Source organism: Bacillus glycinifermentans (assembly GCF_001042475.2).
GTDB classification, from domain to species: Bacteria; Bacillota; Bacilli; order Bacillales; family Bacillaceae; genus Bacillus; species Bacillus glycinifermentans.
This window is the reverse complement of sequence record NZ_LECW02000082.1, coordinates 57,672-100,454: the sequence shown is the minus strand read 5'-3', so window position 1 is coordinate 100,454 and position 42,783 is coordinate 57,672. Positions and strand designations below refer to the sequence as shown.

The following is a 42,783-nucleotide window of genomic DNA, read 5'->3' as shown; positions in this document are numbered from 1 at the left end:
CATTAGGGGGCTAAATAGAATGCATTATTAAAACTCCCAAATTGTTTGATAATAGATTGAACCTGTTTAACCTCAGCGAATCTAGGTGAACGGCCAAGTTCTGCGGCTTGTTGTTTAAGAATCTCAATAAGCTCTTCTTTTGTGTAAGCATTACTAATAGAAGATAATCCTGTCGCTTCAAGCCCATTTTTATAGGGGCTCCGCTGTCCCGGCGTTAGCCCAGCGGCCGCAAGCCCCTTATTAAAACTCCCGAAGTGATTGATTATTGAACCGGCTTGTTTTAATTCCGTCCTTTTAGGCGTTCTTCCTAATTCCTCAGTCCGCTTTTGAATAATTTCAATGAGCTCTTCTTTTGTGTATCTAGTAGATGGCTTTAATCCTGCCGCTTCGAGCCCATTAATAAAGGTTCCAAAATGATGAACTACTGCTTTTTTCTCCTTAACTTCTTTATATTTTGGAGAGCGCCCTAGTTCTTTGCTCTTTTGTTGTAAAATCTCAATAAGTTCTTCTTTGGTATATCTCCCAGCCATGTTTTTCTTCCCCACTATTCTAACTTACTTGGGATTTGTATTTTTCTTCCTTCCTTTTGGGTTCTGCTTGCTATACTCTTGTTTAAGCTCATGAGTCAGCTTTTTTAACTCTTTTATTCTTTCTACACTCTTTTTATTGTCATAATGAAGACGTGCAATATCCCAAACAAATAAGTCCTGTAACATCTTATCTGAATCTAAAAACTCTTTTTTTCTTGTAAATGTTGCTTTTTTGTCTATAATACTAAGTCTTTTAGCGATAGCAGTCATTTCGGCCAAAATAGATCCTAAATGCAATTGTATTCCTGAACTTTCCCATAGTTCATCATCTATGCCGAGTTCTTCCCTTAAACTCATTGATTTTAGATACAGTCTATTATCAGACATGTTTTTAAACTGTACTTCATTTAGTTCATCAGGATATTCTTTTCTCTTCATTTGATTTTTAAACTCGGTTAAAGATACATCATTCGGCAACATCCCCATTTATGACTTTCCTCCGATGCTATTTTTTACTATCAATTGAGTCTATTATACACAAAAAGCACCTTTTCAGGTGCTCTTGGCCAACTTATTTGTAGCAGTATTACTTATCGATTTCTGCTATTTTTATAAGACTTTTAATACGTTCATTACTCATCTTGTCAAAGTCAGGTGCATGCCCCGGAACAAAGTTGATTTTAGAAGCTGTGTTTAAGAGTTTCTTTCTTTTGGATGCATATATGCGCTCTTTTCTCTTCTTAAAATAATCGTTTAATTCACTCTTTAGTCTCTGTTCGTCCTCTTTGGTGAGGCTCCTCTTTCCAAAATCCAAGAAAGTTTGCTCCTTCATAAGCAGTCTCCCTTCAATATCTTGTTTTTCGTCCTCGTTTGTTTGGAGTTAGTTCAGCCGCTTCAAGTCCTTTGTTAAAGCTTCCGAAACGTTTTTTTATGGTGCCTGTCTGCTTAATTTCACGAGAACGAGGTGTTCTTCCAAGTTGCTCCCCGAGACACAAAGAGGTTCAACAGGCTACCACAATGCAATTTAGATTCGGAAGCTGGAATAAAGCTTTAGAAGCGGCAGGATTAAAGATTTATGAAGCCCCAAAAAAAGATCAAAAGTGGGAGCGGATACGAAAGAAATAGCCCTGATAAGTTAAAATCGGGGCTATTTTTATACAAGCCTCTTAACATCCGTTCAATTTATTCTTCATGTGTAATTTTAATGCAGCCTTCCAGTATCTCATAGTCCCTTGTTTGATTCCGCCTTCCTTTGTTTTCAGGTAATAGGGGTATTCAACAAACATATCATCACAAATGATGACCTCTTGAATTTTAGTTTTCCGCTGTCTTAGGTAAGAGTTAAGCTCTTTCCTTTCAGTTAACAATTCCTTTAATTTTAATTTGTAGAGATCGATCTGCTCCTCTTGTTGAGCTTTCAGTGCTTTTTCAATTTTCCCTTCTAAAGCATGAATACAGAGGTCAATAACAATCTTGTTGTGAATAGCTTCAATGTGTTCATCAGAAATATTAGCCCTAATATTAGCCATCATAATCTCCCACCACAAAAGGAACGTTTGTTCTTATTATACACAAGTTTCAATTAATATGGCATATCATACTTAGAGGAAGGATAGGCTCTCTTTATGTATTATTTTATCCATCAATTACTCATTTTAGAAAAAAGAAGGATAGTTCAATCTTAAATCAAAGTTCTTTTGGAAGCGGAAAGAAGAATAAGCAAAATATAGGGGAAGAAAGGAGCCTGAAAATCACTTAAATACTCAGACAGGGAAGTAAAGAAATGAATAAAGATCAGGAGTTTTATTTTGACACGGAAGACTTGGAGAGGTTCCATTATCAGTTAATGTGTTTAAACAACTATGTGGATTAGATAAATGATGAAGTTTAAAATTTTAATCTACTCATTTTAAACAGTATACTTGTCGTTTTAGGACAAAAGAGATTATTGAAAATTCAATATCCAGAAAAGTAAAATAAAAAAGATGGTGTTAAGGAAAAAGGGAGGGAAATATGAAGAGGTATAAAGGGATTATAGGGATAGGTCTTGTTGTCATTGGCTTAATATTTGGAGTTAATCACTATCAAAACCAATCTGCTGGTGATATGATACTTCGTTTTATAGGATTACCGGCTTGGAGTTATGACGATTCATCAGGTCTTCATTATAGTGTTATTGGTGCCTTTATTATGACTATTACAGGATTTCTTCTTACAGCAAGCCATTATAGTAAGATAACTCACATCAAATTAAAACTTATTCTATTCGGAGCTTTGTTTGCTGTTCTTTATCCATTCGCTACTGAGCAAGCGATGTTTATTGTGAAGCGAAATACAACTGGTTTAGAAGCTGTTGAGTATATCAAAAACAAAAGCACTTGTGAATACGAAACAATGGATGACCAGTTAAACATGGATTGCTCTATTAAGGTGAACAATTACGGAAAAAATGCAGAGCGCATCTACGTTTATCCAAATAGCAATAACGATCGATCGGAATTTAAACCAGAAAAGCTGTCATTGCCACCTCACTCTCAAAACGTGTATAACATTAGTTTTACTACATCTATGGATGAAGATGGCTCATTATTTGGTGAAACAGATATTCCGGATATTCAGATTAATGTTTTGCAATAAAACAACTATGTTGAAATCGATTTTAGTCTTAGTCTAGGTTAAAATAACAGTGAGATTAGCAAAAGTAAGAGTAATCATTACGCTTTATCTATAAGACAGGACTGTTGCAACAGTCGAGTCATCGAACACAAAGCAGGCTCGTCAAAGAGCTGGCTCCGAAGGTGTAAATACATGGATCTCCCTAGAAGTTTAACGGCTCAAGGGAGGTCTATTTTTTTTTGCTCCATAGTGTCACAAGCATCATTGAATCAGTTGTAAATATGTGTATAATTTTCGAATTGTCTTTCAATTCTACAAAATCAGACAAAAATTTCATTCTTGCAGTGATAAATCAAGGTGTCTATTAAATGGACTAGCTTTTAACAGAACACATTCGATTTTCTCCCTCTGCGGTTTAGAGGAAGACCTGCTTCTTTAAGCCCTTCTCTAAAACTTCCAAACTGTTTCACTATGGTTTGGAATTGTTTAACTTCCTTACGTTTAGGAGATCGGCCAAGTTCCTTTGCTTTCTGCCGTAGGATATTAATGAGTTGCTCTTTTGTGTAAATTGGTTTTTGGTGTTCTCTATTCGATGTTAACTTGGCCGCTCTAAGAGCCCGTTTAATGGGATCTTCTTAGTGAATCCTCTAACCATTTTTTCATCTTCTACTCACTCATCCTAAACCCAATTCATGCTTTACATAAATGACCCTTGATACAATCTTGTCTTCATTATGATTATAGATATACTGATATTTAGGATCATTTTGCTCTTTTGCAAAATTGCTGAACGCATGAGATAAGCTATCAATACATAATATAACTACATCCGCCTTTTCCATCAGCTCTTTTGTACGTTTTTCTTTCTCGAATCCTTCTACACAGTCAGCTTTCAAGCCGTGTTTTCTAAGCCTGTCCCTATATTTCACTCCATTTCTCGAAGAAACGATCAACACACTAAAATCACCAATATGGTAGTAAACTTCCTTGTCTATTGTCTTTCTGTTAGTGCTACGGGATATATCGACTTCTTTTCTAAACTCTTTTTCAAACTTACTCTTGTAAGTGAAAATGATCTTTACCTTCGACTCTGAAATTGGAACGGCGGCTACCGCTGATCCGTTTTTGTATTTAAAGATTAAATAATCATTTCTGTCCACTTTGTATTCTACACCGTTAATATCAACGAATTTACAAATGTCATCTTCTATAACTACAGTTCCAAATAATCGATTTTCATAATATAAATCATTTTTCATTTCCTTCTCTTGAGAAATATTCCGAAGCCGTTGTATTTGTTTTATTTTTCTTGTAAGATCAAAAGCCATCTCGTATCTGTTTACATTTGAATCATTTAAATATTCAATGAACGTCTGTATAATAAATTCAGGATTTAAAATGGAATATTCCTCTCCGAATGTTCTCCATTCACTTATTTCTCGCTCTTTGACACTCAAGCTATCGGTAAGGTTTTTAATCTGGTCATTCCTTATAGTAATGCCTATTTTCATATTTTCTAAATCGATTTTAAGAGTTTCCATCTTCTGTTCCGACTTTTTATATAGACGTACAAGGTTTTGACAACGATTTTTAAGATTTACATTTTGTCTTTCGATTCTCTTTAAAACTATATTTCTATGTTCAATTATTTTGTTTGCTTCTTTTAATTTCAGCTTTAATTCATCAATTTCATTTTGTAATGTTCTTTCAAGATCTGTTTTAGCCAATTGCATTTCTTTAAGGTCATTTTTCATTTCATTATGAGATAAATTCATCTCATGTATAGTCCTTTTTAATTTAGAAATCTCATCATCTTTTGACTTAACTTCCGCATTAAGATTGATTATCTCGTTAGATTGATTTTGAATCTTTTTTTCGGCATTCTTTAAGCTCTTCTTAGCATCCTTATAGAGGTCTTTATAATTTGAATCATGGCCGTTTCTATTGTCATCATTCGATTCAAAATCCTTCCCCTCCATTATTTGTTTAACTCTCTCCTTAATGACCTGTTGTTTTTCTTTCTTTTGCTCTATACCTAGAGCTCCTTGTTTGGCCTTATTTTTTCTATAAGGAGACGATGGAAATGCTGATTTAATGGTTCTAGACAATTTTCTCCCCCATCTCTAACTTAAGATTTAGACTTTTGTTCTTTCTTTTATTATTCGGTGTCAACCCCGCCGCTTCTAACCCTTTATTAAAACTGCCGAAACGCTTTCTTATGGTTGACCGCTGTTCAACTTCCTTCTGTTTAGGTACTCGGCCAATCTCTTCGGCCTTTTTCTGTAAGATCTCGATCAGTTCTTGTTTAGTATAGGGGTTTGTTCTTGTTCTTGAATGTTCAATATTCGGAGTTAACCCCGCCGCTATGAGTCCTTTATTAAAACTGCCGAAATGCTTCGATATGGTGTTCCATTGTTTAACTTCCTCTGCCTTTGGTGCTCTGCCAATCTCTTGGGCCTTTTTCTGTAAAATCTCGATAAGTTCCTCGTTTGTATACACCTTTCGTTCTTCCGTTTTCAATCCGGCGACTTCTAGCGCTTTGTTAAAACTCCCAAAATTTTTTGTTATAGCCCCTACTTGCTTTACTTCCCGCCTTTTAGGGGAGCGGCCAAGTTCATTTGCTTTAGCCTTTAGCATCTCAATGAGTTCTTCTTTTGTATAATCTCTCCGCCTTCTCGGAGTTAATCCCGCCGCTTCAAGACCCTTATTAAAGGTACCGAAATGATTAACTATAGTTTGGAATTGTTTAATTTCCCGCTTTTTGGGAGATCGACCAAGTTCCTCGGCTCTTTGCTGTAATATTTCAATCAGTTCTGCTTCTGTATATTTCTTTCTTCTTTTTTTATTTGGTGTTAACCCTGCCGCTTCTAATCCTTTATTAAAGCTCCCAAAACGCTTTACTATGGTTTGGAATTGCTTAACTTCTTTTTGTTTAGGGGAACGGCCAAGTTCCTCTGCTCTAGACTTTAGCATCTCAATCAACTCTTCTTTGGTATATTTCCGAGCCATGTTTAACTCACCTTCTAACGGCGCTTATTAGTTATTTCAGTTTTTTGGTTTTCTTCCTTTATGATTAGGAGCTAATCCTGCCGCTATGAGTCCCTTATTAAAATTGCCAAAACGCTTCACAATGGTTGACCATTGTTTAACTTCCATCTGTTTGGGAGAACGACCGAGCTCTTTTGCTTTCTCCTGTAGAATATGGATCAGCTCTTCTTCGGTATACTCTCTTCGTTTTCTTGGAGTTAACCCAGCGGCTTCTAATCCTTTATTAAAACTGCCAAAATGCTTTACTATGGCTGACCATTGTCTAACTTCTCTCTTCTTCGGAGGACGACCCAACTCTTTAGCTTTATTCTGTAGAATATCGATCAGTTCTTCTTCGGTATACTCTCTTCGTTTTCCCGGAGTTAACCCAGCCGCTTCAAGTCCCTTATTAAAACTGCCGAAATTCCTTCTGATAGTTTGGTCTTGTTTTACTTCTTCCTTTTTAGGAGAACGGCCAAGTTCTTTAGATCTTTGTTGTAATATTTCAATCAGTTCTTCTTTGGTATAGTCTTTGTTCGGAATTAACCTGGCCGCTTCAAGTCCATTATTAAAAGTACCGAAATGATTAACTATAGTTGAATATTGTTTAACTTCCCTCTGTCTAGGAGAGCGGCCAAGTTCCTCTGCTCTAGACTTTAGCATCTCAATTAGCTCTTCTTTGGTGTATTTCCTAGGCATGTTTAACTCACCTTCTATCCGCTCACTGCAATATTATTTCAGTTTTTTTCTTCCTCTTTTATTGGGAGTTAATCCAGCGGCTATGAGCCCTTTACTAAAACTCCCGAAACGTTTTTTTATGGTGCTTAACTGTTTGATTTCATGAGAATGAGGCGTTCTTCCTATTAATTTCACGAGAACGAGGTGTTCTTCCAAGTTCCTCTGCTCTCTTCTTAAGAATTTCAATAAGTTGCTCTTTTGTATAGCTGTTTGGGATTAATCCAGCCGCTTTAAGTCCTTCTTTATAACTCCCAAAGCGATGAATTACAGAATTTGCTTGTTTGAATTCATGCATACGAGGTGGTCTGCCTAATTCTTTAGCTTTTTGCTGTACAATTTCAATCAGTTTTTCTTTGGTATAGCCATTTTTATGTGGAGATAACCCAGCCGCTTCAAGACCCTTTTTAAAGCTTCCAAAACGCCTTGCAATAATCCCAGCTTGTTTTACTTCGCTCTTCTGAGGGGAACGACCAAGTTCGTTGGCTCTTTGTTGTAGGATCTCTATTAGTTCTTCTTTGGTATATTTCCTAGCCATATTCAACCCACTTTCTACTTATCGTTGGGAATCCTGCCTACCCGATACTTAACCATTTTTGGCCTGTCTATATGCTTCCAAACAAGCCAACATTACTGACAGCTCATCCTTTGTAATCTCTGTTTGATTGTGCTTTACAACGAAATTCCGAAAAAGGTATTTAGTGGTTAATGTTTGCTTTGGTTGTTCAAGATTACTTTCATTGGTCAATTTTTGTTTTGTTTTCTTATTGTTATTATCATCAACAATTTGAATGATATCGTTGATATTACCCAAATTAAATGCATTTACAATGCGCTCTAAGTGATCAATAGAAATGCGATCTACATGATTGCGAACTAATTTTGAAACTGCGGCCGGACGGATTTTCACCTTATCTGCAAACTTCTCTTGATTCAGCCCGTGTTTACCAATTAAATCGTCAATACGTAAAACTATTTTCTTCATCATTCTTATCCTCCAATTCAATTCTAGAAACTGAGTCTAAAATTAATTCATCTAGGGTTTTGTTTAGTCGCTTTGCTTTTTGTTCAAGCTGAATTTTTTGGGATTTTGTCAGTTTCAACCTTACGATTTCGAGATCGCTGTCAAAATAGGTGCCATTTCTTCTTTGATGCACTTCTCCTCTTACAAGATAATTCTGTAATATTGCGTATAAATCTTGGGACAGTTTACTGATAAGGCAAGGCCGTACTTCTAATAAAAGAGTGTTATCCGATTCGGGATTAATCCTCATATTAACTGGGCTTATCTCTTGATAAAGCATATCAAGCACCGTGAACATCGGATTATGAACAGAAGGATGCAGTCTAAATTTAAATTTAACAAATCCTTCTTTTGTTATCGGCTTTCTTTTTTTAATCTCATAGACTGGTGTATATCCCGTCCCTATCAACTCCTCATAAGTAAGGCGTTCATCCTCATCTGTAATAGCAAGCATATTACCTTCCAAGGACATTAATCGTGCTGTGCGATCTCTTTTTACGAACTTCTGAAGCAATACCACATTTAAGTCCTGTCTATAGAAGAACTCTTTTGTGTGTCTTTTTCCGATTTTGTGTTGCTTTAGAAATTGGTCTACATCTGCCTCTTTAATAAAGTTGCATGTTTTACCTCTATAAAGCCCTTTATATGCAGGGAGCATCCCTTGGTTAATGTATTTCACCACTGTAGCTTGAGCAACACCTAATCTTTTAGCAACTTCTGCTGTCGTTAAATCGGTTGGTTGCATTTCTTCTTTAAGTTTTAAGACATCTGAAAGATTAAACTCATATCCGCCATCAATCTTCCAATCATCTTTATTTATAGGTATAAGTTTATCCTTGGCTATGTAAGAATAGACTGTTTGATTAGTTATATTTAAAACCTCCATTACATCGTGAACATTAATAATATCTTTAAATGATTCATTATCATTTGTGTTGCTTTCATTCATATACTTCATTTGACATCCACCCCTATAATAAATTTTATATTAATTATAACACGATATAATCAACAATAGTTTCGTTTAAACACCATATTCATTTATCGAAGTTCTTAATCTAATATTTAAAATTATAGAATTAAACACTTATGCAAACTGTAGACAAATGGGCAGTTTTTCTACAAACGATTAAAAATCAATCATAAATTTTGGTTTAATGATGAAACCCATATACTTATTAAAATGTTATAATGGCAACATAGCATTCCATTATATAAGAGTAGAAAACATTATTTAAATATGGAGTATTGAGAAAAATGATAATGATAGGGGGTATCATATTTTGAATGGTTTATCAGTACATAATAAAGATATCGATATATTCAATAATCATAGTGCAACATCATCTTTATTGCTGAACAGAGAAGCTTTTCATTTAGTGGAAGAACAAACTGTAGAAAACGAAAAGCAAAACTTGAGTTTTTTTAACGGATTTAATGATATTGCTGTTATGTATTATTTCATTCATAGAGAAAAACATGTTCGTAAAGAACGCAACAGAGAGGATAACACGAAACAAGAATATACCCGTATACTCTTGCAGTTTTATAAGTACTTAGAAGATAACCGGAGCTTCTTTGAACAAGAGGTGTCGGACTATGATAAACATTCGTTGCTAAAAAACCTTCGCCCAAGACATATTAAAGCGTTTCAAAAATATCTGAGCACAGCACCTCTTGGTAAAGGGGGAAAGCCATATAAGGCCGCTACAATCAATCAGAAAAACACAGTGATTAAGAGCTTTCTGAGTTTTCTTTTTGATAACGGATATATTCAACATCCGCTTCATAAATCAATGCTAAGCACGTCTATATCCAAAGACGAGATTCCAAATCGTGATCTTTATTATCACGAGGTTAAACAGCTCCTTGACTTTTATAAGACTAACCCAATCACTCTCGGTCTCTTAACAACACTGGCAATGACTGGACTTCGTATACAGGAAATAGCGAAAGCAAAAATGAAAGATTTATATTATGATGCATTGAGCGGTAACTATAGACTTCGGGGAGTAGGAAAGGGCGGAACCCCTTTTGATGAGCTAATACATGAAGTAAACTTTGAGAGAATTATGGCTTACAGAAAGCGCCGTAGGATGAGTACTACCCTTGACCCTACAGATGAAAGTCCTTTATTTGCTACTCCCAAGGGGAAACACTATAATCATAAAAATCTTAGCAACTTCATCATAAGAGAAGTCAAAAGAACAAACTTACCCTTCTTAAACCACAGGGAATCAAAGATAACCCCTCATAGTTTTCGTCATTTTTGGGCTATCTACAGCCGACAAATGGGCGCTGACATCTCGGAAATACAAAAAGGTTTGAGACATAAAGATAGACGCACAACTGAACGATATTTAGAAAAAGTTTTGGAAAGAGAAAGAGAAGCCGCTTTAAGATGGGATCAAAGTAAGTTTTAGATGGTTGTAACGATTCCGAGTGAACAAATAAAGAAATCATCGATTCAACAAATAGGAAGAATCCTAAAATTTACAAAAAGTATATTATATTTTATAATTATTTTTAAATATAAAGGGAGGGAATTAACATGGGGAAGGAATATACAAAAGAAGAGATGATTGAAGTTCTACAGAAAAAATCAGAAGAGTTAGGAAGACCACCTAAAGGTCTTGAATTAAAACAAGAAAAGAAATAGGGGGGTTCGTGGAAAAAGAACAATCTTCCCCCACAAAAAAGCACGTTGTCCTCTTCTGACTCATAAGAAAAGCCACTGCTATTTAAGTAGTGACTTTTTTGTTGCTAAGTGATGTGCCATTCACACCTTTAAACTCTGTTCTTTTTCAGTGATTAAATCTGAACGTTTCGCTTTCCCCAAACTTGTGAACAATAGAATAAAGATTCCGGCAATCACTTCGATTATCCCTCCAAATGCAATTACTTTTCCTGACCCGAAAATAGTTGATACATAGCCACTAATTAAAGCTCCTAGTGGAATCATGACATAGGATATCATGTTAATAATGGCATACACCTGTGGCTGGTCTTCATCATTAACAGACATTTGAATGATTGTATGTTCTGGGATATTCACCGCACTGACCGTAGCACCTAATGCAAATGCCGCCAAGAACACTAACGGTAAAATTGAAAACAACCCTGCAACAAAAAAAGCGGCCCCCTCCACTATCCCGGCAGTAACAAGTAATAGTCCATATCTATTCACATTTACCTTTGCCAAAATATATCCCAACAAAAAAGCGCCAATTGCCGTTGTAACTTTCAAGAATGAATGTACAATTGAATCCCCGTTTAAATCTTCAGATATATATACGGCTGAAATTGCTTCCCAAGGTGCTGATGCGAAGTTTGAAAACACACAAAATAATGCTAACGGAAACAAAATGTTGTGTTGTCTTACAAGCAAAAACCCTCTTCTTAATTTCTTTATATAGGTACCTTTAGGTTTAGTCAGGGTGGTGGTATTCGAGACGGTCTCTTTAATTTTGTACTTAATAAAAAGAACAAGGCAAGCTGACATAATGTAAAGCGGAAGGATGATAAACATTGTATAAGCCGCACCAAAAACAGCAATCAAAACCCCACCAATTGTTAGTGCAATCAGTCTTATTACCTCTCCTGAAGACTGTATTGTTGCATTTGCTTTTTGTATAAGATCTCTTTTCATAATTTTCGGAATCAAAGAAACAGATGCAGGATCATAAGAAGCTCCTGTTGCTGAATGTACAAGCATAAGGAAAATAATAAACCAAAGAGGTGAGAATCCATTAAAATAGCATATTGGAATAACTAGCATAATTGATGCCCTCGTTAAGTCCGAAAAGAACATCCAAAACTTCAGTGTGGTTGTTTTCATCAATGGTGTTATGATCGGCCCCAAAATTGCCTGCGGAAGAAAACTGACAGCGATTAAAAAAGCGGTTCCTACAGCACCTTTACCACTCTGTATTAGAAACCACAGAATTGTATTAAACGATAAACTGTCAGCGATTATCTTCACCATTTTTGAGCAAAAAAGAAAAGAGAAATTTCTTTGCCACACACCGTTATTTTCAATCATTTTTAACCCCCCTATTCCACCAATTACTTATTTTTACATATCTCTTTTTTCATACAATATCCCTTCACCGTTTAGAAGTCAATATGCAGAAAGACTCTTGAATGAAGAGAAGCAGTTTTATAGGGGATCAAACAAAAATTTTGACTGTAGGGCCGACATAGAGCGTGTCCATTGCTTCCGGTCACACTCCTCTTTAATGGACAATTGTTGGAGCGGCCGTTAGTATGGAATAAGTGTATGAACAAATCTCTTACGCACCCGTAACGAAATATAGAAAACTGGAGGATAAAGGGATTGTCGATTTAACATACAGTAATGATGAACGGAATGATGATTCAAAAATTAGAACAGAAACTTTTATCGTGTCCGCAAAAGATGCAAATGAAGCAAATAAAAAAGCAGATGAAGCTTTTAAAAAACAAGCCAATGTTCCGTACAATGAATATTATATTTGGGAAATCACAGAAGATGATTGTTTAGAGGAATAAGCGTAACAACGGAGAGCGAGACATTCTTGTGATTCATTTATTGTAAATATTCCATCCACATAGCAAAAGACAAAACCGCCTCGAACTCAGTCCGAAATGATTTTGTCAATCCCATTGCTTTCTATTTCAAATCCTTGTTCTCTAAACCGATCTGAATTTGGTTTATTTTCAACGATTTTCTTCCCCTTCTCATTTAACTTCACATAAACATATTGATTTAAATTAAATTTCTTCATATTCTTCTTCCTTTCTGTTCATCTTTCATCTGTGTAACAATCGGCCAATCAAATTAATCTTCTAATCAATGTAAAAGTCCCCGAGGTATAAAGCGGTTATGGAGTGTTTATATGTATAGTTGTTCTTTAGTTTACTTGCCAAAATTAGTTTAAAGAAATTATAAACATTATGATACTTTTTGTCAATTCGATTGTTAAAGCCCGTTGTTTGTGTACTTCTTAAAAATGCAACTAAGTCTAAACTCAACTTAAGAACAAACTGATTAAAGTAGCGGCTTTTGACTTTTGAAGGTAGTGTTTTATCCATTCAACGGTTATGTAGCCTTGATTCTATAAGCTATCTCATAGCCCAATGTCTTTAATTCATCTAGCTTGGTATGCTCCTCTTTAATTAAGTCATTTAGTTCGGACAATGCCTTATCTAACTGAGGATTTTGTTTCCCGTATATTATTTTAATCTCTTCGACTTTCTGTGTAAGTTTCGAGAGATTAACCTGATTATTTTGCCTTGTCAATGGTATCCCCTCTCATCTGTTCAGACGTTAAAATTTAATTTGTACGGAGTCTCTAATATCATCATAGCATTCACCATTAAGAAGTTTGAAAACATCAATTCCAAGCTCTCTCTTAAGATCATTAATAGCATTTAACACTGTCATGGCTTTTTTTGCATCATCTTTTAGGCGAGATACTTTCGGAACTCTCCCTTTTGTTTTAATTTCAGTTCCTTTTATGTTGAAAGTTACGATTGCTGTTGTCATTCAAATACACTCCTTAAAAATAGATTGACCTTGTCCCACCAACCATATGCCCATTCCTCCATAGAATGAGAATAGATCATTTTGTATCCTTTGGATGTGATTAAATCTTCAAGCTCTCGGAACAGCCTTATTCAAACATACAACGGCATCGTCAGTTCGAATGTTTATATGGACTATTCCGTTTTCCTCTGTGAGGAAAACACATGTATTCCCTTTGGTTATCGATATTTCTTTAGTCAGTCATAAGGATCCTCCAATTCATTTTATAGATTTATTATATACATTCATATACTTTTTGTCAAAGAACTCTCGTGTCGTCTCCTTCTACCTAAAAATAAATTGGTTATACATGTAGTTCCAAAAAAATAAGGCAGGTTTTGTCTCCTGCCTTTTAAATTTAATATAGCCTGATTTTGAAGAACTTTATAATTTCCTGAACACTTTTTTATAATTCGGAACCCCTTGATTTGTCCTGTTCTTCTTTTCACTTTTCAACAGCGTATTTAAAGACTTCTTCCGGAATCCACACCTGCTCATCTTCATATGCTCCATCTAAATACTGAACTAATACAAACCCCTTATCTTTGTTTTCTTCAAGAAACATAACCTTATCACCTTTAAACACACTTTGGATGTCTCCTCCAACATCTAGTGTGCCATCTTTATTGGCCTCTTCTACAGCTTCTTGATAGGCTTCTATACTTTTTCCTCCGGTGATGTTTTCTTTTACAATAAAGGTGTCTCCTTCCTTATATCCACACCCAGACAGTAAGATTCCTACGAACAAAAATGGCATTAATTTTCTCAACATTTTATAGTTCTCCTCGATTCTTATTAAGCGAGCCTTATTCGCCCTTATAATTTTATTCGACATTTTAAGACATCACTTAAGTCATTTTTTAGATAGAGTCAAAAATAAGAGCTAAATGGATTCTAACAAATCGTCCAAAAATTAGGATGAGAAGAAGAATAGTTGGGGATACAAAACAATAAAAAAAGCCAACAGGTGTGGGGTTACGAAAACTAACTAGCTAATTTTGCGTTCGGTTAGTATTTTTGGCGAGATTATTATGAAAAGGAGTATCATTGATCGATATGGATCACACACGCCAGATTAACGGACTTTTCATCTATTTTCGAATTTTTGAGGAAGTTCCTTTGACTTTTGAACAACTCTTAAGATGTCAATGATTCGTTCCACTCTTTGCTGTTTTATAATATTTTGCGGGCAAACTCATCTCACTAACTCTAATCGTCTAACAGTTTCACTGAGAAGCTGTTCTAATTGAATGCAATCATCGTCAAATCCATCCATTTACGACTCCTACACCTTATCGATTTAATCAATTGAAATTAAAAAGAGGACTCTGGATAAGCCAGAATCCTTAAAAAATATAAAAGGGTTGCACTTACATTGCATAGGTCAATTATGCATTTTCATAGTACTCTTTTTCATCACGGTTGTAAAGGACAACAACAAAGCTTTACACCATAAGCTTCTTCAATTGACTTTTTAAGCGTTTTGAGAGCTTTTGAATACTCACAAGCTATATCTTGGTAGGCGCTCTTCTCCTTGTCAGAACAAGTATCAATACATTTTGCTATTTTTAATAGATCAATTTTAAGCTGGTGGATCTTCCTGATATCCTGTTCAAATACACACCCAGCCATTTAAAGTCCCTTAACCGTCTCATCAAGTGATAATATTTCACTGATTTTCTTGATATCTGTTCCAGACACCTCATGCTTCACATCTGCTGTTTCAATTACAGTGTATGGAGTAAAGTTCACATTTAGATTTCTGAGCTCCTGAGCGGCCGATTCATCATTTATAACATCTTTCTCTATAAACTCCACGTTGTTTTTCCATAACCAATGTTTCAGCGCTTTACATGGATTACACGCCGGATTGATATAAACCGTTATTTTCAACGTTATTCCCTCCTTATTTGTCCTTCTTAATATAAAAGTGAAAAAAAATAGACCAAACTCAAAAAATAAAAAAATGGTTTCTTTTTTGATTTTCTCCTCATTTATTCCACCTTTATAAGTGCGGACAAAAGAAGGGAGGAAATTCAAATGTCTGAAGACCATAAAACAAAGGAAATTATTCTGCCTCAGAGTGAGTTGATTTGTAAACCTGATCGAAGATGTTGCAGTTATGGAAGTGATTGTCCTGGTGAATTCAAAATCACTCCAGTAGGAGATGTAGTCTTTAATCGGTGCGGTTGTTAATAATAAAGATTTAAGTGGTCAAGAGCGGGAAATATTCTCCCCTCTCTTCCCCAAGGCGGCATAGCCAAGTGGTAAGGCGAAGGACTGCAACTCCTTGATCATTGGTTCGAATCCGATTGTCGCCTCCATAATAAATTAAAGGAGATCGATAACATGGGGATCATGGTTACACCTTTAAACACTGACAAAAGGGACATCATTGTTGACGAATTGAATAACAACGAAGATTTTGCTTTACTCCTTGCAGAGGTAACTAAATATCAAGACGTAACAGAAGCTGAGAAAACAGATTCATTTGAATTCACCTTCCTCTTTCCAGAGCAAGAAAAAGAGGTGAAAAAAGAAGCTCTTTTCGTAACATTAAATGACGAAACAATTTTCGAAGCCGTAAGGGAATCGTGCGGGAAATTACGAATTAAAGCTCATTATTCAGCAATTCAAGAGAATGGTGAGAAAGTTACTCGTCAAGCTATTGTTTCAGATCGATCTGTAGTGAATGAGCTTGAGATTCCATTTGATGAACGATATTTTCAGTTTGTAGAGCATCTTAAGCATCCAACAGGCGCAGAGGAGATTAGTGCAGAAGATGTCTCAACGCAAGCATGGTATGAGGGTTGTTTAGTCTTTGGAGATCCTGCTACAGGCTTTCATTATTATAAATGGTGTGGTGCAAAGTGTGGAAGCGGGACTCCAATCAACGCCTTAGACCGTTGCTGTCGAGCTCATGATTATTGCTGGGCAAACTTCGGCAAGGGCGATGATGAATGTGATATGAACCTCTATCACTGTGCAAGCAAAACATCTGATCCGGGATGGTACATGGTTGCTACATTTGGATATGAGTGTGCAACCAGCGGTTTATTCGGTGTTTGCTAAATTGATCCAATAAAAGAAGACTCTCTTAAAAGAGTCTTCTTTTATGATACAAGTGTAAAGAAAAGGCTGTAAACACCCAGCGAACTAACAGCAGAAGCTAGAACACCTATTGCAAGGAATAAGGTTGCGTTGGAAGCACGTTTGAAGGATAGAAGAACGATTATGGATAAGATGATACTGACTACAAAAGAAAATAGCCAAAAATAACCCACAATATTAAAGGGACTTACATAGCGGAACAAATAATTTGTTATATAGAAGAGGTTAATGATTAGGAATACGGTTAGAAGTACCTTCTTCATATTTCCACCACTTTCTATATATGGAATAGATGTCACCATTCATTTTAGCAAAAAAAAGAAAAGATCCAAAGGCTTTTTTATTTTTTAATGACAGATCTTAAATGGTTTATGGCCTCTGTTAAAGATTCGATCTTTTTTTCAAAGCGCAAAAGCAAATACACGGCTAAAACTAACGGAAAACCAAAGTTACCAACTGCCGTTATAATCTCCTCTAATGACATCTCTAAACCATCTCCTATACTTATTGTTTTATCGAATTCGATTTGTTTTCCTAAAACACCTAAAATAACAAAAATTGAGTATATTTAAAATATAGACGAATTTTGTCAAAATGCTCTCACTGCATATATATATCCTTTCTTTAAAAGAAAGGTGAAATCACACCGGAAATAATCAAAGAAGAGAACAACGTTTTAAGAATATTAGAAGTCGGAAAAAATTTCATGTATAATATGAGAACATTAGTTCTGTTTTTGATTTTAACTAATCTCTTTTCACCTTTTAATATCAGGGGGGTTTTATATGAAAAGTGAATCCAGTATTATTGATGACTGTTGTTGTCGAACTTCCAACAAAAATGTACTCGTTGTTAATGTGTTTAGGGAAATGATGCAACTAAAAACTCGATTATCTGAAATCAAACAGAATCCTGTGATGAAAGAATTTTTAGAGGATCCGGACAATCAAACCACCTTTTATAAAGCAATTGAACAGCCTACCGAAAAAAACCTCGATGCTTTAGATGAGAAATTTAAAACTTTTTATCGCATCAATCGTATAATCCGTTACCTATCTGGATTTATTCGGAGATATCCTATTGATTATGATAAAAGGGTTAAACGAAGACACGCTAGATACCAACTAATCATCAATAAGCCTCTCTCCCACACTAATGACGAATCCCAAAACGAAATAGGCGACTTAATTTCGGATGACCGAAGCATTGATCCACTTGAACAGCTTATAAGTACTGAGCAAAGCATTTTCCCAATAAGTAATGAATCCTTGAATAAGGCAGTAAAGCAACTCTCACCAAAGCAAGCAAAGATATTGCAGTTGTATTATGAGAAAGGCTTTAGTAATAAAGCGATTGGTTTGTTTTTCGGCCAAACAGAACAAAACATCTCATACTGGCACAAAAAAACCTTAAAACAATTGAAAGAAACCCTTGGGAATACAAGGAGGGAATTGAATGAAGCCTCAACACAACGAGGAGGAGATTGAGTTTATTTTAAATCAACTGGAGAGCAAAATTAAGAAGCATGTTAAAGAGACGGTACTTGATGAAAGAGAAGACTTGTCACAAGAAATGAAACTAAAGATTATAGAAAAGCTAGATACCCTGCTGGATGAAGCGGTACCAAGCTTTTTTGAATACACTCGTAAAATCTGCGAGTAGCATGGGCTCTCCGCTCAATTTCTCTTTTACAGAAAAAAGACTCCTTTTTTCGAATATAAGGAGTCTTTTCATTTTAGATTATCTTTGATCTTTTCAATCGCTCTATACAGATCTTCAAATTCCATTTTGCCGAGATACCTTTTTAACTCTCGATCTTGGATTGCACTGATTTTATGTGTCTTAACATAAGACATTTTATCGAGCCCTGCTTGTTTCCATTTATTTATCGGCGACTTAAATTGATCATAATATTTAGGCGGATTGCTTGGACTTTGGCTGGTTATCTCACTGATCGCTAAAAATGTTACATTATTGTTTTTATCTACATCAATAATAACAACAGGTCGTGGTTTTGACTTTGAAGGGTCATCCTCAAAGGCGACCTCAACAAGATATATATCCCCTACTTGAATCATAAACAGATCTTAGTTTGAATCGTCATTGAACCAATCTCGATGCTCTGGATTAGTCCGATTCAAAAGAATAATTCCATCTTTATTTGATTTTAGTTTCTCAGCCTTAGCCCATAATTTTTTCGTATCTAATTTCAGTTCAGGAAACTTTTTTTCAAGAGCTTGCATGTTCTCTTCATCTCCCTTTTTGTTACACAAGATCCTCACCCGCCTTATCTTAACAGGATTTTTGTGATCTAGTGTAAACAAGAGTTCTCTTTTTAGAATACTACATTTTACCACAGATCACAATCGAAAAAATGTCCTTCTGTAGTCATAATTCCCACATTAACAGCATATCTAACCTCTTCCCATTTTATTCATAAAGACTTCGAGTGATTATTGGATATGCAAAGATTTTTCACCCAAAATTAAACAGGCGGCTTATTGAATAGGACATCAGTTAATTCAATAAGCCACCTGTCTGTTGTTTAAATTATCATTACTCATATTTAACCTCCATTAAATTTATTGAAAAAACATATTCACTACACTCATAAATTCAATTAAGGCATAAGTTGTTACGCTCATAACAAAAATTGCTGAACAAATAAGAAAAATGCCAAATCGTCTAAGAGATTTTATCATTTTATCCCCACCATCCTTTTTAAAATTATTATATTTAATTAGATATTTATTGTCAACACATAATTAACCATCAATGAAAAAAAGAAGCGGAAATTCGCTTCTTTTCACACTTATTTTAAAGATCCATCTATCTTTTTGTTCATTTCCTTTATTTTTTTCTTTTTGTCTTTTTCTTTTTCATCAGACTTTTCAATTACATCCTCTTCAATTTTTTTCATTTTATCTTTCAAGTCTTTCCTGTTTTTAGACTTCACATAACTTATTGCATCATCTAGCTTGTCTGTACGTATAAGAGCCTCCACAACAGCGTTTTGTCGATCCGGTTTGTCTTTAACCTTATCCTTTAAGTTTATTACTTCATCCCATTGTTGTGCTAACACTGCCTTCTCAAACTTGATCGCATCGTTATCGCTGTTTATGTCAGCAATTTTATCAATTTCTTCTTTAGACTGCATAAAAGTTATAACCCCTTCCGCACCCTCGGGATCAACTTCTAAAGCCTTTTCATACTGACGATTCAATAAATACGAAAAGTAAATTGCTGTTTTCTCTTTACCTTCGAGCTCCTTGGATTGTGAACCTTCTCTAAATTGATCAAAATATTTAGAAGCATCCTCATAATTTTGAAGGCTTGCACTCAAAAGCCCATTATAAAAGTTTTCGTTTTCCGCTAAGGTGGTCGCTTTGGCTTCTTTGGAATGATCTACGGCCGGCACAGACATTCTTCCACCGAAAAATGCTCCAATTACAACTATACTCGCTATCACAATACCTAAACCTTTAATCTTTTTATTAGAAGGCATTGATATGGTTTTATTCCTATTTACTGCTTGCTCTGTCTCCTTCATGTTGGGTTTAACAGATGGTACGGTTTTGGTTTTCTTATTTTCCCTTCGCTTTTGCTCAATCGGTTCTTTTTTATCTGATACGCCAACCACAGGGCTGTTCTTTCTCTTCACTCTCTCTTTAACTGACGTTTGACTTGACTCCCGTAAGGTTTGAAAAGAATTCAATTTGTCATAATCTTGCTGTTCCAGAAATCCCTTCGCCATATCGTCTATGGAATTAAACGACAAGATGTTTTCATAAGCTTTAAGGGATGCTCCCTCTAAGGATTGCAAAATGTCTTTTGTCTCAACCTTCTCAAAGTCCTCAACCCGCATAGTTTTATCACTGACCAAAAAGAAGCCTAATAGCTTTTTTACATCATCCAGCCATATAAAGCTTTCTTCCTCTAAAAAAGAATTTTTCCGATAAAAGACACTAACTTTTTCAGTATTCTCGTTGAAAATAAAATTTAATGGGTTGATTATTGGCTCATATACTTTTTGTTTAGCGGCGAGATAAAAAACTTTAATTAGCTCCAATATGATTTTGACATCTTGAAGATAGCTATTTTCATTCCTGTCACGTAGTCTGTATTCATCAAGAACATAATCTGTTGTATGGAGCTGATAATAGATTCTTTTCAATGCTTTTTTATTCTCTTCCTCATTATCTCTGCTTAACAAAGCTAGAAAGTACTGAGAATCGTCAAATACACTCCCATTATTGTCGTGTTGCATCTTGACAAATTCACTTTTCGGTATGTCTGTTCGGACTTCGGTTCGATCTACGTATTCAAATGAAAAGCCTTTGTTACTCGACTTTTTAATTAGAACCATTTACTTACCCTCCTGTTATTTATAGTTTTATTATATAATTTTTTTATGCAATTAGAAAGTTATCTCAAGGAAAATTTTTGATTTTTTCAATCGATCATTAACATTTGAACGTTTTTAAAGGATAATTCATCAATAAAAAAGAGTGATATTCTCATCACTCTTTTTTATGTTAACTACTTATTATCAGTTTTTGTTTTGATCAATTGTTTTCACCTCAACATCAGATGGTTGTTCAGTTTTGTTTTGATCAACTTGTTGTTTGGTGACTTTCGTTTCTTCTTTGGCGTTAGTTTCGTCTGTTGTATTGTCAGCAGTTGTTTTGGTCACGTTGTTTTCCGCAACGTTTTCTTTAGTCGATGCAACAGGCTGAACCTCATCTTTCTGGTCAGCATTTACAGTAGTTGTTTTTAGTTTCTCTTGAGCAGATACCTTAGTTGATGTTGCAGGCTGTTCCTGTTGACTTTCGATCTTCGGATCTTTATTAAAGTCATTCGGGAGCTCATCAGGCATTGTATCAATAACCTTCTGTTTCTCTTCTAAATCCTTATGAGACTCTTCCCGCTCCTTAATCCCATTGTCTGTTGCATTTTCAATCTCTTGTGCTTTTTTATCTGCATCTACTTTGTCCTGTTTTGATTGTTCGATATCTTTTGCGACCTCTTGCGCTTTTTCTTTGTTGCCCGCATTTACTTTTTCAGCTTTTTCAATTTCATCAGAGTATTTTTTGTCAGTATCTTTTTCTTTTGCCGCATCGATAGCTTTTTGAGCATCATCATTAGCTTGATCGATCTTCTCTTTGGTCTCAGTTAATGATTGAGTACGCTCATCAATCTGAGCACCAATTTTCTCGTTCAATTGTTTTAAGTTATCTTTTTTGTTCTTCAACTCCGATAACGTTTCATTAGCGGCTTGAGTAGACTCTTTGAACCTCTTGATCGCTTCTGCATACGAGGACTGCTCAGCAATTGTTAGAGGTCTTTCTTTGCTGTATCCATAAATGATATTTGCAATTTCATAAGCGCTGTTAGCTTTTTCGACAAGCTGATCATACTCATTTAATTTGTCGGAAATTTCCTTAGCGGCTTTCTCTTGTTCCTCTTTGCTTGCATTAACTTTTTCACTCAAGTCTTCTTTGATTTGTTCAGCCTCTTCAAGCTTTGAATTTGCCAAGTTTTGTTTTTCTGTGGCTTCATTAAGTTTTTCTTTCACAATGATGTCAATTGGATTTTCTGGATCTGTCGGATTCGTAGGATTAGTTCCACCACCATTGCCCGGATCCGTTGGGTTTGTTGGGTTAGTTCCACCGCCGTCATTATCACTGTTATCGTGAGGTTTGTTCACAGCAGGAATCACTTTTACATCCTTTTTATCCGCACTTGCTAACAACTTACCAGATCTGTCTTTGTCTCCACCCAAAACAGCAAGAAGCTGTTTATCTCCAACGGGCGTATTATCAGCAGAGTCTAGGATTGAATCATCTTCCGACTTATTTGTGTAGCTCGCCACAATCCGCTCGCTATCACTGATTGTGTTGCTTTGATTTTCAATATCTTTAGCAATTTGCCCGTAATCATTTTCACCGTTTATAGCTTTTTCAATCGCTTCATCTCGCTCTTTACTTGCATCCTTATCCTTATTTTGTTCTGTTTCTTCGTAAGGCGTTGCTTCTGCTTCTTTATTAACATTCTGAGAGATTGCTGGTTTACTTTTAGCATTGTTATTAAAACTTCCATTTAGATAAAACGCCCCAGCAACTCCCCCAAGTAATACCGTAGCAGTTACCGCTCCACCTATAAGCAATTTTGTTTTATTATTATTCAGCGGTTTCTTTTCGTCAGACATTTTCTCAACGCTATTGCGACACTATGATATAGCACACCTTAAACAACAGCGTATTCCTCCTTTATCAACGCTAAGGCAACGTTTAGTTGTTATCCATCATCAATTCAAGATTAATTATATAACTTTTTTTCCGTTTTGCAAATTTATTTTATAAATCATTTTCCTTTTTTGTCATATTTATAAAATTCAAAACCATTCTTGCTTGAATACAATTCCTCATCCCCTTCTACTCTAGACCCGACCATGTTCTTTTTCAGCTCATCTTCAACCCATTCAGGGAACATGGTTCGGTCTTTTGCCAATAAATCAAATAACTTCTCTTTATCTGATTTACTTGCATCTTCATAATCTATTTTTAAAATGTAACCTTCCGCTCCTAAATGATCATTTTGAAAAGCCGTATCATACTTCATATTGGCAAATACACCTTCTGTTCCATAACGAGTGAAACTGTAGTTAGTTCCCTCCTGATGTAATTGAAGAGACTCTTTATAGCTGTTCTGTATTTTGTCTTGCAATCTTATATTCAAGACAGACATCCCGCTATCCGGACTTACAAATGCTTTATAAAGAAATACTGCAAACAGTACAAGCACAACAAGTCCTATCCCTCGTCTTATTAGTCTCGGAGAAGAATTGTTATCATTCTGTGCGGAGCGGTTTTCGTCTCGGTTTCTTCCTCGAAAGATTTCAAATATACCTGAGACCGCTCCCGAGAATAACTTCAAAACAATAAAGAATATTAAACCACCGACAATAAGTAAGGTTGCTAAAATAATAAGTATTGAACTTAACATATTCTCCCCCTATTAAACCTCATATGGCTGGATAATTATTTGAGTCTGCGGGGAATCGAAACGCAAGAAGTAACTTTCACCAGATCCTTTTCCAACGCCTTTTTTCAACCAACCCACCATAGTATTATGGCTTGTTACTAATCGAGGGTTTTCATTGCCTTTCCAAGCCACTACAGCATCAGGATCAACAATGATTGGCGCCATCATACTATAAGGATTTCCTTTTGAAAGAAGTGCAACCCATGATCCGTTTCCTCTTCCGGTTAAAACAGTCTTGAAAAAACCATCTTCTCCAATAACTGTTTCTGTCATGCTCCTCCCCCTCGCATCAAGCTCGCAATTATAGTAAGCCAATAAATTATCAATATTCAGGATGCTTAGCATTTCGTTTACTTGCAAATTTACTCCAGACACATAACGGGCCTCATCCGCAAGCAAAACCGAATCATTTGTCATCTCTACTTTCATTAAATCTATTTTAGTTCCCATGATTTCTCGCTTTTTATTTTTAAACGCATTAGAAATCAAGCTCCCTTCAGTAGCTCCAAAAATACTTCCTTCGATTTTTGTGTTACCAGGCTTCATGGCTACTATAGAACCTTTTTTCGCAAAGAAGACTCCGCTCCCTTCACAACACAAGTAACGATCTCGATCTTGCCTTGGCTTTATCACAAAATTATCCCCCTTTCTTTCTGATGATTGACCAAATACAAATAATGAAATGAGAAAAGATTTTCTTAAAGAATCCCCCAAAATCCTTTATTCTCAATAATAAATAGCATTTTTTGTTCCGTATAAAATTAAATAAGCAGGTTATAACACCTCCGAAATAAATAATCACTTTATATAATTCATCATATTATTTTATATACTTTTAGTCAACATGAGAATCGGATTTAATAAATTCAAACAAAAAAAGAGTGTGTTCAAAGTGTTAAACCACTTCGAACACACTCTCTTGCCATAAAAATAAAAGGATAGACGTAAACGGGCATTGTTTATTCGGCTATCCTTTTATAAAATGTTGGGTTTATTTTAACACATAATTTGTTTTCTGTGAAGTTTTCACGATGATAAATCATTAATTTAATTTGATATTTAGTATCAGAAGCTTACTCATAGTCTATTGTGTTAACAGCAGACATTTTGGTTTTCTAATAACCGGCTATATTTTTTATAAAACTTGCTTAATCGCTCCTTTGCCTTTTTGACCTCACGATCCGTTAATGATGATCTCGCATTTTCTTCACCATCTATAGGCAAAATAACTTCGAGCTCACGCTTGACCTCTTGAAGGAGGTTGGATAACGCAATATCGGTATACTCTTCTTTGTTAAAATGGGGATTCCTCAACCTATCTTCTTTAATTGCTTCGCCCACTGCCACCGCATCAAAATCTCGGCTTATTCTCATAATTTCATTAAATGCCCTTTGATAATGCGTCAGTCTCGCCACGATAAACACCTTCCCTTTGTAATATTCATTTTTTTAACTTATTTAAAATCATTTGAAAATCCATATCCCTTAATTTGTAAGGATCCCCTTCAAAATACTTCTTTCTTGTTAATTTACTTTTAAAAGGAGTATCACCAACAAATCCTGTTAAGCAAAATACATTCCCCATATCAACTTCCTTACATTGGGTAACAGAAATTAACTTCAACGTATCTCCATTTTCTTCTTTAGACTTTATTAAAGCTATACCCATTATTTCTTTGGTTTTAAGATCAATGAACAATTTCTGCATCTCAATCTCCTTATCGTCATAAATTTTGATTATACAAACATTCTCGCTTAAATTTTAATATTATCATTTTTGAATTTGATTTTTCGTAAGTCTTTTCTTTTAAAAAAAGACTCCTTAAAACCTAGGAGTCTCTAAAATGTCTCACCTGTTTCCTATCCCCATTCACTTCTTGGTGCTAACTTCTGACCAAAACCGTTATACTCTGTTCCACAACTACATTGATTAGCCCAAGAATTGTCCAGCACAACTTCCTTCCCGCAGTCTTCGCAGGTTATTACTTTCTCACTCAAAGAAATTCACCCTTTCAACTGAATTACTTTCGTATAAGGTACTTGTTTGAAGTTTTCAGATTTCATTTGTTTATCTATACAATCAATGGCTAGTTTCATAGCTTCTTTCTGTTCCTCTGTCCAGTTCGCCCAAGCAAAACCAGCTTGAATAATTTCTTTCGCTTCTTTTAAATTCATTTTTTCCTCACCTTCCCGTCTACGGCCGCTTTTGTTACTAGATTTCTTCGGTTTTCTTTATTTATTCGGCGTGGATTACCCGGAACACCATTCTACGGACCTACGATACCGTTCTTCTCCAGCCGTTCCATGAACATCGCAGCTCTTTGGTACCCGATGCGAAACCTACGCTGTATAGTTGCGATAGACATACTGTAATCACCCGTAGGATTTTGCATAACCCAGTTTTCGACCTCTTCGTATGTTGGTCTATCCATTTTTATCGCACACCTTTCGTTTAAGCTTGTACATGCCAATTCCCTCACCTTTCCGTCTCGGCCGCTGTTTTGGCGTAATACGACATTAACCAAATGCTATTTCTTCCTCACCTTCATGCTCGCCAATCCAAATTGTATCTTTCCAAACTCCATCATCATGACAAAAACGTTCACAATAAATACCTCCATCTTCGCTTACTCTTGGTGCTGAATATGAGTCGTAACAAGGTGTCCCACTTTTAAAATAAGTCATAATCATGCCTAATACGGGATGCTCAATTTCTCCCCATTCAACCCCGTTTGACCATTTCAATTCTTTTTCAGCCATATATTTCTCCTTTCGCTATATCGCAAATCGCAAGCCGTTTTGTGTTGGCATCTACTTTTTCCCTGTTCAATTATTTTTAATTTTGAAACCTCTTATTGGTTGGTTTCAGGTGTAAGTGTTATGGGTATCCGTGTGGTGACGGATACCCTAGTCATCTGAAGTTATTGCAACATCTTGAATATCACATTATGCACAGTGAACATCAATTGAATGTTCAACTGTTTCGATATATGTCCATGATTCACACTCTCCACAAAAATATCCATGCAATTCTTCTTTGTTCACACTCATTCCCCCTCCACCTCGCAATAACAATCGCTTTCTAGTTCACCGTACCCTTCGCAAATTTTCTATTTCAAACCCAATAAATTCATATTTTGGGTTCGCATAATATTCTTTGCCGCACCGGGATCATTCATGACTTGCCCCTCCTTACCGTAAAGTTTTTAAACCAAACCTTTTATTTCCGCATAGCACTTCGGACAAAACTGGCCGTAAACATCTTGGTATTGAATTTTCCTCGCCTTATATGCGGTTTTTTTATTGCATTTCATACAATATTTTTGACTTACTTTATTATGATCGCTGTCACGAAACGTATTGCAACAATAGCAATAGTAAATATCTTCTCTCATATTCCCACCCCAAATGAAAAGTTCCTTTAAACCAGTGTTTTCAAATCTTTATAGTGGACTACATGGCCGCAGGGGTTTGTCCAGATATGAACCGACCCAGAGTAACCATCTTCTGCATGACTTGTGAGTTTAGGTTCTCCCATCGCTTCACCACAAGTAGGACAATTCCACAACGCATTAACCCTCTTGAAACCTATCAAAAAACCATTTGCATCTCTATGCGGAATAGAGATGATCTTTATTTCACTCAATTCCTATCCCTCCACAATGCTTTATTTCATAATTAATTATAATTTATATTATACTTTTTGATCGAAACGAAGGGTGCTGTACTTCTTCAAATTCTTTCATCCTTTATTCTTCTTCCTGGGTATTGCAATACGGATTAACAACTTTAGCGAATTCTTCTTTCTTTTGAATTTGATTGAGATTTGTCGTCATGATTAATTCCCTTCTTCCTGTAAGTATTCTGTCACTTCTTCTTTATCAACGTTTTCTTTAATGAGCTTCAAGTCTTTCACATTATCCCCGATAAAAGATATATGACAATGGTGTAAGCAGGGTTTCTCACGCCGTCTGTAATCGATTTTTAAGTTATTCTTCAAGAAGCACTTTAAAGTGGCCGGGCATTTCATTATCCTTCTCTACTATGTCCTATGTGATTTCCCGACACCAATTTGACCTTTTCAGCAAACTTTAACATTTCCTCTCCAATCCTATTCAGATAGTGTAGTTTAATTATATATAATTATATACTTTTAGTCAATTCAGAAAAAACAGTTTTTCCTCCCTCTGGTATTACTCCGCTTTCAATTAGACTAGATGAAAAAGGAACTGTAGGAACTAAGCCCTTAAGCTTTTGAGTTTGCTCTTGATGATTAATAAAGTCGGTTAGAACGAAACCATCTGTACGGCATGGTCATAGTGCCGTAGCCCACGAACCTATATGGTCGTCGTGGGAGTGGTGATGACACACCGCAATCTTGAAGGCTGTTCAAAACAGAAATGGACTGAGAACGCTTAGTCATTCAAGAATCCCACTGGCGTTAGCCAGTTTGCCTTTTCCGCTCGTTCCTCCCCTACTTTTCCATCCCAGGAATCCCGCGCCTGTTGTTTTAGTTTTTCGATTGTTTTCTCCATTACAAATTCCATCCTTTCATCTTTTCTTGTCGTCCTAGTCTAAGCAATATCAATAGACATGACTACATAATTTTCTTGCTGTGCGTAGTCGGTTATGTATGTTACTTCTCTTACAACGACTCGCCCTGTAAATTCAGCTTTCTCAGGGATATACTCGTTAAGCTCTAGAAGATCACCAACTTGATAGTTCCGGTCGTTTCTTCTTATCTCGAAATTTTTCACACCAGTACAAACAGCCTCAAAGTATTCCGGCAAGATTTTCAGCTTATGCTTTTGTCTTTCCATTTCCTCACCCTTCTGGTTTCGGCCACTTTTTCGAACTATTCGCCATATCTTTTTAATCCAGTCGTATACTCAATGCTCGCATTTCTTCTTCATCTGAATAGTGGTCACATTCTCATACTAAATAACGCCTTTCTTTTTTGCGTTTATTAGCGAAAAAGCATCCAATATAGACTTTGACTCCTTTTCAGACACAATTATCTTCTCTTTTGAATGATGGAGATTAAGCCAAACTGCACCACCCTCCCAATCAATTTCTATTGTGTAAGGCACTTGCTCGAAGTTTTCAGTTTTCATCTTTTCATCCTCTCCGACTTGCTATACAACCCTTGCGTTACCGATTGTTTTACAAAGCTATAACTGGATTAGAACAATATCTCCGCTTTACCAACTGGAACATAACCCTTTTCTAAAATCTGTCTTGATAAGTTGTCTAGAGACAATTCAACAATGTGTCCAATACTTAGCAAAGCGGAAGTCATATTGATTCCCGCTTGAAAGGAAGCGGGAATCAATACAAGAACGACTCATAAGTCAGTGTTTTTAATCTACAATCCGAAAAACTCTTTTAATTTCATCAGCAATGCTAGTGCCATTATCGCTTTGGTATATACGAGTCCCTCTCTCTGGGCAGTACACAAAAAAACCTGTATTCCTAATATGTTCATCTTCATCTGTATACACAATATCGTCTACAAATTCATTATTTGGATCTCCAAGCACTGCATCTTGATAAATGATTGCGGGGATTACCAAAACAAATTTTTCATTAAATTCTTCCCTTGTCATTCCCTTTTTATCTAATGTAAACCCGTTTAAAAACTGTTGTTGCATGTTCAGGCCCCTTCCTTCTCTAGAACAAGCACTAATTAGGCTTTTGTTCTTAAATTGTTATATTTGTGTTTATACTTTTAGTAAATTTCATGTTAAAAAAATATAATTATTTATGGAAAATCTTTTCCTCCACAGTCACACTCCAAAAGTTATTGTCCTCTTGAATTACGCATGAATATAAACCATTCTGGCTGTCTTCTATAACCTCCACTTCGTCCTTTGGTTTATACCATTCCTTCAAATGTTCCTCCTTTTCTTTTGAAGCATGGTTGTTGGCGCTTGTTAAACCTTCAAACAATTCAACATCCGATCCAATCCCGCAATTTTCTAGATCATAAAGAGTTTTAACCACAAACATTATAACCACCTCTTTTTATTTTATTATTACATATTATATACTTTCCGTCAAGAGAAAAGTAAAAAAGTAGCACCTTCTCTCTTTTAAGATGCTTCGCTTCGTTATCTAAATTGCTTATTCATTTAAAATCTCATACTCTACATCTCTAATCAAATAAGGATACTTGTCTTCAACATGGAAATATGTTAGTTCAATTATATATGAATTGACGGGTTCTATTTCCTTAATACTCCAACACTCTTTTGTTTGCAATGCATCCGGAACTTTACCTGTCAAATCTGTATAAGGGACTACATCACCGGGATCTAATTCAAATTCATATACTTTCAACAGTCTAAATCGGCCGCTCACTTTGTCATATGCTTCTTCGTCATGCGAATAGCTTAATCCATTTAGACATTCGTGTATATTCTCACAGATACTCACCCTTTTAGTGCTTGTATCTTCACCTAAAATCGAGCCGCTAAACTGAGATACGCTTCGAGGAACAAAGATTTTTATATCTTTATCAATGTCTCGGCTGATGCGGAAGTACTTTGCCATAGTTTCCCCTCCAATCATTCACACTGATTAATACCATTAATATAACAGCATGGAGCTGAGCATTCCATTCAGCTTCCCTCAAACACACATACATACTGCTTTGAAGAAGTCTAAATTATTCCCATGCTGTTCATTATCAAAATCATAGACTACGCTCCCACTACGCTTTATAGCATACCTTTGTTTCCAATTTACACGGTCAAAGAAAGAGTATAATTCCAAATCACCCGATGAATCTTCTAATTCCCAATTATTTGTACATTCGTTTATATATTTCTCGTCCATTTAACATCACCTTATTTTCATTTTATTAAATTACAATGTGTACTTTTGCGCAAAAAATAAACAGGGGTGGGACATTCAATTTAGCCCCGCTCACTTTAGACCCTGTTTATTATGTTACTGCCTTAATAGTGCATTTTCTAACTCGATTGGTGTTGTTCCTCTGTACAATTTTTAAAGAAATTAAGCATCAATTTTTTCTAAATCTTTTTTCGGAAAATTTACTCTTCCCTCATAACAACGATTCCCTAATCGGTCTTTAACCAATTGAATCCATACAGATTCGCTTGTTTCATAAGCAACCGTTCCTACATAACCATAATAAATGCTTTTCTCATTAATAACTTTATACATTTCGCTCTCCTCTTTCTATTTTTCTTTTTAATTCTTTTGTTGATTTACTCGGGGATTATAATCCATTTTTTTAAAACAATAAAGTTCACGAAAACAACCTTCCTTGTGAAATCACCTCCTTTTGTTTTAAATTAATTATATCCATGTTTATACTTTTTGTCAACACTCCTTTATTAAACAAAAAAAGAAGCGGAGATTGACTCTTTTTAAAAGCCTCACTCCGCTTCTCTACATTTTATTTTTATGCTTTCTTATCTCGGTAAAGAGAAGGTAACTGTTTTATTTTTAAACAGTCCATTACCATCATCGCCGTAGATTGGCCCGAATTCCAAATCGAACTTCTTGATGGTTTCAAAATCATCTTTTCTAAACATGAAAACGTGATATTTTTCTCCCTGTTTTCCCGCTTTAATATCCTTTGGTTCTGTAGGTTCAGCCATAGTCTGAGCTATTATATGACCACGGTTCTTATCAATAGCCAGCTTAGAACCAATATTCCATATACTGATTGGATCGTCGGTTTGGTTATCAAGCTTTAATTTCACTGTCACTGCAACAATGCCGTTATCTCCAAAATTACTGAAACGCTCTTTATTTGCCTTTGTAGGAATCACTTCTGTATACTGAACTCCTTCAAGGGTAACCTTCACATCACCTAACTGCTTAGTCTCATCAATCCCTTGCTTTTCAAAAATCATTTTCTTATTAGCTAGGTTGTCCGTTGTCAATTTGTCAGGGAATAACTTAGACTCGCTTTTAGCCTGTGCTTCTTGCTTATCACTGTACACGAAATCAAAGATGCCCTTCTTATGATTACTTCCTGAGAACTTGCTATTATCAGCCGCTCCGCCACCGATAATAAACTTAGGTTTTACCTTTTTTAAAGAGTCGAATTGTTCATCGGTTAAGGTGAAAGAAACTAAACCTGAAACCTTTTCTCCTGCGGCCCATTTTGATGTTTCTGTTTCTTTTTTCGATTTTGGATATTCATCTCTAACAAATGTCCTTTCAGCAGGTATGTAATTCAGATCATTTTCGAGCTGTATCGAGAAGTTATTCGTATAATACATAGCTTTATTTGTTGTATTATCAATTGTGACCTTTGCTGTGATGACATATCCTTCGTTCTGATCGTCAAATTCAATGTGATAATCACTATTCATGTCTGTTACTTTTACAATCTGATACTCGTCAACACTAACTTTAAAACCGTCCATATCGTTAACATAATTCGGTTTCTCGTTTGTGTAAACAACTTTCACTTTACCTTCTGTTTCTTTTGCAATATTTGGATTCAAAATTCCGCCGCTACTTTTGGTTTCTTTAGTCTCTTCTTTCTCACTTGTTTGTTTTCCGCTTGTTTCTGCGGTCTTAGGGCTAGACTCTTGTTTGTTCTTCGTTTCAGAAGATTGTTCACCCTTCCCACATGCAGAAAGTAACAACATAGCCGCTATTGCACTTGTCGATAAAATTTTTGTTTTCTTCATACTCACACCTCATCATTTATTTGGGCGAACTACTTGTCACTTTTGAGAAGCGAAGATTTCTTGGGTGATAGTCACTTTCAACACCGATTTAAGATGGCCAAGTTAATCCTTTAGTTCCAATAGTCCACTCCACCAATCATTTTTCCTATTTTATGATATATCAATTTATACTTTTAGTAAATATATATCTTAAAAGAAGCGGAGATCGACTCTATATAAAGTCCCTCTCCGCTTCATCCATACTTAGTCATTCCTTATTTTCTAAGGGCAAACCTAATTGTTGAGCTAAATTCCACACAGTATTGGCTCTTATAGAATATTCTTTTAGTTTTTCCTCATCGGTTAGATTTTCTCGTTGTAAATTTCGAAAACCATCATATTGTTTTTGAAAAATTTCAGTTACATAATCTTTATACATTCACATCTACTCGCTCTCATCATTTTTTGAAAGCCAAAACCTTTCGTTCCCGGTATTATATTGTTTACACAATTGGTTAAATGCCCTTTTGCTAACATAGATGCGGACATCCATACGTAAACCTTCCCACGGGTCTTTGATAGCCCAATCCATCGGGTCAACATTGTTAATGATGCTGTTTCCCGGACTCCTTTTCTCAGCCTTCCAATGCAAAAGCAATTCATGTAGTTCTTCTTTTTTACAACCACATAACTCGGCCAGTTGATTAGCTGTCCTTGGATGGAAATTACCTATTATCGATGCAGTTGAATCATTCATAACACAAGTGTATTTACTACGATATATTTCCGTACCGTTTCCGTATACTTCACAGAATGGAGTCCGATAAGTAGTAGAATATTCTTCAAGTAAAGACACTTTCATTATGTTCCCATTTGTTTTTAGTTGTTCAAAGCCACCCGGCAATTTAACCCTTGCTTCTTCTTTGTCTTTGCTCACAACAAATTTCCCTCTAGCCATTGCTTCTAAAAGATTCGGCAGATTCTTTCTAATCGCCCCTATATACCACTCTTTTACCTCTTCTTTTCTCTTGTAAAATTCTTGCTCTGCTTTTTTGTTAATGACTATCGCTTGATTATAACGAGCTAAATAAAGGCGGTCTTTTTGCAACTGTTCAGGACTCCCAAAGCTAGACGTATTCATTTTTTTCAAAGAAAGAGTATCCTCCGCCTGAGTGGTTTTGCCTGTCAACAAAATTGAATGATCTGTGTTCTTGACAACATCAAACGCTTCTTCCGGAACATTATAGCGTTCAATCATCCAATCATGCTGTCCTGTTGGTTCAAAGTCGAATGTGTCCTTTAAATTCTTTGTCTTCATATCTTCGGATGTAATCTTAGGAACTGTTAACGATTTATATTCTGTAACGGCCACTTCATGTCCCTTTGCTTCATTCAACAAAAAATCCGCTTCTGCCATCATTTGAGCCGTATATGAGAGTGATGGAGTTTTATAGTTTTCTTTGAAGAATTTATCCTCCAATAAACTAAACATCATGATAAGCCATACAATCTCATCATGTTCTAAATCCTTAATTGCTCTAATAGGGATTCCTTCCTCTTTAGAAATAAGAGCTGTATCAGATGATGAAATATAAGCTCTGTTATTGTCTCCAAAGTCAATATCCATGATGGAGTAAGGAAAGTGATACGATTCAATCCTCTGGTAAAAGGCTCTTCCTCTCATTCTGCTTCTGGATGTTTCCATTTGGAGCGGGTGACTTAATTTTTCACGATCAGTCAAGATCGATAGTGTCCCTCCATTTCTCACCGCAAAGACAAAATATGAATTAGATAAATCCTTCGTGTCTTGAATCATAGCAACCACAATACCTGAATCAACCGACATCATCCATCTGAGCAATGTGTTTATGTCTTTAAATATAAAAACATCTTTGTATATTCTCGGTTTATTGGCGATTGGTGATCCCTGAGCGAATTGAACAACCTCTAAGTCCTGAATAGCATTGAATGAGCTGTATCGCAGTTCTGAGAGGTAAGATTCGTTCGCAACCATTGAATCATATACACTTTCCTCGATGCCATAATGAGAAAGGGCCTCTTTTAATAAATTCTTGAATTCCTGTTTTGCTGACATGACATACTCAGAGTTGAGGATATTTTTAAGTTCTGAAACTTTAAACAACCAAATTGATTATTTTTTCAGTCACTGCTATACTCCCCATTCTTTTAAGATCATGAATGTTCTTTTCTTCTTGATGATGCTGTCAATGTAAAGTCACCTCTATCCCATGCTTAGATTGATCTTTTCCATATGTTTTTCTCTGACTTGAATGTAGCCATCTTTTAATTCACTCGGTATTAATTTTAACCCCTCATCCCAAGCGCTTTTCTCAAAACACACCCGACTTCTTGTTAAGTCACTGTTTGTTCTAAAGTCAATGATATGCCCTATTTCGTGATAAGCTATAATCCTAACAAAATCCACTACGTCCATATCTTTAAAACTTCTGTGATGTGTTGCATTAAGTTTATGATTATTAAACACAATTTTATTTTCAAAAGGTCTGTAGGCCATACAAGAGTTAAGGACATCAGCTCCATTTTCAACATCACAGTCGATTCTATTTTCTTGCAAAATTCCTTTGATGATCTTTGTTATTGTGAAGTCCTGAATCATATTCTCCTCTATCCTCCTTTTTTCGTTGAAACCTTCCCCCAAAAACGGGGAAACTCTTGCGGCTTAATGCACTTTTTTGAGCCGCCGTCACGTCCTCCTCCGGCAGTACTTGGACTTGACGGATTCTTTACATCACCTTTTTTATCCCAATTTTTTCGTGTGATCTCGGTTAATTATAATAATATATATACTTTTTGTCAATTTAACTTCAAGATAAACTGTCTATCTCCTTTTATAAACAAAAAGAACGGTATGTCCCGCTCTTTTAAAGTTCCCCCTTCTTTTCCAGTTAACTCAAATCCGGCATTTTTTATTTTTCTTCATCTTCATCAAGATTGCATCCGCAGAATGGACAAAACTTTATATGTTGTAAATCCGCTCTGCCTTTTTCATCCCTCACCATTATATGAACACTAATATCATGTTTTAAGATTTCAATTTTTTGCGATCTCATAAATTTTTCAGTTTTGTTTTCGCAAACATGAATAAAGCCTTCAGAAGCATTTTTATCCTTAATAAACATTATTATTTCCCCTTTTTGTAAGTATAAAAATAAAGTTCGTTCCCATAATTAATTATATTGATTTAAATATTTTTTGTCAAAAGAAAACCGAAAGAAGCAGTTTGCTACATCACTTCTCCTCTTCAATACTTTCTCCATTGGACACTGGATAAATCAGCTTGTAAGCCATTACTAATAATGTTAAAATGAACTTATGCGCCAACAGTCGAGTCAAGAGTACAAAGCGGCCTCGAGGGGCTTGCTCATAGGATCTTGATGATAAACCTCTCCCTTTAAGTTTAGAAGCTCAAGGGATAGGTCATGATGTTAACTAAAAGAGACCCGACTGGTAGGACAGTCGGAGTCAGTGTACAAAAAGCATCCCACCAAAGGCTTACTCAGAGAGGTGTTTTAAATAGACCTATCCCTTTAAGTTTTCCAGGCTCAAGGGAGGTCTATTTTTCTTTCTTTGACACTATGAACAGAGATATTCAGATTTCCACTGTTATTTTTGCGGATCTGCCGCTCCTTTCAAGAATCCTTGACGTCTCACTTCACTATTAACTTAGAACTCGACACCTTCTAGTTTCTCTTGATATTCTGGGGTATACAATTTTCTGTGCTTCTCATTCTTCCAGACCCGCCGCATTTAATACAAACACGCCCTGTATACTCCCAATTTACACTTTCCCCAACACCGCCCGCCCCACCGGTCACAGGGATCATCCAAGTCTTAAATTCTTATCCCACATCATAATTTTTATTTTGATTATATTTTTATATATACTTTTTAACAGTTCGAAAATAAATTTAATTCTTTTTCACCTTGATAATAAAGGAATTATTAGATAATCAAATTCCTATTTAATTCTAAGGAAATCTTTTTACAGCGATTTTATGCTATGTTTACTTATGAAAAAACATAAAGGAGCTGATGTTTGATGAAAGCAAAGTTGTTGTCACTGGTTGTTGTGCTTTGTATCAGTCTTTTAGGGTTCAGCGGGGGAATTAAAGCAGAAGCGGCAGAAAAAATGACAGCGTCTCCAACCGAAACAAAAATTCTTTCACAAGATAAGCTTAAGGCTAAAAAAGAAGAGATTGCAAAACAGATTAAATATTATGACGAAAACGGGAATGAAATTCACCCTTATACTTTAGAAGAATTAAAAGACATGATTAAACTCACACTAGATCAACCTCAAGTATCCACCTCATCAGAAATCGAAGATCATCCATTCATGTTAGCTGGTTACAAGAAATATAATACGGGTAGCTTTAGCTTTAGTTATAATATCTATCTTGGCGGCGGAACATATGGTAAAGCTTTTAAAGATCCAGCTACAATTTTAGTGACGCCTAAAGGTACAGCTAAACCATTTTATATAATTGCTAAATATGATAAAAATGGGGGAGCCGGGAAACAGGCTCAAAAGATATCTTTACCGGGTGGATGGAAAGGAGAAATGCATATGAATTTCTCCTTAAAAAAAGGGAAGAAGTATCGAATCCAATTTGAGAATAAAAACACCAATACAACCGTTTATATAAAGAAAACATCTTTATGGTACGATTGATCCTTTTAAAAAAACTTCTTTTTTGAGATTATAAACTGTACAACATAGTTTAAGTTCTGTGTTTGTTTTGAAAGAATTCAACTTCAATAAAGGGAGGGAATTATGAAGAAAAAACTAATTGGATTGTTGATTTTAACCCCTTTCTTGTTACTGTTTAATACGGCTACTCATGCAGTTGATTCAAATCACAAAACAACTGAAGAAGTACTTGATAGCGCATGGGGGAAGTTTGGTTTAGTTAGTTATATGATCGGAGAAACAGAGCCAATTATATCAATCGGCATGGATAAAACCAAAAGCGAAGAAAAGCTTCAAGAATACTTAGATCAGAACTTACCTCCGGAAGCAAAAGAAAAATACGACATTGAGATCATTAAAAGAGACATTGACGCTTTAGAAAAAGAAGTCTTTGAGGATCGCAAACAAAAGAGGAATTAAAAAAATCAAGAAAAGCAGGCCGCTTAGCCTGCTTTTTCATTTTCGACCTTTTAATCTTTAGAGATCGAAGGATCGGATAAAATGCCGATCCTTTGCCTTTATCTTGAATTCCTCATTGTTTTCGCTACACATCTTGATTCTGTCAATCATATCAGACTTTACTGATGATACTTTAACCCAACTGTCATTAAATTTTTGATACACCTCTACGATATAGTTAAGCAGAATAAATCCTTCCTATGACTTCAACTTTCGGGTATTCATATAGACCGTTCAGCCATTTGTTATAATCATAGGTTACGATTATATCTGCCCCCGGACAACCATAATGAAGAGAATCCAATAAGAAAGATAGTTCTCGATGATCTTTTTCTGTATAAAAACAATGATATAGGTCTTTACCTTTTTGCACATAAGGAGGATCGATAAAAATTGTGGCTTCATCCTGCCAATAAGCTTCTTCAATCAAATCGATAGCATTTTCTTGAGTCACTTCTATTCGGTCACTCACAGAGTGGATATATTCGATTTTTCGGATGAGTTCCTTCGGGTTCCAACGAGATAACAATTTTTCCAAACCCCCGTTTTTCCCACCGAGCGGATTTGCTTTTACAATCCCGCTGTATGCTAATCTGTTGACTAATAAAGAAGACCATGCCGCTTCTATTAAGTCAACCCCTAGATAATCATTTTTTATAATTGATTGAGCTTTGAAATAATCCTGATGATTCGGTGTGATTGTCCGGATTCTCTCAATTATCTCAAAAGGCATGTATTTGATTGTCCACCACAATGCGAAGACACCTAAGTCTAAATCATTGAGGTGTAATTCTTCAATTACCCCTGCATGAAGCATAGCCAATTCAAAACTGGCTCCACCTGCGAATGGGGATATCAGTTTTTTCGTTTTTGAATTTTGAATTTGAAGATGCGAATAAAGATATTGAACAATCTTAGATTTTCCTCCCGGATATCTGTAAGGAGATAAGCGTTTATTAAATTTTTGATCAGTAATGACTAAAGGTTCGTTTGTATGCTCCTTTTTTTCTAAGATTAAGGTGAAGCGGTGTCTATTCTTGATTTGGTCAAAGTATGTAAACCCATCACAATCCTCACACCAGAACCCGAAACCATTAGAATCTAATTGAAAATCATCATCTTCTTCTGTACCACTTGCTCCACAGAATTCACATATTAACACTGTATACCCCCCTATCTTCTGTAAATTTGTGATTGATCTCCACACATCCCGCTTAAACGAAGGATCGAGACTCTTTTTTTTTTTTAAAAGTGTAATCCTCCCATTCATCACTGCAATTACATTCCACTACATAAGTTTCACCTACAGGCTGACGTCACACATAGACATATCTATAACAAGCGCTTCTTCATCAAAGAAATTCAACAACTGACGTGCAGTATATGATTTTTACTCTACCACTGATATCGCTTTTTAATGTTATTTCCATCACTTTATGTCCTTCACAGTTATTTTTTCAAACAGATAAAGCCTAAGACTGGTTATCTTATTAACAGTTTTCTCTAGAGTTTCAAATGGTTTTACCTTCCTTATTTTTGTTAATTTATTATATCAATTCATATACTTTTAGTCAATTAAATTTCCTGAATTACAATGAAATCAACAAAAAGAGAGCGGTTTGACAGCCGCTCTCTTTAAAGGTCTTCGTAAATCCTAATTTTAGGTATAACCTAGATTTTCATCCACAGATACAGGAAGAATTGCTATAATGTTACTGTTAAACAATCTACATGTGCGGCTCACATCCAAATTTCGTTTAAAGTGAGGCGTTGTAGATGAAGAAACAGGAACTCCAACGGCAAGAACAAGAGACAAGAGCGAACCGAATAAAGAACCTGTGGGATTGGCTGAATCGTATAGGTACCTCTATTCGGCTTCTCCTCTACCTGCTTTCATCATTGTTCTCGGATGATCAATGATCGAAAACAGCGCTCTAATCGTCACAGTTTAACGTTTACTAACGGATAATTCAGATGTTTGGTTAATACCGGATACATTTCGAGTCTCCTACTATACCCTCAAAGTGTATTGATTGTTTAACTGAGCCGCTACTAACCGGGACAAACACGAATTATCCCCTTATAAAGTTTATCCCCTGTTCCTTATCTATATTCGTCCCAAACAGAAAAAGGAACTTGGCTCCTACCCCAAGTTCCTTTTTTAAATCCAAATTTCTTAAGCAAAGGCATTGCAAGGAAATCAACACACTCCAACTACATCTCAAAGTTGCAGTGCAACATTCCCCTACACCCTCATTTTAACAAAAAAAATCCAGAAATCAAAGCGGCTCTTCTGGATTGAATAAGATTGTTCGTTGAACACATCACACATTTCGAAAAAGTGTAATCATAAGTAACGCGCTTCCGCTTCTCTTCGCTCTTTGGAGCGGGAATCTAAACGTGTTACTTCTTTAATGTCGAAAGAATGAATACCATTCATTACAATAACCTCATTTTCGATGTGCAACCCCAACCTACACCTACATTCTTCCCTCTCGCTAAAGGGACACAAATTTTGATAAAACAGAACATTTTTGATCGGTACTTCAACAGAAACCTGAACTTCTCTTTTGTATTTAGTTTCATCTGTCGTAAAAGACACCAAAGTATTTGTCTTGAGAATTGAAGGATTTTTATAAAAAGGGTCAAGTTCATGGAGACTAAGACCTCTGTAAAGCAATATTGTCTGTCCATCGTTTTCATTTTTAAGTTTATGCTGAGTTTCATAGTACAGGCGCATAATCTCCGCTTTCATTGCCTGCTGGATTAGTGAGAATCCTTGTTTTTGCTTTATTTTTGTTATAACGTTTGGTCGATATCCAAACGATACATCCTTTTGGATATCAAAAAGATCTTGTACCATTTCCGTTAACAAGAATTTAGCTTCTTGTTCATCAACCAAATGATTATCCACCCAAGAGGTTATATATTCGAAATAGTCCCTAATATTTTTCTGATCGCTTCCAAAAATCAAATGATCAAGATATGGATCCTGAACATATAACCAATCTTCCTCAACCATCAGCATCCACCTTTCAGGTATTTTTAAATTCTGCTCAAAAATCCTCTGCATTGATTCGATATTCCGTAGACATTCCATGTCTTCTCAAAATAATTGCATTCATAGCCAATTTGAAATTAACATCATCCAGACTCATTAGTTGCAGGGGATCGACTTTTTCGTTTGCATTAAAGAGGTTGACTGCTAACAGCGCTAATACCCTTAAACCGGATGAGAAGTCCTGTTCCTCAAACATTTCCAATGTATCAAACTCACCTTTATTCACATCGAAATAAGGTTCAATTTTCCGGTTTAATTCTTCATTCCCAGCCATCAAGAAGATAACAGAAAGAAACTCTTTGTTAAACCGATAATGTTCAGGCATATTCCTTCTCATTTCTAGATAATCCTGTTCATGATCAAAATTCAGATATTGAAATTTCACTTAATACATCTCCTTTATATTGGTTGAAAAATAATTATTTGTATTTACAGGATAAAAAAACAACCCCGATGATCAGTCGGGGTTGTTAAGCGCAGCAACCATTGTTCACACAAAACAAAGGTACAATACAAATTATACAGGATATTACCCCCACTTCCAAACCTTTATTATTAAAATTTCAAGGATCACAAAATAAACACATGTGTCTATTCGTTCCCAAAATTCTTTTGATGAAGGGGGGCATCCCCCCTCCACTTAGATGATTCCTTTCTCTTTGAAGCTAACGTATTCGTCGGTATTTGCGGCTACTATGATATGATCCAGTAATCTAATTCCGAGAATATCTCCTGCCCTGTGAAGCCGCTTCGTTGTTTCAATATCTTTCTTGCTTTCAGTAGGATCTGAACTAGGATGATTGTGCGCTACTGCGATAGCCGCCGCATTATTTAAAATAGCTGATTTGAACACTTCTCTCGGTGTTACAATTGCCTCATCTATTGCACCTATACTACAACGATGAATAGCCGTTAAGCGCATCTTAATATTGAATATCAGAACTAAAAAAATTTCTCGATCTTCATCTCTGATATAGTGTTTGACAATTTCAGCAAGGATGTCCGGATCGGCAATGCGATCAAATGCCCCTTTTAAATCTGATTGCTTTATTTCTTGTTTGATACTGACAATTTCAAAAATCGGTTTCATTTATGTGTCTCCTTTTGTGTGAAGTTTTGATGCTACGCTTGTTCCTGACAGTTCAAATTTGCCAGATGATCTTTATGTTATTTCCCCCTTTCTTTAATTTAATTATAACAAAACTCACCGATAAATTAAAGTATTATTATATTTATTTTTATACTTTTGGTCAATAAAATCCATTAAAATAAGGGGGATCACCCCCCCTGTTTCGATCTGCTCTGTTGCGTTCTTCATATAGTAATGATCGCTTTTAGATGTTTTTGATATTCATTATATTTTCAAATTTAATATAATGATTTCCTCCATTTTCATCTTTCATCCTGAACTCTTTTCTTATATGATCAATATAATGAACTGATCCTACACATTCTCTAATATAACCTTCATCATAAATTTCAAATAACAATGTATTCCCACCCTCCATTGATTGAGCAACCGTCATCTCCATTTCTTCAATTTGCTGTTCATCAAGAGACGCTTTTTTAACTTTTTGTCTCTCTTCCGCTAATTGTTTAAGAGCTAATCTATGATCCGGCAAGATAAATTTTTTACTCCAAGGATTTCCCAACAAGACTTTATCCATTTTTCACAACTCCTTTTCTTCATTTTACAGGAACGTATGTTCGTTTTCAATTCGAAGACAGGCGGCTTTTACGATGGACAGATCCTTCTCGTAAAAAAGATGGTAAATACTCCATTGAATCATGTCAGCCCCCTCTCAGCAACCCGGCTCACATACTCCCTATCGTTGGTAAATCCAGTAGTTAAGCTTATCACTATTAAAAACCATAGCGATAAAGTTAAAAAGAAGCCATCATGATTGGCGGCTTCTTAACTCACTACAAAAATGCAATTTATCGGTTTTCACAAACATTTAAAACTTCACATTCGCTAGATTCGCTTTGCTCAGGGAAATTTTGACCTTTCCAAATCAGTTTAACCCCGTGTTTACGCTCCATTATTGACGCAAGATCTTTAGAAATATAATCGGGGTTTTCTCTTTTAGCTTTATCTAAGAGTTTTTCAAATTCATCTTTTGTCATCCCATCCGGAAGATCAAAACCGATTTCTTCACGATAGGAAAAAGTATCATCAAACTCCACTTCTAATCTTATTCCCATTGTTCGTTCTCCCCTTTCG

At 35.6% G+C, this 42,783-nt stretch carries 60 protein-coding genes and 1 tRNA gene; 11 read left to right on the top strand and 50 right to left on the bottom strand.

Going from position 1 to position 42,783, the window contains the following annotated elements:
* Positions 1–2 precede the first annotated feature (2 nt).
* From AB447_RS24825 to AB447_RS27610, 4 genes are all read right to left on the bottom strand, one after another.
* Positions 3–530 (bottom strand): homing endonuclease associated repeat-containing protein, encoded by a 528-nt coding sequence (locus AB447_RS24825; protein ID WP_048355909.1) that lies wholly within the window; start codon positions 528–530, stop codon positions 3–5.
* 24 nt (positions 531–554) lie between these two features.
* Positions 555–1,016 (bottom strand): hypothetical protein, encoded by a 462-nt coding sequence (locus tag AB447_RS24820; protein ID WP_048355910.1) that lies wholly within the window; start codon positions 1,014–1,016, stop codon positions 555–557.
* 100 nt (positions 1,017–1,116) lie between these two features.
* On the bottom strand, positions 1,117–1,362 hold the full coding sequence (locus AB447_RS24815) for a hypothetical protein (protein ID WP_048355911.1): 246 nt from the start codon (positions 1,360–1,362) through the stop codon (positions 1,117–1,119).
* Between the two features lie 13 nt (positions 1,363–1,375).
* Positions 1,376–1,525 carry a homing endonuclease associated repeat-containing protein gene (locus AB447_RS27610; RefSeq protein ID WP_224254558.1) on the bottom strand — a complete coding sequence of 50 codons (150 nt, stop codon included), beginning with the start codon at positions 1,523–1,525 and terminating at the stop codon, positions 1,376–1,378.
* Here AB447_RS27610 and AB447_RS27605 point away from each other — a divergent pair.
* On the top strand, positions 1,461–1,655 hold the full coding sequence (locus AB447_RS27605; RefSeq protein ID WP_224254559.1) for a homing endonuclease associated repeat-containing protein: 195 nt from the start codon (positions 1,461–1,463) through the stop codon (positions 1,653–1,655). The genes AB447_RS27610 and AB447_RS27605 overlap by 65 nt on opposite strands.
* 41 nt (positions 1,656–1,696) lie before the next feature.
* Here AB447_RS27605 and AB447_RS24810 read toward each other — a convergent pair whose 3' ends face one another.
* Positions 1,697–2,059, bottom strand: coding sequence for a hypothetical protein (locus AB447_RS24810; protein WP_224254560.1), 363 nt, complete (start codon positions 2,057–2,059; stop codon positions 1,697–1,699).
* A gap of 484 nt (positions 2,060–2,543) precedes the next feature.
* On the opposite strand from AB447_RS24810, the gene AB447_RS24805 reads away from it, so the two are divergent.
* Positions 2,544–3,167 (top strand): hypothetical protein, encoded by a 624-nt coding sequence (locus AB447_RS24805; RefSeq protein WP_048355912.1) that lies wholly within the window; start codon positions 2,544–2,546, stop codon positions 3,165–3,167.
* Positions 3,168–3,526: 359 nt separating this feature from the next.
* Here the strand turns inward: AB447_RS24805 and AB447_RS27600 are convergent, their stop codons facing one another.
* The 8 genes from AB447_RS27600 to AB447_RS24775 form a co-directional block, all read right to left on the bottom strand.
* Positions 3,527–3,715, bottom strand: coding sequence for a homing endonuclease associated repeat-containing protein (locus AB447_RS27600; RefSeq protein WP_224254565.1), 189 nt, complete (start codon positions 3,713–3,715; stop codon positions 3,527–3,529).
* Positions 3,716–3,820: 105 nt separating this feature from the next.
* Positions 3,821–5,254, bottom strand: coding sequence for a DUF2325 domain-containing protein (locus AB447_RS24800; protein ID WP_048355913.1), 1,434 nt, complete (start codon positions 5,252–5,254; stop codon positions 3,821–3,823).
* Positions 5,247–6,155, bottom strand: coding sequence for a homing endonuclease associated repeat-containing protein (locus AB447_RS24795; RefSeq protein ID WP_048355914.1), 909 nt, complete (start codon positions 6,153–6,155; stop codon positions 5,247–5,249). The genes AB447_RS24800 and AB447_RS24795 overlap by 8 nt, the downstream gene beginning before the upstream one ends.
* Before the next feature lie 36 nt (positions 6,156–6,191).
* A complete protein-coding gene (locus AB447_RS24790) occupies positions 6,192–6,872 on the bottom strand; it encodes a homing endonuclease associated repeat-containing protein (protein WP_048355915.1) in 681 nt (226 codons plus the stop codon).
* Between the two features lie 33 nt (positions 6,873–6,905).
* On the bottom strand, positions 6,906–7,046 hold the full coding sequence (locus AB447_RS27595) for a homing endonuclease associated repeat-containing protein (protein ID WP_368409242.1): 141 nt from the start codon (positions 7,044–7,046) through the stop codon (positions 6,906–6,908).
* Positions 7,012–7,446 (bottom strand): homing endonuclease associated repeat-containing protein, encoded by a 435-nt coding sequence (locus tag AB447_RS24785; protein ID WP_048355916.1) that lies wholly within the window; start codon positions 7,444–7,446, stop codon positions 7,012–7,014. The genes AB447_RS27595 and AB447_RS24785 overlap by 35 nt, the downstream gene beginning before the upstream one ends.
* Before the next feature lie 48 nt (positions 7,447–7,494).
* Entirely contained in the window at positions 7,495–7,893 is a 399-nt protein-coding gene (locus AB447_RS25600; RefSeq protein WP_082634711.1) for a helix-turn-helix domain-containing protein, read from the bottom strand.
* A complete protein-coding gene (locus AB447_RS24775; protein ID WP_048355917.1) occupies positions 7,868–8,890 on the bottom strand; it encodes a helix-turn-helix domain-containing protein in 1,023 nt (340 codons plus the stop codon). The genes AB447_RS25600 and AB447_RS24775 overlap by 26 nt, the downstream gene beginning before the upstream one ends.
* 325 nt (positions 8,891–9,215) lie before the next feature.
* On the opposite strand from AB447_RS24775, the gene AB447_RS24770 reads away from it, so the two are divergent.
* Complete coding sequence (locus AB447_RS24770) at positions 9,216–10,355, top strand: tyrosine-type recombinase/integrase (RefSeq protein WP_048355918.1); 1,140 nt, start codon at positions 9,216–9,218, stop codon at positions 10,353–10,355.
* A gap of 128 nt (positions 10,356–10,483) precedes the next feature.
* Positions 10,484–10,591 carry a homing endonuclease associated repeat-containing protein gene (locus AB447_RS27355; protein WP_172796398.1) on the top strand — a complete coding sequence of 36 codons (108 nt, stop codon included), beginning with the start codon at positions 10,484–10,486 and terminating at the stop codon, positions 10,589–10,591.
* Between the two features lie 120 nt (positions 10,592–10,711).
* Here AB447_RS27355 and AB447_RS24765 read toward each other — a convergent pair whose 3' ends face one another.
* Positions 10,712–11,974 (bottom strand): MFS transporter, encoded by a 1,263-nt coding sequence (locus AB447_RS24765; RefSeq protein ID WP_048355919.1) that lies wholly within the window; start codon positions 11,972–11,974, stop codon positions 10,712–10,714.
* 233 nt (positions 11,975–12,207) lie between these two features.
* On the opposite strand from AB447_RS24765, the gene AB447_RS24760 reads away from it, so the two are divergent.
* On the top strand, positions 12,208–12,462 hold the full coding sequence (locus AB447_RS24760) for a hypothetical protein (RefSeq protein WP_048355920.1): 255 nt from the start codon (positions 12,208–12,210) through the stop codon (positions 12,460–12,462).
* A gap of 86 nt (positions 12,463–12,548) precedes the next feature.
* Here AB447_RS24760 and AB447_RS26060 read toward each other — a convergent pair whose 3' ends face one another.
* The 5 genes from AB447_RS26060 to AB447_RS26455 form a co-directional block, all read right to left on the bottom strand.
* A complete protein-coding gene (locus AB447_RS26060; protein ID WP_156416029.1) occupies positions 12,549–12,698 on the bottom strand; it encodes a hypothetical protein in 150 nt (49 codons plus the stop codon).
* A gap of 314 nt (positions 12,699–13,012) precedes the next feature.
* On the bottom strand, positions 13,013–13,213 hold the full coding sequence (locus AB447_RS26460; protein WP_048355921.1) for a hypothetical protein: 201 nt from the start codon (positions 13,211–13,213) through the stop codon (positions 13,013–13,015).
* Between the two features lie 27 nt (positions 13,214–13,240).
* Positions 13,241–13,459, bottom strand: coding sequence for a hypothetical protein (locus tag AB447_RS24750; protein ID WP_048355922.1), 219 nt, complete (start codon positions 13,457–13,459; stop codon positions 13,241–13,243).
* Between the two features lie 484 nt (positions 13,460–13,943).
* Positions 13,944–14,270 carry a hypothetical protein gene (locus tag AB447_RS24745; RefSeq protein WP_048355923.1) on the bottom strand — a complete coding sequence of 109 codons (327 nt, stop codon included), beginning with the start codon at positions 14,268–14,270 and terminating at the stop codon, positions 13,944–13,946.
* Positions 14,271–15,130: 860 nt separating this feature from the next.
* On the bottom strand, positions 15,131–15,391 hold the full coding sequence (locus AB447_RS26455) for a glutaredoxin family protein (protein ID WP_057957798.1): 261 nt from the start codon (positions 15,389–15,391) through the stop codon (positions 15,131–15,133).
* Positions 15,392–15,748: 357 nt separating this feature from the next.
* On the opposite strand from AB447_RS26455, the gene AB447_RS24730 reads away from it, so the two are divergent.
* Positions 15,749–15,822, top strand: a tRNA-Cys gene (locus tag AB447_RS24730).
* Between the two features lie 25 nt (positions 15,823–15,847).
* Positions 15,848–16,570, top strand: a complete 723-nt coding sequence (locus tag AB447_RS24725; RefSeq protein WP_048355926.1) for a phospholipase A2 family protein — start codon at positions 15,848–15,850, stop codon at positions 16,568–16,570.
* 379 nt (positions 16,571–16,949) lie between these two features.
* Here AB447_RS24725 and AB447_RS24720 read toward each other — a convergent pair whose 3' ends face one another.
* Positions 16,950–17,093, bottom strand: coding sequence for a YvrJ family protein (locus AB447_RS24720; RefSeq protein ID WP_048355927.1), 144 nt, complete (start codon positions 17,091–17,093; stop codon positions 16,950–16,952).
* Positions 17,094–17,394: 301 nt separating this feature from the next.
* On the opposite strand from AB447_RS24720, the gene AB447_RS24715 reads away from it, so the two are divergent.
* A complete protein-coding gene (locus AB447_RS24715) occupies positions 17,395–18,096 on the top strand; it encodes an RNA polymerase sigma factor (protein ID WP_048355928.1) in 702 nt (233 codons plus the stop codon).
* Positions 18,065–18,271 carry a DUF2031 domain-containing protein gene (locus AB447_RS24710; RefSeq protein WP_048355929.1) on the top strand — a complete coding sequence of 69 codons (207 nt, stop codon included), beginning with the start codon at positions 18,065–18,067 and terminating at the stop codon, positions 18,269–18,271. Before AB447_RS24715 ends, AB447_RS24710 begins: the two co-directional genes overlap by 32 nt.
* Positions 18,272–18,339: 68 nt before the next feature.
* On the opposite strand, the gene AB447_RS24705 is transcribed toward AB447_RS24710, so the two are convergent.
* From AB447_RS24705 to AB447_RS24605, 24 genes are all read right to left on the bottom strand, one after another.
* Positions 18,340–18,687 carry a type II toxin-antitoxin system PemK/MazF family toxin gene (locus AB447_RS24705; RefSeq protein WP_048355930.1) on the bottom strand — a complete coding sequence of 116 codons (348 nt, stop codon included), beginning with the start codon at positions 18,685–18,687 and terminating at the stop codon, positions 18,340–18,342.
* A 9-nt stretch (positions 18,688–18,696) separates the two neighbouring features.
* On the bottom strand, positions 18,697–18,882 hold the full coding sequence (locus tag AB447_RS24700; protein ID WP_048355931.1) for a hypothetical protein: 186 nt from the start codon (positions 18,880–18,882) through the stop codon (positions 18,697–18,699).
* A gap of 539 nt (positions 18,883–19,421) precedes the next feature.
* Positions 19,422–20,975, bottom strand: a complete 1,554-nt coding sequence (locus AB447_RS24695) for a hypothetical protein (protein ID WP_057957797.1) — start codon at positions 20,973–20,975, stop codon at positions 19,422–19,424.
* Positions 20,976–21,158: 183 nt separating this feature from the next.
* Entirely contained in the window at positions 21,159–22,817 is a 1,659-nt protein-coding gene (locus AB447_RS24690; protein WP_057957796.1) for a coiled-coil domain-containing protein, read from the bottom strand.
* A gap of 155 nt (positions 22,818–22,972) precedes the next feature.
* A complete protein-coding gene (locus AB447_RS24685; RefSeq protein WP_048353718.1) occupies positions 22,973–23,614 on the bottom strand; it encodes a hypothetical protein in 642 nt (213 codons plus the stop codon).
* A 12-nt stretch (positions 23,615–23,626) separates the two neighbouring features.
* Positions 23,627–24,286, bottom strand: coding sequence for an AIM24 family protein (locus AB447_RS24680; protein ID WP_048353717.1), 660 nt, complete (start codon positions 24,284–24,286; stop codon positions 23,627–23,629).
* Positions 24,287–24,745: 459 nt separating this feature from the next.
* Positions 24,746–25,069 (bottom strand): hypothetical protein, encoded by a 324-nt coding sequence (locus AB447_RS24675; protein ID WP_048353716.1) that lies wholly within the window; start codon positions 25,067–25,069, stop codon positions 24,746–24,748.
* Positions 25,070–25,094: 25 nt separating this feature from the next.
* On the bottom strand, positions 25,095–25,361 hold the full coding sequence (locus tag AB447_RS24670) for a hypothetical protein (RefSeq protein WP_048353715.1): 267 nt from the start codon (positions 25,359–25,361) through the stop codon (positions 25,095–25,097).
* Between the two features lie 296 nt (positions 25,362–25,657).
* Complete coding sequence (locus tag AB447_RS26055; protein ID WP_156416027.1) at positions 25,658–25,828, bottom strand: hypothetical protein; 171 nt, start codon at positions 25,826–25,828, stop codon at positions 25,658–25,660.
* Positions 25,829–25,920: 92 nt separating this feature from the next.
* Positions 25,921–26,085: a DNA translocase FtsK gene (locus AB447_RS27350; protein WP_082634710.1), complete on the bottom strand. Its 165-nt coding sequence runs from the start codon at positions 26,083–26,085 to the stop codon at positions 25,921–25,923.
* Positions 26,086–26,170: 85 nt separating this feature from the next.
* Positions 26,171–26,413, bottom strand: a complete 243-nt coding sequence (locus AB447_RS24660; protein WP_048353713.1) for a hypothetical protein — start codon at positions 26,411–26,413, stop codon at positions 26,171–26,173.
* Positions 26,414–27,074: 661 nt separating this feature from the next.
* The gene (locus AB447_RS24655; RefSeq protein WP_048353712.1) at positions 27,075–27,299 is read right to left on the bottom strand and encodes a hypothetical protein; all 225 of its coding nucleotides are present in this window, start codon (positions 27,297–27,299) and stop codon (positions 27,075–27,077) included.
* A gap of 928 nt (positions 27,300–28,227) precedes the next feature.
* Positions 28,228–28,473: an ASCH/PUA domain-containing protein gene (locus AB447_RS24645; protein WP_048354544.1), complete on the bottom strand. Its 246-nt coding sequence runs from the start codon at positions 28,471–28,473 to the stop codon at positions 28,228–28,230.
* Between the two features lie 117 nt (positions 28,474–28,590).
* Complete coding sequence (locus AB447_RS26450; RefSeq protein WP_172796397.1) at positions 28,591–28,767, bottom strand: hypothetical protein; 177 nt, start codon at positions 28,765–28,767, stop codon at positions 28,591–28,593.
* A 246-nt stretch (positions 28,768–29,013) separates the two neighbouring features.
* Positions 29,014–29,304, bottom strand: coding sequence for a hypothetical protein (locus AB447_RS24640; protein WP_048354545.1), 291 nt, complete (start codon positions 29,302–29,304; stop codon positions 29,014–29,016).
* A 106-nt stretch (positions 29,305–29,410) separates the two neighbouring features.
* Positions 29,411–29,662 carry a hypothetical protein gene (locus AB447_RS24635; protein ID WP_048354546.1) on the bottom strand — a complete coding sequence of 84 codons (252 nt, stop codon included), beginning with the start codon at positions 29,660–29,662 and terminating at the stop codon, positions 29,411–29,413.
* A gap of 114 nt (positions 29,663–29,776) precedes the next feature.
* Positions 29,777–30,205, bottom strand: coding sequence for a hypothetical protein (locus AB447_RS24630; RefSeq protein WP_048354547.1), 429 nt, complete (start codon positions 30,203–30,205; stop codon positions 29,777–29,779).
* 78 nt (positions 30,206–30,283) lie between these two features.
* A complete protein-coding gene (locus AB447_RS24625) occupies positions 30,284–30,490 on the bottom strand; it encodes a hypothetical protein (RefSeq protein ID WP_048354548.1) in 207 nt (68 codons plus the stop codon).
* Between the two features lie 180 nt (positions 30,491–30,670).
* Positions 30,671–30,841: a hypothetical protein gene (locus tag AB447_RS26050; RefSeq protein ID WP_156416026.1), complete on the bottom strand. Its 171-nt coding sequence runs from the start codon at positions 30,839–30,841 to the stop codon at positions 30,671–30,673.
* A gap of 251 nt (positions 30,842–31,092) precedes the next feature.
* A complete protein-coding gene (locus tag AB447_RS24620) occupies positions 31,093–32,328 on the bottom strand; it encodes a DUF5068 domain-containing protein (RefSeq protein WP_048354549.1) in 1,236 nt (411 codons plus the stop codon).
* 247 nt (positions 32,329–32,575) lie between these two features.
* On the bottom strand, positions 32,576–32,746 hold the full coding sequence (locus AB447_RS26045) for a hypothetical protein (protein ID WP_156416025.1): 171 nt from the start codon (positions 32,744–32,746) through the stop codon (positions 32,576–32,578).
* 6 nt (positions 32,747–32,752) lie between these two features.
* Positions 32,753–34,402, bottom strand: coding sequence for a hypothetical protein (locus tag AB447_RS24615; protein WP_156416024.1), 1,650 nt, complete (start codon positions 34,400–34,402; stop codon positions 32,753–32,755).
* A gap of 147 nt (positions 34,403–34,549) precedes the next feature.
* Complete coding sequence (locus AB447_RS24610) at positions 34,550–34,945, bottom strand: hypothetical protein (protein ID WP_048354551.1); 396 nt, start codon at positions 34,943–34,945, stop codon at positions 34,550–34,552.
* A 310-nt stretch (positions 34,946–35,255) separates the two neighbouring features.
* Positions 35,256–35,468 carry a hypothetical protein gene (locus tag AB447_RS24605; RefSeq protein WP_048354552.1) on the bottom strand — a complete coding sequence of 71 codons (213 nt, stop codon included), beginning with the start codon at positions 35,466–35,468 and terminating at the stop codon, positions 35,256–35,258.
* Between the two features lie 920 nt (positions 35,469–36,388).
* On the opposite strand from AB447_RS24605, the gene AB447_RS24600 reads away from it, so the two are divergent.
* Entirely contained in the window at positions 36,389–37,021 is a 633-nt protein-coding gene (locus tag AB447_RS24600) for a hypothetical protein (protein ID WP_048354553.1), read from the top strand.
* Between the two features lie 102 nt (positions 37,022–37,123).
* On the top strand, positions 37,124–37,459 hold the full coding sequence (locus tag AB447_RS24595; protein ID WP_048354554.1) for a YolC/YozM family protein: 336 nt from the start codon (positions 37,124–37,126) through the stop codon (positions 37,457–37,459).
* Between the two features lie 217 nt (positions 37,460–37,676).
* Here AB447_RS24595 and AB447_RS24590 read toward each other — a convergent pair whose 3' ends face one another.
* From AB447_RS24590 to AB447_RS24565, 6 genes are all read right to left on the bottom strand, one after another.
* A complete protein-coding gene (locus AB447_RS24590) occupies positions 37,677–38,660 on the bottom strand; it encodes a DNA adenine methylase (RefSeq protein ID WP_048354555.1) in 984 nt (327 codons plus the stop codon).
* 1,185 nt (positions 38,661–39,845) lie between these two features.
* Positions 39,846–40,520 carry a hypothetical protein gene (locus AB447_RS24585; protein ID WP_057957795.1) on the bottom strand — a complete coding sequence of 225 codons (675 nt, stop codon included), beginning with the start codon at positions 40,518–40,520 and terminating at the stop codon, positions 39,846–39,848.
* Positions 40,521–40,554: 34 nt separating this feature from the next.
* Positions 40,555–40,944, bottom strand: coding sequence for a DUF6075 family protein (locus tag AB447_RS24580; RefSeq protein ID WP_048356198.1), 390 nt, complete (start codon positions 40,942–40,944; stop codon positions 40,555–40,557).
* A 255-nt stretch (positions 40,945–41,199) separates the two neighbouring features.
* Positions 41,200–41,649 (bottom strand): JAB domain-containing protein, encoded by a 450-nt coding sequence (locus AB447_RS24575; protein WP_048356197.1) that lies wholly within the window; start codon positions 41,647–41,649, stop codon positions 41,200–41,202.
* A 244-nt stretch (positions 41,650–41,893) separates the two neighbouring features.
* The gene (locus AB447_RS24570; protein ID WP_048356196.1) at positions 41,894–42,226 is read right to left on the bottom strand and encodes a YolD-like family protein; all 333 of its coding nucleotides are present in this window, start codon (positions 42,224–42,226) and stop codon (positions 41,894–41,896) included.
* A gap of 271 nt (positions 42,227–42,497) precedes the next feature.
* Positions 42,498–42,764 carry a hypothetical protein gene (locus tag AB447_RS24565; protein WP_048356195.1) on the bottom strand — a complete coding sequence of 89 codons (267 nt, stop codon included), beginning with the start codon at positions 42,762–42,764 and terminating at the stop codon, positions 42,498–42,500.
* Between the last annotated feature and the right edge of the window lie 19 nt (positions 42,765–42,783).

Coding starts and splice junctions, on each gene's coding strand:
- AB447_RS24790 (WP_048355915.1), bottom strand. CDS start 6,872: ATGCCTAGGAAATACACCAAAGAAGAGCTAATTGAGATGCTAAAGTCT.
- AB447_RS24715 (WP_048355928.1), top strand. CDS start 17,395: ATGAAAAGTGAATCCAGTATTATTGATGACTGTTGTTGTCGAACTTCC.
- AB447_RS24565 (WP_048356195.1), bottom strand. CDS start 42,764: ATGGGAATAAGATTAGAAGTGGAGTTTGATGATACTTTTTCCTATCGT.
- AB447_RS26050 (WP_156416026.1), bottom strand. CDS start 30,841: ATGTATAAAGTTATTAATGAGAAAAGCATTTATTATGGTTATGTAGGA.
- AB447_RS24570 (WP_048356196.1), bottom strand. CDS start 42,226: ATGGATAAAGTCTTGTTGGGAAATCCTTGGAGTAAAAAATTTATCTTG.
- AB447_RS24720 (WP_048355927.1), bottom strand. CDS start 17,093: ATGTCATTAGAGGAGATTATAACGGCAGTTGGTAACTTTGGTTTTCCG.
- AB447_RS24685 (WP_048353718.1), bottom strand. CDS start 23,614: ATGTTAAGTTCAATACTTATTATTTTAGCAACCTTACTTATTGTCGGT.
- AB447_RS24645 (WP_048354544.1), bottom strand. CDS start 28,473: ATGGAAAGACAAAAGCATAAGCTGAAAATCTTGCCGGAATACTTTGAG.
- AB447_RS27605 (WP_224254559.1), top strand. CDS start 1,461: ATGGTGCCTGTCTGCTTAATTTCACGAGAACGAGGTGTTCTTCCAAGT.
- AB447_RS24815 (WP_048355911.1), bottom strand. CDS start 1,362: ATGAAGGAGCAAACTTTCTTGGATTTTGGAAAGAGGAGCCTCACCAAA.
- AB447_RS26055 (WP_156416027.1), bottom strand. CDS start 25,828: ATGAATTTAAAAGAAGCGAAAGAAATTATTCAAGCTGGTTTTGCTTGG.
- AB447_RS24640 (WP_048354545.1), bottom strand. CDS start 29,304: ATGCAACAACAGTTTTTAAACGGGTTTACATTAGATAAAAAGGGAATG.
- AB447_RS24750 (WP_048355922.1), bottom strand. CDS start 13,459: ATGACAACAGCAATCGTAACTTTCAACATAAAAGGAACTGAAATTAAA.
- AB447_RS24805 (WP_048355912.1), top strand. CDS start 2,544: ATGAAGAGGTATAAAGGGATTATAGGGATAGGTCTTGTTGTCATTGGC.
- AB447_RS24725 (WP_048355926.1), top strand. CDS start 15,848: ATGGGGATCATGGTTACACCTTTAAACACTGACAAAAGGGACATCATT.
- AB447_RS24615 (WP_156416024.1), bottom strand. CDS start 34,402: ATGTCAGCAAAACAGGAATTCAAGAATTTATTAAAAGAGGCCCTTTCT.
- AB447_RS24745 (WP_048355923.1), bottom strand. CDS start 14,270: ATGTTGAGAAAATTAATGCCATTTTTGTTCGTAGGAATCTTACTGTCT.
- AB447_RS27355 (WP_172796398.1), top strand. CDS start 10,484: ATGGGGAAGGAATATACAAAAGAAGAGATGATTGAAGTTCTACAGAAA.
- AB447_RS24785 (WP_048355916.1), bottom strand. CDS start 7,446: ATGGCTAGGAAATATACCAAAGAAGAACTAATAGAGATCCTACAACAA.
- AB447_RS24605 (WP_048354552.1), bottom strand. CDS start 35,468: ATGTTTATTAAGGATAAAAATGCTTCTGAAGGCTTTATTCATGTTTGC.
- AB447_RS24695 (WP_057957797.1), bottom strand. CDS start 20,975: ATGGTTCTAATTAAAAAGTCGAGTAACAAAGGCTTTTCATTTGAATAC.
- AB447_RS24775 (WP_048355917.1), bottom strand. CDS start 8,890: ATGAAGTATATGAATGAAAGCAACACAAATGATAATGAATCATTTAAA.
- AB447_RS26045 (WP_156416025.1), bottom strand. CDS start 32,746: ATGTATAAAGATTATGTAACTGAAATTTTTCAAAAACAATATGATGGT.
- AB447_RS25600 (WP_082634711.1), bottom strand. CDS start 7,893: ATGAAGAAAATAGTTTTACGTATTGACGATTTAATTGGTAAACACGGG.
- AB447_RS24595 (WP_048354554.1), top strand. CDS start 37,124: ATGAAGAAAAAACTAATTGGATTGTTGATTTTAACCCCTTTCTTGTTA.
- AB447_RS24625 (WP_048354548.1), bottom strand. CDS start 30,490: ATGGACGAGAAATATATAAACGAATGTACAAATAATTGGGAATTAGAA.
- AB447_RS24635 (WP_048354546.1), bottom strand. CDS start 29,662: ATGTTTGTGGTTAAAACTCTTTATGATCTAGAAAATTGCGGGATTGGA.
- AB447_RS24585 (WP_057957795.1), bottom strand. CDS start 40,520: ATGGTTGAGGAAGATTGGTTATATGTTCAGGATCCATATCTTGATCAT.
- AB447_RS24670 (WP_048353715.1), bottom strand. CDS start 25,361: ATGCAGAAATTGTTCATTGATCTTAAAACCAAAGAAATAATGGGTATA.
- AB447_RS26450 (WP_172796397.1), bottom strand. CDS start 28,767: ATGAAAACTGAAAACTTCGAGCAAGTGCCTTACACAATAGAAATTGAT.
- AB447_RS26060 (WP_156416029.1), bottom strand. CDS start 12,698: ATGAAGAAATTTAATTTAAATCAATATGTTTATGTGAAGTTAAATGAG.
- AB447_RS24630 (WP_048354547.1), bottom strand. CDS start 30,205: ATGGCAAAGTACTTCCGCATCAGCCGAGACATTGATAAAGATATAAAA.
- AB447_RS24765 (WP_048355919.1), bottom strand. CDS start 11,974: ATGATTGAAAATAACGGTGTGTGGCAAAGAAATTTCTCTTTTCTTTTT.
- AB447_RS27350 (WP_082634710.1), bottom strand. CDS start 26,085: ATGGATAGACCAACATACGAAGAGGTCGAAAACTGGGTTATGCAAAAT.
- AB447_RS24810 (WP_224254560.1), bottom strand. CDS start 2,059: ATGGCTAATATTAGGGCTAATATTTCTGATGAACACATTGAAGCTATT.
- AB447_RS24620 (WP_048354549.1), bottom strand. CDS start 32,328: ATGAAGAAAACAAAAATTTTATCGACAAGTGCAATAGCGGCTATGTTG.
- AB447_RS24600 (WP_048354553.1), top strand. CDS start 36,389: ATGAAAGCAAAGTTGTTGTCACTGGTTGTTGTGCTTTGTATCAGTCTT.
- AB447_RS24660 (WP_048353713.1), bottom strand. CDS start 26,413: ATGGCTGAAAAAGAATTGAAATGGTCAAACGGGGTTGAATGGGGAGAA.
- AB447_RS24575 (WP_048356197.1), bottom strand. CDS start 41,649: ATGAAACCGATTTTTGAAATTGTCAGTATCAAACAAGAAATAAAGCAA.
- AB447_RS24825 (WP_048355909.1), bottom strand. CDS start 530: ATGGCTGGGAGATATACCAAAGAAGAACTTATTGAGATTTTACAACAA.
- AB447_RS24795 (WP_048355914.1), bottom strand. CDS start 6,155: ATGGCTCGGAAATATACCAAAGAAGAGTTGATTGAGATGCTAAAGTCT.
- AB447_RS24610 (WP_048354551.1), bottom strand. CDS start 34,945: ATGATTCAGGACTTCACAATAACAAAGATCATCAAAGGAATTTTGCAA.
- AB447_RS24690 (WP_057957796.1), bottom strand. CDS start 22,817: ATGTCTGACGAAAAGAAACCGCTGAATAATAATAAAACAAAATTGCTT.
- AB447_RS24820 (WP_048355910.1), bottom strand. CDS start 1,016: ATGGGGATGTTGCCGAATGATGTATCTTTAACCGAGTTTAAAAATCAA.
- AB447_RS24705 (WP_048355930.1), bottom strand. CDS start 18,687: ATGATTCAAGTAGGGGATATATATCTTGTTGAGGTCGCCTTTGAGGAT.
- AB447_RS24710 (WP_048355929.1), top strand. CDS start 18,065: ATGAAGCCTCAACACAACGAGGAGGAGATTGAGTTTATTTTAAATCAA.